Genomic DNA, 57,671 nt, shown 5'->3' on the forward strand with positions numbered 1-57,671 from the left:
AGAATATACAGACCCTTTCAAAGGGTAGCAAGTAATACCAATACCCTTTAAGGGGTGGCAAAAGCGGCAAAGGCAATAGAGGCTTGAATTAAATGAAAGCCAGCGCCTTTAGACGCTGGCCGGTAATTAGGCTTATAGCCGTTGTTCAAACCACCCGTTGGACGGGTGGTCATGATTGCGAGCTTTCTCCTTTTTGATTTGAAGAAGACGTCATCCCTCCTGATAAGACGAATTTCATAGCATCCTCCGGTTTTACATCGATAATTTCCACCTGCCCTTTAGGGACCAAAAAAGTGACGCCTGCGACTTGAAAGGTTTGTGGAATATAGACAGCAACATGGTCTTTTAACGGGCTGTAAAAGCCGTCTAATTCTTCAGAAGTAATAAATCCAATACTGCGCATTTCAGTTCCAGGAATCATAACAAGAGCAACCTTGGAAAAGGATTTCTTTTCACCTAAGAATGACTGGATGGTGTCTTTAATAACGGAATAAATGGTTTTGACAACAGGTATTTTTTCAAGCAGGTAGTCAATAAGTTTAATGATTTTCCCCGTAAAATACTTCGTCGACATCCATCCTAAAATAGTGATTAAAATAATGGTCGTAAGTAATCCAATCCCTGGGATATAATCACCTCTTAAGTAAGGTCTTAATGAATTTCCCAGTATACCATCCAAAAATAAAAAAGTTTTATAAATAACATAAACAACTAAAAGGATGGGGACTATTGTTAGAATACCATTAATAAAGCTTTTTAAAATTGTTTTCATTTCATTCACCCAATTTTTATAATGTCCTATAAATAATATAGGCGGATGCACATTCAGGTCAAGCACCTACTACATAAAGTAACAGAGAAAAGACACAATCTTTAGAGGAGTGAATGCTAATGTATGGACTTGGCGGATATGGTTATGGAATGGACGGATGCTGCGGTTATGGGTATCCGGCAGCTGGAGGCTGTGGTTATGGCGGCGGCTTTGGATTCGGATTTGGCGGTTTTGCGTTAATCGTTGTATTATTTATTCTGTTGATTATCATTGGTGCAAGCTGGGCTTATTAAAGATGAAAAATCAGAGGCTGACTCATTTGAGAGTCAGCCGTTTTGCTGTGTAAAACAGGCCGTTTTATGCGGCACCTATCCAATAATAACTTTTTCCTTCGGGTAATGAATTTTTTCTTTACTGCCTTTTCCCCTCAGCATTAGAAGGCAGGTAACAATGCCCACCCTTCCAATAAACATAAGAATGATAATTAAAATCTTTCCAAACCAAGTTAAATGCGGTGTCAAGCCTAATGACAATCCGTTCGTACCGAAGGCTGAAGACACTTCAAAAATAACCTCGATGACAGATCCTTGCTCGGTAATGGAAAGGATTAAAATGGATGCTAAACATAAAAAAGCCCCTGTACTCAAAACTATAAATGATTTAATTACATCGTCCTGCTTCAATTCTCTTTTAAATATTTTAATGGAACTCTTTCCTTGTGCATAAAAAACAATCGCTAAAATGACAATCGCAAATGTTGTGGTCCGTATTCCACCACTGGCACTGCTTGGAGATCCGCCAATAAACATTAAAAGAGACATAAAAAGCTGATTACTAGGAGTGAATTCATTGAGATCTGTTGTTGCAAGTCCAGCGCTTTTGGATGTAATTGAATGAAACAATGAATAATAAATGGAATCATACCAGCTTTTATGAGCAAAAAAGTGATGAATATCCAATAGATAAATAAAGACAGCCCCTAACAAAGTAATGATAATAAAGGTAAAGGTGGTCAGCTTTGTAAACAAGGTAAAATGAAATTTTTTCTTATCTTTATATGTAAAAATAAATTCATACACTTCGACAATAACTGGAAATCCTATTGCTCCAAAGATAATTAATAACATAATCACAAATTGAACGAAGTAGTCATTCTGAAAAGGAATCAGCGAATTTCCGGTTATATCAAATCCGGCGTTTGTTGCAGCACTTATAGCGGCAAAAAATCCGTGTTTAAACGCAGTAATACCGCGATCGTAATCATCCAGAAAACATAGGCCTAAAGTAATTCCCCCGACAATTTCAATCGTAATAAAAATAACAAAAATCCGTTTTGCCAGCATGACTAATCCGGCAAGATTGGATTGATTCTGATCAATCATGATGAGCTGTCTTTCTTTTAATCCAACCTTTTTTCCAATCATTACCCAAAGAAAAGTGCTTAAAGACATGACCCCAAGGCCGCCTAACTGTAAAAGTAAGCAGAGCAGAAAAATCCCAAAATTATTGAAAGTATCTTTAATCGAGATTACAGTCAACCCGGTGACACTGACGGCACTTGCAGCTGTAAATAAGGCATTAATAAAACTAAGCTCGGTATTTGGCTTTAGAAGGAAAGGAATTTTTAGTAATAAGGTGGAAATTACCAATGCTGAAAGATAAAAAATCACAATTAGTTGAAATGTTGATAATTCCTTTGACTTATTTTGAATTTTTTTAATTGTACCCATATTTATTTCATTCCTCATATATTCTAAGTGTTATTTTATAATAACATAGGAAAAAGTAAAAGATTGACTAATAATACAAAATTTCTTGGTGAGTAACAGGCATCTTGTGCCTGTTTTTTTCTTTGGGCAGATGAAAGAAACAATAAATTGAATCATATAATTTTGATAAGGTTCATTTTTTTTAAATTACACTGGTTTTAGAGCCGTATCTTAAGGTGCAAAATTTATACTTATCCTTGCAAAAGGAAGTGAAATCTTGTGAAACGTTCTTTTTTAATTAAGCCCATTTTGGATGAGGAATATCCGGTCATTGATTACGGAAAAGGCATTTATTTATTTGATATTAATGGCAAAAAATATTTGGATGCAGCTTCAGGCGCGGTAACAGCCAATATTGGCCACGGTGTAAAAGAAATTATTAATGCCATGGATGAGCAGGCAAGAAAGGTCTCGTTTGTTTATCGTTCCCAATTTACTAGTGAAGCAGCTGAAGATTTGGCTTTGAAACTTGCAGAAATGATGCCTGGAGACCTTAATTGGAGTTTTTTTGTTAACAGCGGTTCTGAAGCTACTGAGACAGCGATGAAAATAGCTATTCAATATTGGCAGGAAAGGGGAATTCATACAAAGACAAAAGTGCTGTCCAGATGGGTAAGTTATCATGGAATTACAATGGGAGCACTTTCTATGTCCGGGCATACAAGCAGAAGGGCCCGTTTTGTATCTCTTTTGGAGGAGTTTCCGGTCATCAATCCCCCTTATTGTTACCGTTGTCCCTATAACCTTAAAGCACCCTCGTGTCAATATCCCTGTGCACATGAACTTGAAACTGCCATTCTAAGATATGGGGCAGAGAATATTGCTGCTTTTATCGCTGAACCAGTGATTGGAGCGGCAGGCGGCGCAATTGCACCACCAGAGGATTATTTTAAAATTATTAAACAAATTTGCGAGTCAAATGATATCTTATTCATCGCCGATGAGGTCATGACTGGTTCTGGGCGTACAGGGTTTATGCTTGCTTGCGAACAATGGGGAATTATTCCTGATATAGCCGCATTAGGAAAAGGCTTAGGTGCTGGTTATGCACCTATTGCTGCTGCTGTTGCCTCTGAAAAGGTCATGGAGCCGATTTTGGCAGGTTCAAAACAGGTTATGAGCGGGCATACATTAAGCGCAAATCCGCAGTCATGTGCCATTGCTTTAGCTGTTCTTCAATATATTGAAAGTAACAAAATTATGAGTCAGGTAAGATCTAAAGGAGATTATTTAAAATTAAAGCTAGAAAGCTTACAAGAGCAATATTCATTTATTGGCAATATCCGAGGTAAAGGACTAATGCTTGGAATTGAATTTGTTTCGGACCGTCAAACAAAGACCCCATTTCCACGCAATGCTTTCATCACACAAAAAATAGTGAATCTGGCGAAAGAAAAAGGATTAATCGTCTATCCTGCAGGTTCTGGTATTGATGGGGTGAATGGAGATTCCATTATTATCTCCCCGCCGCTGACTATTACAGCTAAAGAGATAGATGAATTGATAACCCTATTAGATGAAACGTTTAAAACATTTAGAACGAATGAATCTGGTATGGCTGGTGTTACCTAATGAAAAATAGATTTGAAAAGATGACGACGTTAGAAAATGTCCTTAAATTTTTTCATGATGGAATGACTCTTATGTTTGGCGGCTTCGGCGGGGTTGGGTCTCCGCCGACAATCATTAACGGCATCCTTGAAAAAGGAATAAAGAATTTAACATTAATCGGTAATGATACCGGATTTCCACATATTGGAATAGGCCAGCTGGTCAGTCAGGAAAGAGCAGCAAAGGTTATTGCGTCCCATATTGGCTCCAACCCTTTTGCCGGCCAAATGATGCATGAGGGAAGGCTTGAGGTGGAATTTTCACCTCAGGGGATTTTAGCCGAAAGAATTCGAGCAGGTGGGGTTGGTCTTCCGGGGGTCTTATCTGATATTGGGATTGATAATGAAATTGTGAAGAAAGGCAAAAACATTATTCAGCTTAATGGGAAGGAATATCTTGTAGAAACAGCGTTAACAGCAGAAGTATCCATCGTATATGCAAAAAAGGCGGATGAATATGGCAATTTGATTTATGACAAAAGTGCTCGTAATACTAATCCTCTGGTGGCGATGGCAGGAAATATTACCATTGCAGAGGCAGAGGAAATCGTTCCACTCGGCAGTCTGGATCCTGAAGAAATTGTTACCCCCGGCGTCTTTGTCGATTATGTCATTCCATCTAAAGGGGTGAATTGGAAATGGGCATGGGAATAGAGATTCGGAATAAATTGGCCAGGCGTGCCGCTGAAGAAATTAATCACGGTATGGTAGTCAATTTAGGGATTGGAATGCCATCGCTGGTTCCAAACCACTTACCCAAAAATATAACCGTAATGTTCCATGCGGAAAATGGTATTACCGGGATGGGCCCTAGCCCAATTAAAGGAGAAGAAGATGAATATCTCTGTAATGCCGGCGGACTTCCTGTCACTTTAAACACGGGAGGGTCCTATTGTGACAGTGCTGCAGCTTTCGCAATGATCCGTAAAGGCAGGGTGGATATAACAATTCTTGGGTCACTGGAGGTTAGTGAAAAAGGGGACTTGGCAAATTGGATTGTTCCTGGTAAAAAGGTGCCTGGGATGGGTGGTGCCATGGAGCTGGCACAAAAGGCAAAAAAAGTTATTGTTCTGATGAATCATTGTGATAAGCACGGAAATGCAAAGATTGTAAAAGAATGTACATTGCCATTAACGTCAAGCAGATGCGTTAATCTGATTATTACAGAACTTGGGGTTTTTGAGGTAACCAGCCAGGGATTGGTGCTGACTGAACTTTTTCCTCCCTATGATATGAATAAAGTAATGAAATATACAGGCTGCGATTTCCTAGTCAGTGATGAGTTACGAAGAATAACCTATTAACCACTATAAAGGAGTGGGATTATTGAAGGACGAAGAAATCAAAATCAGGTCATGGCTAAAGGCGAATCGTGAAAAGGGAATTAAACTGTTAAAAAAAATGGTTCAAGAAAATAGTACGAGAGGAAACGAAAGCAGCACTCAAGCTGTAATTATTGAAAAGTGCCGTCAGCTTGGGTTAAAGCTCGATATTTGGGAAATGGGCGGAGATGAGTTAAAAAACCATCCAGCATTTTTCTGTGACCGTGAGAACTTTGAAGGAAATCCAAACCTAGTTGCTGTGTTAAAGGGAACAGGGGGCGGCAAATCGATTATTTTGAACGGTCATATTGATGTAGTTCCAGTTGGGGATGAAGCAAGTTGGAAACATGACCCTTTTGGCGGCCATATCGAAGACGGCAAACTATATGGCAGGGGTGCAACCGATATGAAGGGGGGGAATGCCGCCCTAATACTGGCGATGGAATCAATCATTGCAAGTGGAATTGAGCTGAAAGGCGACATAATTTTCCAAAGTGTGATAGAAGAGGAGAGCGGAGGAGCTGGCAGTCTGGCAGCAGTTTTGAGAGGCTACCGGGCAGATGGAGCAATCATTCCAGAACCGACCAATATGAAAATTTTTCCAAAGCAACAAGGATCTATGTGGTTTAGAATAACCATACCAGGAAAGGCAGCACATGGAGGAACTCGTTATGAGGGTGTAAGTGCTATTGAAAAAGCAGTTTTAGCAGTTAAGAAGTTACAACAACTAGAGAAAACAAGAAACAACAAAATTACTGATCCGCTTTACAAAAGCATCCCAATTCCGATACCTATTAATATAGGAAAAATTTCAAGCGGCGAATGGCCATCATCCGTCCCTGATGTGGCTGTAATTGAAGGAAGAATGGGTGTAGCACCTGATGAAAACATGGAAGAAGCACAGCTTGAAATGGAATCCTGCATTCAGGAACTAAATGAACAGGATGCATGGCTGAAGGATAATCCTATTAAAATTGAATGGTTTGGAGCTAGATGGCTGCCAGGAAGTTTGCAAAACGATCATCCATTGATGAATGACCTTGTAAATAGTTTTATAGAAATTAAGGGAAAAGAACCTGTTATCGAAGCGAGTCCATGGGGAACAGACGGTGGAATATTATCAAATGTTGGCCATACACCCACTGTGGTATTTGGTCCGGGAGTAACAGAAGCGGCACATGATGCTGATGAGTATATTGTTCTTGAGGATCTATTTTCCGCAAGCGAAATCATTGCACTGACTATTTTAAGATGGTGCGGGAGTGGTTCAGAGTAATAATTTTGCAGAATCGGAAGGACCTTGGAAAAACAGTAAACGGATAAATTTTACGGATGCGCTTCTTGAAGTATGTCTGGCTTATTTCCTGGCCAGACATTTTTTTAAGAAGGACTTATGATAAAAATGAAAGGGGAGAAATAGATGATCCAACTGCCGGTTGTAACTTGTCTGCAGGAACATAAGTATTTTATGAAGGTTTGCCATGATCTTTTTAATAAAAGAATCCGTGTAGATGACTATCGCGGTAATATTCGTTACGTATTACAAAAGGCTGAGGAATTAGTACACGAACAGCAGATAGAAAAGCTGATTATTAAAGGGCGCTTCGAGGATACGATATCTTTTTATGAGCAGGGATTCCAGCCTGAAGTTATGGTGGACGGGTATTTTCTCGGCAACGATGCTTGGTTTTTCTCGAAATTTTTTACGTCAGAACGCAAAAAAAATGACCATTGGATGACAGAGGACCGGATTATTCAAAGTGTTTATCAATTATCCCCAAATGACCAAAGAAATCATACTCCCAAGGAATATGAATTAAAAAAAGCGGAACCAAATGATGCTGAAAAGTTATCCGCTCTTTACAAGCAGGTTTTTCAAATTTACCCGACACCGTTAAATGATCCAGAATATGTGAGAAAGACGATGGAGGATGGGACGATCTATTATGCCTTCTTTTTTGAAGGGGAAATTGTCAGTGCTGCTTCGGCAGAAATAAATTCGTTTTACAAAAATGCTGAATTAACAGATTGTGCAACACTGTCAACACATCGAAAGTATGGCTTGATGAAATTATTATTGCAGGAGCTGGAACAAGAACTCATCCGAAATGGTATATTTTGTACCTATTCGATTGCAAGATCCCTGTCATTTGGCATGAATGGTGCCCTTTATCAGCTTGGCTACAAGTACCGCGGCAGATTAATGAATAATGTCTATATTTATGACAAACTTGAAAATATGAATATGTGGGTAAAGAATCTGGCAAATTGCTAAAATTCCGGCTCTTACTGCCAATTTTTCGGCGCCTCATCAAAGTAAAGAGGGTGATAGCTTGGGCCAACTTACCGTACTGACTCAAGAGGTATTAGCGGCCATCCTAAAAAGTATTGATGAAGGGATTCACGTGGTAAATACAGAAGGAAGGACGATTTTTTATAATGAGGTGGCGGCCAAGCATGATGGAATGGAAGTTAAAGAGGTATTAGGGAAACATCTAATTGCAGCATTTCCATCACTAACGGAAGAATCCAGTACTTTGTTAAAGGTGGTTAAAACAGGTAAACCAATCTATAACCAAACACAAGTGTATGTAAACGTGCATGGGACGAGAATTGACACCATGAATACAACACTGCCTATTTTTGTTGAGAATGAAATTATTGGCGCTGTTGAAATCGCCAAAGATTATTCTCGCATGAAAATGCTTGCCGAACGTTTATTAGATCTTCAAAAGGGTTTCAAAAAAAGCACCAGAAAAAGAACGGCAAGGCAAATTAATTATACATTAAATGATTTATTAACGGTGAGTCCTCCTTTTTTGAAAATGAAGGAAGAAGCAAGAAAACTGGCAAAATCTGATTCTCCTATACTAGTGTATGGAGAGTCAGGTACAGGAAAGGAATTATTTGTTCAAGGAATTCATCACGAATCACTTAGGGCGGACGGGCCATTTATTGCTCAGAACTGCGCTGCTATTCCTGAAACATTGTTGGAAAGTATATTATTTGGAACATCAAAAGGGAGTTATACTGGTGCAGTGGAACGAAAAGGATTATTTGAACTTGCTGATGGGGGGACCCTTTTTTTGGATGAATTACATGCAATGCCGATTGAGTTACAGGCAAAACTGCTTCGTGTTCTGGAAGACGGCATCATACGAAGGGTAGGTGGATCCGAGAATATTATTGTGAATGTCCGTGTCATTGCAGCGGTAAACATGCATCCAAGAAAAGCACTGGAAGAGCAAAAACTAAGATCTGATTTATATTATCGTCTTAATGTATTTACGTTTTCCCTCATTCCACTAAGGGAGCGGAAAGAAGATATCCGGTATTTGACTAATTATTTTATGGGATTTTTCAATAACCAGCTGCGCAAAAACATTCAAGGAATGGAGGACAAATTAGAATTATTCTTTATGGATTATTATTGGCCCGGAAATGTTCGTGAATTAAAGCATACAATTGAATATATGATGAATATCTGTGAGGAAGAGAAGCTAGGTTTCAATGATCTGCCTGTTATGTTAAAACAGCAGGCATCTCCCATGCGGAAATTGAAACAAAAGCTCGATAGTCTGTCGCTTAGAAAGAATGTTGATGAACTGGAAAAAACGCTTATTGGAAAAGCAATGGAACAAGCAAATGGGAATATTAATCAGGCGGCAAAGCTTTTGGAGGTTCCTAGACAGACATTACAATATAAACTCAAAAAATTTTCTATTTAAGGTGCTGAATTTTCGGCACCTTTTCATTTTTGTATTGAAGAATACCTGTTAAAAAGTTAGTAACTATGTTGATTTAGGGCTGATAGCGGTATGTTTGGAGAGTAAATCAACGTTCAAGTACTGGATTAAACAGTTGGCACAATTCTTGCATTATTTAGTAAGTAAGAAAGATTGGAGGAACTGATAGTATGAAACAATTTTTATATAAGCCAAAAAGGCATTGGAAAGATATAGAACTGTGGAAAGATGTGACGGAAGAACAATGGAATGATTGGCTGTGGCAGTTAACCAATACGATTCGAACTTTAGAAGACTTGAAAAAAGTCATCAATCTTACTCCAGATGAAGAAGAGGGTGTCAGAATTTCAACAAAAACCATCCCTTTGAATATCACCCCATATTATGCTTCTCTAATGAATCCTAATGACCATCGCTGCCCGATTCGCATGCAGTCAGTGCCTATTTCAAAAGAAATTAATAAAACAAAATATGATTTGGAAGATCCGTTATACGAAGATGAAGATTCACCAGTACCAGGATTGACGCACAGATATCCGGACCGGGTGTTATTTCTGGTCACCAATCAGTGTTCAATGTATTGCCGGTACTGTACAAGAAGGCGTTTTTCAGGACAAATCGGTATGGGGGTTCCGAAAAAGCAGCTGGATGAGGCCATTTCGTATATTCGCCAAACACCAATGGTAAGGGATGTATTAATTTCCGGCGGTGATGGACTTCTTATCAACGATAATATTTTAGAATATATATTAAAGAATTTACGTGAAATTGACCATGTTGAAATTATTCGTATAGGCACCAGAGCACCCGTTGTATTCCCGCAAAGAATTACCGAAAATCTTTGTAATATCTTGAAGAAGTATCATCCAATTTGGCTGAATACTCATTTTAATACATCCATTGAGATTACAGAAGATTCGAAGCGAGCCTGTGAGATGCTGGCAAATGCAGGGGTGCCGGTTGGAAACCAGTCTGTCATTCTGGCGGGTATTAACGACAGTGTCCCAATTATGAAAAAACTCATGCACGACTTAGTGAAAATTCGTGTTCGACCATATTATATTTACCAATGTGATTTATCTGAAGGTATCGGCCATTTCCGTGCCCCAGTCTCTAAAGGACTTGAAATTATTGAAGGCCTGCGGGGCCATACGAGCGGATATGCTGTGCCAACCTTCGTAGTAGATAGTCCTGGCGGAGGAGGAAAGATTGCTCTGCAGCCGAATTACCTGATTTCACAAAGCCCCGAAAAAGTAATCCTCCGGAATTTTGAAGGAGTCATCACCTCTTACCCTGAGCCGGAAAACTATGTGCCAGGAAGGGCGGAGGATTATTTTAAAGAAATTTATCCGGACATGGAGGAGAAGAAATCCCTTAATGGGATAGCAGGAATTATGAATGATGAACATTTTAACCTTGTTCCGGATGGCTTATCGAGGCTGAACCGCAGGAGTGCATACCATCAAAATCCTGAGCATCGAACCTTAAAGGACAAACGGAGTAAAAGGGATGAGTTAAAAGAGAAGAAATATCAGGCTTTAATACAAAAGGAAAGTCAACATGATACAGCAGCAAAGAAAACAACGGAATAGAGGTGGGAACTTTGACTTTTACATGCGAATGGTGTGGTAGTTTAAACGTAAAAAACGTTCCTGGCTCGGTATTTTGGGAGCTTCCGGATGGGACCCGGGCAATCGAAATAACTGAAACTCCAACCTTTAACTGTTCAGATTGCTCTATGATTTACCAAAGTGAGGAGGTTGTAAAAGAAATAGAAAACCAATTATTTTTAGTTGATTGCAAACAAATTGGAAAAGTAATTTCTTTCAAGGAATTAATGCAGCTTCCAAGGTTATTGAAAAGAAACTATTTTGATTTTGATTCATAAACAAAAGCAGCCTGAAGAACGGGCTGTTTTTCTTTTCTGGACGAGGACGGCCTAATCAATTATAGTATATAAAAAGATAGCTAATTGAAAAGAAGGCGTTTATTTTATGAGGAAATCTTTCTATCATTTTTTAATGAAATACAGACATCCCCAGCCGAAGGACTCTATTAGTCATTTTGCCAATGATGCTTTTATGGATCACAGCTTTCCGAAATACTCTGATGATTATTACGAAATAACATCCTATCTTGAATTAAATGGTCATTATTTACAGTCAATGTCTATATTTGATGAAGCATGGCAATTATATACTATGTCAGAAAATAATATCTGAATTCAATTGATTCGCCTTAAATTTTGAGGCGAATTTTTCATTTTAGCAAGGAGAAAGCGCGTTTAAGTTCCCCCTCGCATATACTATTGTAATTAAAATAACGGTTATCATTTGAGGGGATGGGAGGAAATGACAGGGCGAAAAAAACCAAAGTACAAAATCGGTGATACAGTCGTCATTACGATTTATGGCACCGTTGGAAAAATAACTGATGTAAAGTGGCTGGAAGGAAATTATGTTTATGAGGTGAACAAGAGTCAGGGATTGTATATGGAATCAGCGCTTGAATTGCTTTCGGAATTTGATGGGACAGTGATGGAGCAGGAACATATTGATATAGAGTATAAGTTTTTTATCGGGGATTTAGTTCAGGTAAGCGGCTATGGGGCTGAATTATTTAAGGTGGTGGGCTTTCGGACTGAAATTTGGCGATACAAAGAGGATGCCTGGGAGGATGTGATTTATGAGCTGTCAAGAATCAGCGATGGAGAATGGCTTGAAGCAGGTGAAGAAGAACTAACTCTTGTTGCAGATGCCGAAAGTGCTGATACGTTTATACAAAAGCTAGGCCTTCTATACTTAGTCAATAAACAGGAAAAAACATTTACAAATTCGAGTTTGCAAAATATGGTGAGAAAAGCTGAACTTGAAGAAATGGCAAAGAAAAAAGAAAAGAAGGAATTAATTGACAACCTTTTAGATATCTTTAATGATTATCGAATTTTATATGAATTATTTCATGACCCAGAATATTACCAGGTAATGCGCGTGATCTTAAGAAAATTAGAAAATTTAGCAGGTAATGATGGAAAAAGCCATGTATAGTTTATCATTTTGCCATTTCAATTAGTAAATATATAAAAAACGGAATTCCACCCCATTTGATGATAAAAAACATCGTATCAGTTATTTTCTCAAACAATTGAAGAGTATTACCATCTTCCATATTAACATCTTCCACCCATTTAGCCAGCTTGGTTTGTAAAGTAGACATTTTATCACCTCAAGAGAAATCTTTACAACCATCCTATGCTTGTCCAAATGAAAAATGACTGAATATATTTAATAAGTTCCATAATGCTAAGCAATTTACAGTTTGGCCAGCCCAGCAAAGTTACTGGCATGAAAAGCCTTGAACACTCATACATTCTCTAAAAAGGGGGAGATGAATTGAAGGAAATTGAGGTATTTATCGATACAGAAGAAATTGCCGAATTCTTTTTCCATGAACTCGTAAAAAGAGGTTATGTACCAAATGAAGATGAATTAGAAGAAATCGCGGACATAACCTTTGAATATTTAATTGAAAAAAGCATTATCGATGAAGAGGTGGAGGATTAAACATTCATAAAGTCATAAAATCCACTTTAAATATAAAATTCTTAAAACGAGCAGATACATGATGCTCGCTTTTTTGTTTGTCTTTTTTCAAAATGATCATTCGACAAAATTTGCGGTTTTTCTTTGAAGGAATTGACTAGGTCCACCTCTAATTAATAGAACAGGCAAAAAATTCTACTTATTGGAGGGATATAATGATAAGGGCTTTATCTAGAAAAAGCAGTATGCAATATGACGTGACCATTTTTCAAACGTCCAAGCAACGTGATAAAAGAGGTCATCAACAAGTCTATCGATTAAATATCCCGGCTGACAGCCGAGAACATTGCCTGCAGGAGACGTTTAGCCGCTTTAATGTAACAGATAGAATCCCTGCCAATTATAATGGGCGTTTTTTATCTACAGGGGATATTGTAATGATAGATGAGGGCCGCGGCGGACAATATTATTTTCAATTAAAACCTGGAGGCTGGGTGCCGATTAATCGAATAGCATTACTGTAAAGAAAAAGAAGCTGCCCCAAAAGGTTGGTGGATCACTCCTTTGGGTAAGCTTCTTATTTTTAATTTTTTTTGCAAAATATCATAAGGGAGAATTTAAGCGAAGACAAGAAGACTTCTTGTTAATGCTAACGTTTTCCCTTTGTATAAAGGCAGAGTCAGGAAAGCAATTCAGTGTCAAGCAGGAGTATGGGGCAGGGGAGCCCACGCAGGAAATTTAACGGCAAGAGGAACCCGGAACTCTTATCACTTGTGCCTTGGGCAAATTCACAGAGACATAAACAAAAAGGGGATGCCCCTAATTATATGTAAACTTTGGGACAACCTCTTTTTTTAAACCTATTACTTTCAAATTTTTAATTACCTTTTCGGCCGCCGGTAGCTTGATGTTCTTTCGCATGTGCCTCGTGTTCTGCTGTAATCGCTTCAGCAGGAATATGATTATTCTTTTTGGGTGAATTAATTCTTGCACGATTTTTCTTTCCCATATTAATTTCCTCCCATTTCATTGCAAGAAGGTTGAACTCTTAGCAATGTTTATAAGTGTAAATCAGTACTAGTATTCCACACTATAAATAAATCATGTCTCTTTTTCAGCTGGTGTTTTTCATTGAAAAAAGTTTATGATATATTGGCTATGGAAACTGTTAAGTGTAAATATATTGATTGGAGGACTTATTATTATGAGTATACATATTGCGGCGAAGGAAAATGAAATAGCTGAAACAGTATTGCTTCCTGGGGATCCGTTAAGGGCAAAATATATAGCGGAGACTTTTTTAGAAGGGGCAGTCTGTTATAACGAAGTTCGAAATATGTTTGGTTTTACTGGTACATACAAAGGAAAAAAAATCTCTGTCCAAGGAACTGGAATGGGTGTCCCGTCCATCTCCATATATATTACAGAGTTAATGCAAAGCTATAACGTGAAAAACTTAATCCGTGTTGGGACATGTGGTGCCATACAAAAAGACGTTAAGGTTCGAGATGTAATTCTTGCAATGACCAGCTCAACTGATTCGAATATGAACCGTCTTACATTTGGACATGTTGATTATGCACCTGCAGCAAATTTTGACCTGTTAAGAAAAGCTTATGATGCAGGAGTAGAGAAGGGATTAAATTTAAAAGTAGGAAGCGTATTTACTGCCGATTCCTTTTACAATGATAATGCTGATCATGAAAAATGGGCAAAATACCAAATTTTAGCTATCGAAATGGAAACCGCGGCACTCTATACGCTGGCAGCCAAATTTGGACGTAATGCTTTATCAGTACTTACTGTCAGTGATCATATATTAACGGGTGAAGAAACGACAGCTGAGGAAAGACAATTAACGTTTAATGATATGATTGAAGTTGCTTTAGAAGCAGCCATTAAGGAATAATCTGCTTTCGGACCTCTTTCTAATGAAAGGGGTCTCGCGCATTTACATACTTTCATTCACTTATTCACTTTTCTTTGTTATTTTTATTAAAAAGATGTTATTCTAAACACTAAGAGGTTTTCTATTATGCGGATTGAAGGAGTTTTTTTCGTGTAAGTTTTATCTTTGGTTAATGAAAGTGGTGAAGGCTTTGGAAGATGAGAAAAAGGAAAAAGAAAAGGTTGAACAAGAGCAGACGATTGAAAATAAATCCAGCTTTATTCACTTAAAAAAGTTCCATTTTATTATGCTGCTATTTTTAATTGTATTTTTATCCGTTGGGATTACAGCAGTGGCTCTTTCATGGGGCGATGATAAAGTGGTTACAGTGGCAGGAAGTGAACGAACTGAATTTAATAAGCTGTATGATACCTTTGATACATTGAAAAATAAGTATTATACAAAAACAAATGACCAAAAGCTTATTAATGGGGCGATTAACGGCATGGTAGAAGCCCTTGATGATCCATATTCCGATTATATGAGTAAAGAAGAGGCAAAGAATTTTCAAAGTACAATTTCTTCTTCTTTTGAGGGAATTGGGGCGGAAATTCAGGAAAAGGATGGACATATTGTCATTGTATCCCCAATAAAAGGTTCCCCTGCAGAGAAGGCTGGATTGAAACCGAATGATATTGTTTTATCTGTAGACGGGAAAACACTGCAAGGAAAGAATTCCACTCAGGCAGTTATGATGATTCGAGGAAAAAAAGGCACAAAGGTAGAACTATCCATTAAACGGCCTGGAAATGAAAATCCATTAACTGTCCCAATAGTACGCGACGAGATTCCAATTGAAACCGTTTATGGTGAAATGGTGGAAAAGGATATTGCCAAAGTCCAAATTACCAGTTTCTCAACGAATACATCAAAAGAACTTGCGGACACCTTAAACAATTTACAGAAAAAGGGCATGAAAGGGATTGTATTAGACTTACGTCAAAATCCCGGCGGATTATTAGATCAAGCAGTCAGAATTTCAAGCATGTTTGTTCCTAATGGAAAAGTAATTGTGAAAGAAGAGGACAGAAGCGGAAAAATAACTGAAATTAAATCCGAAAATGACGGTAATCCTGATTTTCCGATTGTCGTATTGATTGATAAGGGAAGTGCAAGTGCATCTGAAATTCTTGCGTCTGCAGTAAAAGAATCCGCAGGTATACCTCTTGTTGGGGAGAAATCGTTTGGTAAAGGAACCGTGCAGACGACCGCAGATTTTAAGGATGGCTCGAATATTAAATATACGATTGCTAAATGGCTCACACCAAATGGCAACTGGATTCATAAAAAAGGAATCGAACCAGATGTTAAAGTAGAGCTGCCGGAGTATGCAACATTATCTATTATTGACCCAGACAAGGCTTTATCCAAGTCTAATGCTTCTGCAGAAGTTCAAACAGCACAAAAGATGTTAAAGGCAATCGGTTATGATCCTGGCAGAACAGATGGATTTTTTGATGAAAAGACAAAAGAAGCTGTAATGGCATTTCAAAAAGCAAATAAACTTAAAGCAGATGGTGTTTTAAAAGGTGACTCCACTATCAAGCTAATGGAACAGCTTAGAGAAAAGATTCAAAAAAATGATACCCAGCTTAATAAAGCTGTAGAGGTATTGAAAGATAGAATGAAATAAATTCCGTTAAAAACTTAACGAAATGGATTGGATGAAAAAGCGGATAGGCTGATCCGCTTTTTTGTTTTGCCATATAAAAATATGAATGATAAGCTCCCCTTAAGGTAATTCTTTTAATGTGAGTATTTCAAAAGGGGGAAAAACAGTGAAAAGTACAGCAGTTATCCTTCTATTTCTTCTATTCCTCCTATACGGCAATGGAACAGTGGAAGCTGCTAATATAAGTTATAAAATTGAAATGCCTAATTGGAAAGATGTTAATCATATTTTGCCTAAGTATACAAAATTCACCGTCTTAGATATAGAAACAGGAAAAAAATTTAAAGTTCAAAGAAGAGCTGGAAGTAATCATGCAGATGTACAGCCATTAACAGCTAAAGATACCAGTATCATGAAAAAAATTTATGGAGGAAAATGGAGCTGGAAACGAAGGGCAATAATTGTCATTCATAAGGATCAATGGATTGCAGCTTCTATGCATGGAATGCCGCATGGTGCAGGTGCATTACAAAATAATTTTCCCGGCCATTTTTGTATCCATTTCTATGGCAGTACAACACATCGTACAAATTTAATGGATTTATCCCACAAGCTGATGATTTTGAAAGCAGCTGGAAGATTAGATGAATACTTAGCTAAAGCAAACCCTTATGATGTCATTTATGCTTACTTTACTGCTTTTAAACAGCAAGATGAGCGTATTGTCTCGAAGGTTTCCTTACAAAAAGTCAACTGGCGGACAATAATCCCTCAAATGGAGAATGTGAATTTATCCCGGCTGGAATACTTGCCTCCCGAAGATCTGACGGAAGAGGTCAGCCTTGATGTTCCAATTGATGTGGAATGGTATAATCAAACAGGCAGACATTTATTTCACGGGGACATTCATTTAATCCGATTTTCTCCTCAAGAAGCATGGAAAGTGGATTCCCTTCATTTTTTGAAGGAGAATTATTTAATCAAATAAAACACCTTTATTAACGAATTAGGTTAATAAAGGTGTTTTTTTAGTCTTTAGCACTTTTCTTACATCTGCTGCTCTCCAAACTTAATAAAGGTCCGTTCATCCTCAATTAATCCACATGTTCCGCACTGGATCCGATATTCTGGTCCAGTATACGGATGGTGAAATGGTTCCAAATCGTTTTGATTATATTCCCTTATAACATCCCCTGTTTGCGGATCAAGTTTAACTGATTGGGCAACTTGATGAATCATATTAAATCTGATACGGTTTGTTTTACAATTTGGACAACGATAGGGTGTAGACATAAAATTCCCCTTTCAAATTTTAATTTTTACCATTATGTTCTGCAGGAAAGAAGGTAAATATGTAAATTAAAAAGGACAGCGTATTAAATTAAGTAGTTACGAAAATGTAGAGAATATCTAAAACCACAACACAAATAACATAAGAATTCGTTGCATCAATAACAAGTAATTATCAATACAACTAGCACACAAAAAAGCTCTTTAATATGGAGAGGTTGTACAAGTCGTTAAACGCTGAGGCAAGTTTGATAAATAGGCGGAGTAATTTCCCTTGAGTAACAAAAAACACTGAAAATAGCTAAAATAGACGGAGGGTTTCCGCCTATTGACTCGAAAAATGTGAAAATAGGTAATTTTGCTTTGGATAAGCGGAAAACCTCCCCTTATATTCCCTGAAATGAGCTCCATTCAGTATTTAGCGGAAAAATCTCCGCTTATTTTACCTTCGCCGGTTACCCAATTATGGATTAGACTACTTATGTTTCAAAAAAACCAAGTGAACCTCAGTAAAAAACAACCTAGCCATTTGCATAGGAATTAACATAGTAATTAGCACATTGACAACAACTATTGTCAATATGTTTTTTAGGCTGCGATTTTGCTGACTAATTAAAGTGGTTATAGCTCTTGGTCGTTGATATATAAGAGGAAAATAGGAGACAAAATCGTATGCGGCTTTGTCTCCTATTTATCATGCTGTTTGGTATGTTTCTCCACCGAAACGGAACTACTTAGTATTAAATGCTGTCCCTGTGATTTTTTTCAAATGGAGAAGGATGCTTAATTTTTTTTCCTAGTTTTTCTTTAATAATGGCTGAAAAATCACCTTCATAGACAGAACCGATATTGATGGAGCCTGAAACGTCATTTATTTCTATTTCACCAAAATTATGGGAGGAATCAACTTTTCTAATAATCAACTTTTTGACCTTTACCATAAGCCTTCCCCCTCGTATATTAATCATCTTTTTGAGAAAGGTTTATTGGGATTGATTCCATTTCCTCCTGGTTGATGGCCATGGCAATATATAAAACACCATTATTCATTTCTGATTTTACTTGATCAATTTTAATTGGATAGGGGAGTGCTATCTCCTTTTTAAAGGACCTGCTTGGACGCTCTTTTAAAAAGTACTTTCGGTGTTGTTCGAAAGATCTAAATTCTCCTGAAATGGTAATCATTTGTTCTTGGATGGAAAGATGTAATTGGTCTTTCAATACACCAGGAACCTCAATTTCAGCTTTTAGATAGTGGTCAGATTCATATAAATCACACTTTGGAAAAAAATCCATTACCTTAAAAGGGTTAACATTCCCATTAGAGTTATTTTTCTTAGAAGTATCGAAAACATTATTCCAAAACGCCTCTGATTGAAAAGCTTGAGCTGCATCCATCCACTTCTTTAATTTATCAATTTCCATGGTATCACTCCCTGCGAAGAACCATTATTTCATCTTACTAAATTAGTAAGAAAAACATGAAAAAATTATTTTACATAATTTCTGTTACATCAATTTGTGAATACTGCATATCAATATTTTTGGGGATTTTTACTTCAAGAACTCCATCTTTGTAATTGGCGGCGGCCCCTTTCTTTTTTACAATTGCCGGCAGCGTTATGGTATGCTTATCATCCTGTTCTGGAATGTGTTCGAGAATTAATTGGTTTGAAGTATGATATAGGCGAAGTTTTTTTAACCATTCTTCATCTTTAATCGGAATTCTTACAAATACATAATCATGAGTTTCAAATGCAGAGGAATTTAGGCTGCCTGTTGATGAGGGGTGACTAGGAGCGGAAGATTGAAAACCATTAAAGAAGTCGGTTGGGTTCATCATTCCTCTCATATTATCGGGCATAGCTTTCCCAATGATATCCTGGACATACTTATCAATTTCTCCAGGCTTCATTTTCTGCATAGATTCTTTCATGTCTTTATTAAAAGGAAAAATATTCCATGGAAACATTCTTTTTCATCCTTTCATTTGAGGCAGTTATATTTGGTTAAGAATTGGAGTAGATGGGTTGAAAATTTGATCTTGTTCACTTATATCCACATCCGCATAATTATTAATATGGCCGGAAGTGGCTGGAGAAAGGTCACCAAAGGCCATATTCGTGCCGATTAATTTAGTATTGGATGTATGCGAGTTCTGGACAATAGGTCCAAAATCAATATTGCCATTATTATTGATGGCATTTGTTTTGATGTTAAAAATGTTTATTTGAAAAGGCATTTGTTTTTCAGTCCTTTTTAGATTATACGGGATTAGAATAAACGTTTGATGGGTTTGCAATATCTCCCATATCATTGACATCCGGATCAATAAAGACATTTTCCATGGCAGCATTTGGCGGTGCATAATCCCCGTAAGATACATTTTCGCCTTGAGATTTAGTAAGGGCTGAATGAGCATTATGAAGTGCTTCACCGATGTTGACAGACCCATTATTAGAAACACTGTTAATTTTAAAGCTAAATATATTGATAACAGTTTGCAATACTGTCACATCCTTTTTTAAAGATGATCTCCTTTAGAAAGGAGGAACATTTCTTTTTGATAACACATCCTATGCAAGCAAATGCCTATTCGTTATTAATTCTTTATTTCAGTGAATTATTTGGATAGAAGGGGTAAAAAATTTGCATATATGATGGTTTCTTTTTAACATAAAATAAAGAGAAAAATTATGATGAATGGAGAGGTTATGCTTGTGAATAAGAAAACTGCGTTGATTACGGGGGGAGCTTCCGGAATTGGAAAAAAAACCGTAATTCACCTTGCGGAAAAGGGCTTCCAAATCGCTATAAATTACCGAAACAGTAAAGATAAAGCCATTTCATTAGCGACTCATTTGAAGGAATGTTATGGAGTCAACTGTGTCACAGTGCAAGGCGATGTAGCCAGTCAAACAGACTGTACCCGGATTGTAAGCGAGACCCTATCTGCATATGAAACAATTGATGTTTTAATTCACAACGCTGGTCCTTACATACATGAACGAAAAAAAATGACCGATTATTCCTTTGAAGAATGGAACTATTTGTTAAACGGAAATTTAACCTCTGTCTATTATTTATCAAAGCTCATTATTCCAAGGATGCGCAAGCAAAAATGGGGAAGAATCATTACTTTAGGTTATGATCGGGTTGAATCGTCTCCAGGCTGGATGTATCGCTCAGCATTTGCTGCAGCCAAAACCGGCCTTGCTTCACTCACAAGAACGATTGCCATGGAAGAAGCAGAGAATGGAATTACAGCCAATATGGTTTCACCAGGTGACATAACAAATGAATGGAAAGAAAAAGATATTAAAGAATCGTGGAAGGCAAAAGCTGCGGGGCAAATGACTGGAAGGGAAGGTACCGGGGAAGATATTGCCAGAGTGATTGGCTTTCTTATTGATGAAAAGTCAGATTTTATAACTGGGAGCATTATACCAGTAACAGGCGGGATGGATGTCTTAGGTAAAGCATTTAAATAAATGTTCCTTTTGCCATATATGAATAGGGTTCTATGGAAAAAGCAATCGGCAGGCCGATTGCTTTTATGCTTCTAGTAAATGAGAATCTGATTGTAAAGAACCGCTCCTTAGGATATGAAGTGTATATAAATCCTTAGGTATTTCAAATAAATCGTAAACATCCCCATTAGCATTTAATTGCCCATACAACGCTTTACGTGTCTCGTTTGCATTGAGAATGTAAGGAAGTTTTTCTGCGGCTTTTCTTGATCGAATATTTACCTTGCGAATCCGCATAAAAACTGTTTCAATTCCAATCTCGTAAAATAACTCTTGGAAAAAGGCATCCTTAGCCATACTATTATAGCCCTTCCCATGGTATGGATTTCCGAGCCAGGTTCCTAAGAAGCCTGCTTGGTTTTCAATATCAAATAAGCTGATTGTTCCGATAGGAGCTCCCCACTCATCCAAAATCGTTCGGGAAATTAATTCTCCACGCTCTTCAGCTTCTATAATTTGTTTAGTGATAAATAAAAATTCATCGTACGATTCTGTTTTATGACGCACAAAAGGGAAGACATCTGGATGCATCATCAATTCATACAGTACATGACAGTCCTCAAGGTCACGTTTTTTGAGCATGAATACCCCTCCAATTAGGGCAGTCCGCTCCCGTGGAAGATTGCGGCCCACCCTCGAAATTTTTTATAAAAGTAACGTAAAAAATTCCGGGGTGGGAATCGAACCCACTAGAACCAGTAAACTGGTGGCGCACCATTTGCCTTCCCTATTTTATTTTTGTTGTAACGAACAATATAAAACTTAAAAGACCCCCAAATTGTGGTTTGAAAAGTAATATAAATGTATCATACAAGAAAAAAAGCTAAAAGAAAATAGTTTTTTTGGGCAGATTTTATCAAAATTTTTTCCTGTTTTTCTACAAAATTCTATGCATCCTGATATAGTATTCCACCGCCAATCATTGTCCATTTTGGCCTTGCAAGGTAATGAAAGGGGTGATGGCTCCATAAAACTAAATCAGCCTGTTTTCCTGCTTCAATGCTTCCTACAAGATGATCGATTTTTAAATTTCGGGCGGGAAGGATGGTAATGCCTTGAAGTGCCTTTTGTTCAGAAAGTCCTTCCCTTACAGCTAAACTAGCGCAAATATTTAAGTATTGAATTGGGGTATATGGATGGTCTGTTGTGATGGATACTTCAATGCCGTGATCAGAAAGCTCTTGATAGGTTTTCCATGTCTTATTCTTCAATTCAACCTTTGATCTTCTCGTTAATGTAGGCCCTACAGAAACTTTTAAATTCATGCCGGAAAGTTCACTAGCGACAAGATGGCCTTCGGTACAGTGCTCAATTCGTAAATCAAGATTAAATTCCTCTGCTAATCGAACTGCAGAAATAATATCATCCGCACGATGGGCATGGATTCTCACAGGAATTTCTTTTTTTAATGCCATGATGAGCGGGCTGATTCTAAGGTCTTCAGGATTATCCGTATGCATGGCGTTATAAAAAGCTTCCCGAAGCATGCCCATGATTCCCATTCTAGTAATAGAGTCATTTTTCCCTTGGCTGTGAATTCTTTTTGGATTTTCCCCTAATGCTATTTTTAAACCGGCAATTTCCTGAACAATCATTTTTTTGATGTTTTTTCCTGTTGTTTTAATGACAGAAGTGGTTCCGCCAATAATGTTTGCGCTGCCCGGCATGATATGAACAGTGGTTACACCGCTTTTAATGGCATCTGTGAAGGCAGGGTCTAACGGGTAAACTCCATCCATTGCACGGATATGAGGTGTCATAGCCTCGGCCGTCTCGTTAGCATCATTTCCAGCCCAGCCTGTTCCTTCATCATATAGACCCAAATGGGTATGGACGTCAATAAAGCCTGGAAATAGAAAATTTCCTTCACAATCAATTATGTCCATGTTGTCATCGCATGTGATTCCCTTTCCAACCGATTTAATTTTTCCATTTTCAATTAAAACATCAGCAGAATGTAATGGATTTGCGGTAATTGGGTAAACCGTGGCATTTTTCAAAAGTATATTTGTCATAGCAGCCCTTTCTTTAAAGAAAATAATATTTTTTCTATTTTATCAATATTCATTTATAAGGAAAAGATGGGAAATTCCTGTTAAATAGTATGAAACATTTTACGCAGTAATACGTAAATAATAGGGGTAAAGAATAAAATTTCCAATGGGGGAAAAGGCTTATGGTAAAAAATGATGAAAGAATGCTTGCGGCACTGATGTATGTGCTTAGTTTTTTCGTACCAATTCTCGGACCGCTTATTATTTGGTTAATTAAGAGGGATGAGTCATCTTTTATTGATTATCATGGAAAGGAATATTTTAACTTTTTCATTTCTTATACGGTTTACATGTTTATTAGCGGTTTATTGACTATTATTCTGATAGGCTTTGTTGCAATGGCTGTACTGGGAATCATGATGTTCGTCTTTACAATCATTGCGGCAATTAAAGCATATGAAGGCAATGACTACCAATTTCCATTAATATTTAGGTTAATCAAATAAAACAAAAAGAAAACTTGGCTGATTTTTTGCCAGGTTTTTTCTTTATGCAGGCAGCAGTATGAACAATTTGGAAAAGCCTTTTCAGTTTCCAAATCTGTATAGATGAACTATAATGTCAATTAACAAAAATTTACTGGAAGGTTGAGGATGATGGAAAAACAAGTCGGCTTGGTTTTGGAAGGCGGCGGAATGCGCGGTGTTTATACTGGCGGGGTTTTAGAATTTTTTTTAGAAAACGGGTTGTTTTTCCCTTATGTAATAGGTGTTTCAGCAGGAGCATGCAATGCAGCATCTTATTTATCAAAACAAAAAGGAAGAAATAAAGTAGTGACCATTGACTATGCATCCGACCCTAGATATATCTCTTGGAAAAACTATTTTAAAAATCGGCAATTTTTTGGTATGGATTTCATATTTGATGAAATTCCAAATAAACATGTTCCATATCATTATGATGAATTTTATAATAGTCCCTCAGAATTTGTAGTTGGAACGACGGACTGTGTCTCCGGGGAACCTGTTTATTTTAATAAGCAGGACTATGGTCAAGAACTTTTGAAAGTACTGCGTGCATCAAGCTCCCTGCCGTTTATTGCGCCAGAGGTGAAATTTCAAGATAAAATGTTGCTTGATGGTGGAATCAGTGATCCTATTCCAATAAAAAAAGCACAGCGGGATGGATTTGAAAAAAATATTATCATCTTAACACGTAATAAAGGATATAAAAAAAGGCCGTCAAGATTTCATTTCCTGGCCAGCCGAAAATATCCTCAGTATAAAGGATTATTAAATGCACTTCAGAACCGTTATCAAATCTATAATGAAACAATCGATTATCTTGAAGAAGAAGAAAAAAAGGGGAAAGTCCTAATTATTCGCCCTGTTCACCCACTTACTGTAGGAAGAATGGAAAGAAATCCCCAAAAATTAGAATCGCTTTATTACCAAGGATATGAGGACGCAAAACAAGCTATGGATAAAATTCATAATTATATTCATTCTTAAGGAAGAGTTTTATTTTGTTGACTCTTCCTTTTCTATTCTTTTTACTTGAAAATCTTCTATCATTTTTTTCTATGTTTTAAATAAACTAGTATAAGAGATTTAATAAGGAGATTTCCAAATGAAAATAACAGACTATTACCGAGATGCTGCAAATCTAAACTTAAATGGCAGTATGGCAGCTCTAATCCCTATTGTATTAATTGTTGCAGGCAATCTCTTTTTTCTTCAAAATCAAGAAATTATTGTTTTTACCATACCATTTTTTCTTTATAGCTTTCTTTGTTTTCAACTTTACCTTTTACGCAAAAGGCAGTCGATTTCAATCAATAGAAAGATGGTAAGCAGGGAATATGTAAAGAATGGCCATACCTTATTCTCTTCCCGGCATTTTTTAGTACTTTTTCTCAATTGTCAATCACCCAAACTACTTTTTTTTCTTCCGGATGGACAATTGGCAGGGAGTATAACAAAATACAAGGCAAATGGACCTTTTAAACTTAATCGATATAGGATGTTTCATCTGCAAAATGAACAGGATGAAACGATTGGATATTTTAAGGTGCAAGGGAAAAAACAGATAAGAATTCAAGTTTTCGACAAAGCCCAAACATATTTAGGATGTATGGTAAAGACAAAGGATAAGTGGCGGGAAAGTAAGGAAGAATTTCTTGATGAATCAGGTAAATATATTGGGGCAGTGCACGGTTCACGAGTTTTTATGGATGAAAAAATAATTAATCAATCCAATCGGCAGGTAAGCCGCTTGCGACGAGGCTGGATGCCAGTCGAATGGAGTCACTTATTTCCTGAACCCAACACGCCCGTCTTATCATTTGAAGGTAAATTATCTGATCAAGAACGTATGCTTAGGATGTCGTTTTTAATTAATGAATATTTCATCGAAAGGTAAAAGTTCCCCTCAAGCCTTTTGTTTGGTATGATAGGAATATATTTTTGTTCCGGGGGTCTTACTAGTGGAGATAAACTTGATTAAAGGTCATGGATCAGGAAATGACTTTCTTTTAATTGATGAAATCACGAATAACTATACATTTACGGAATCCGAACGAGCCGAACTTGCCAGGCTTTTGTGTAACCGGGAAACAGAGCTTGGTGCGGATGGTATTCTGTTTGTAATGAAAAGCGCACAGACTGACGGCAGAATGAGAGTTTTTAATGCTGACGGATCTGAAGCATCGATGTGCGGGAACGGCCTTCGCCTAGTAGCACGTTATCTTTGTGAATTACTTGGAAAAAATGAAGCAGTTGTGGAAACAATGAAGGCAGATTTAAAGGTAAGCAAACAACCAGAGCTGTTTTCGGATGTTCAAACCTATCAAGTCGAAATTTCACCGGTGCTGTTTGACTTAAAGGCTTTACCGTTAAATTTAAATAAACCGACCTTGTACAATGAAAAAATACATGAATTATCAGAGGAATTAAGATTTACGGCAGTGGCTGTGCCTAATCCACACTTAATAACCATAGTAGATGCAGCAACATTAAAGAGTGATATTCAAAGGCAGCTGAGTGAAAAAGTAAATGGTCCTAATGAGCTGTTTCCGGATGGGGTTAATGTAAGTTTTATTAAGCTGCTCGAAAAAGGTTCGATTTATGTAAGAACATTTGAACGCGGGGTTGGATTCACGAATGCCTGTGGAACAGCGATGTCTGCGTCCTCTTTAGTAACATGTATGCAGGGATTGAATGAATATGAGTCGGTTGTGGATGTCTACAATAATGGCGGAAAAGTCCAGTGTATTGTCCACCAGCTGGGTAAGAAATATCAGATTGATCTAATTGGCAATGCGACATACCTTTATAATGCCTCAGTAACCATTGATTTGTCTGAAAAATCATTTAAAGTAAATCAAAAAAATGAAATGACTGAACAGCATTTTTATGAAAAAATGCAGACTGAAGTGCAGCAGTATTTAAATAATGCAATGAAAGGATAAGGAGGGGCTGCCTCCTTATCTTTTTTTTTCAACACCTTGCTTTAATACATGTAAAACAGGTGCAAATGGCTGTATTTCTTTTGTATAAAAATAATTTCTAAAAGGGTCTCCAAGCTTTTTTAAACGATTTAAAGCATTTTCCATTGTAAACATCTTTGGCTCGAGCTGAACGTTTACTTCCTCCCAGTATAACGGAGTTGCTGCACCACCATGTTCGTTGCCTCTTAATGAATAAGGGGCAATAATTGTTTTGCCTTCCCCATGCTGTACATAGTCCACATAAAGCCTGTTCCCTCGCTTTTTTTTCATTCGTTCAATTGTAAAAGAATCAGGGTCTTTAGTAATCAAATAGTCGGCAATAAAACTGGTAAATAACCTCGTGTCATCAAATGTGAATTCTCCTTCTGGAAGCGGAAGATAAATTTGTAATCCTTTGTTTCCAGAAGTTTTGATAAATCCTATTAAATTAAGCTGATCCAGTACTTCTTTGATTAATAATGCCGCTTTAACTGCTAAATGGAAATCTTCCTTTGATGGGGGATCCAAATCAAAAACAATTTCACTTGGCCCTTTACTGTAAATGGTTTGAAACGGAACATGGAATTCAATTGCCAGTTGATTGCCGAGCCAAATTAGGGTTTTGAGATTGTTGCAAACAATATAATTGATGTCATCTGCTATTTGGGTTTCAACAAAATCCGGAGCATAATCAGGACAGTTTTTTTGATAAAAAGCTTCGCCGAACGTTCCGTGCGGATAACGGATAACTGTCAATAAACGATTTTTTAAAAATGGCAGCATATAGGGGGATACTTCCCGCAAATAAAGGATATAATCTGTCTTTTGAATATGGAATTGTTCCCATAGCGGCTTTTCAGGATGGGTAATCTCTAAATCCTTTGGTAAATTTTTTTGACCAAATTTAAAATGTTCATATGTACAATTTTCTGGCTTTAAATCAAACCGGAATTGATCAAAATGGGGCTCTCTTAATTGATTTTCGTACAGCTCAAGGTATTTTACCTCAAGGCATATGGCAGGTTCAACATAAATAATTTGTTGATCTGAGCTTTTCATGTTTTGTTTAATAATCTGCCCAAGTGCTTGTTTTTCTTCAGGTTTAAATCCAAATAGAACTTGGCCGATTGGATATATTTCATTACCATTGTATACTGATACGAAAAAATAGCCGTTTGTTTTATCATAGGATGTGACAAAACAGTCTACATATTTCCAATTCTTGTATTTTAACCATTGTAAAGAACGTTTACCCTCCTCCCAAGGACTTTGCCCGTTTTTCGCAACAATTCCTTCTCCATCAAATAAAACTACTTTTTCCCATATTTCCATGAAATCCTCATAAGCGGTTACCGGTTGGAGCAGCTGGGGATTTGATGGGTTGGCAAGCAGCTCAAATTCAAGTGAGTGAAATAACTCCATCAGCTTATCTTTTCTTTTTTTAAAGGGTAGTGTATTTAAAGGTTTTCCTGCTAACTCTAATAAATCAAATACCATGAGGCGGCATGGTGCATTTTCTGCTTGTTCGGCTATTTTTGCTGCTGATTTCATACGACCGCGGACTTGTAATGCAGAAAAATTTGCTTTATAAGGGTTCTGCAGCAATACTAATTCACAATCGAGCTGAAGGGGTAAAAAAGGCTGAAATTTAACATCATTTTCTAATGAAAAATTTATAATTTCCGGAAATTGCGGTATTAACGATTTTCCATTTCTGCTTGTTAATTCAATTCCATTTTTATTCCAATCAAGAATTGCACGAAAGCCATCATATTTGACTTCATAAAACCACCCGGGGCGATTAGGACTTTCAAAAGTAAGGGTTGGCAGCATTGGTTTCATTATAAGAATTCCCCTTTTTCATTTAGTATGTGAAAGAACATCTTTTTCATGCTTTGGCAATTGTTTTTATGAATTATGGAGCTGTAAAGGTCAAACAATATGATTAAAAAAGAATGGAGAAATTTTTTATGCATACGATGTGGAAAGGCAGTATTAGTTTTGGACTTGTCAATATCCCCATTAAGCTTCATACAGCGACAGAAGATAAGGACATTAAGCTAAGGACACTGCATAATAAATGCCATGCCCCCATTAAATATGAAAAGATTTGTACAGTTTGTGAAGAGGAAGTTAAACCTGAAGATATTGTGAAGGCTTATGAATATACAAAAGGAAAATTCGTTGTCTTAGAACAGGATGATCTTGAGAAACTTAGAAAAGAAAATGAGGACAAGGCTGTTGAAATCATTGATTTCGTAAAGATTGAAGAAATTGATCCAATCTATTTCGACCGAAGTTATTATATGTCACCAAATGAAGGCGGCAGCAAAGCTTATTCTTTATTACGGAAAGCTTTAGAAGAAACACAAAAAGTGGGATTGGCAAAAATTATTATTCGATCCAAAGAACAATTGGCTGTAATACGTGTTTATGAAAATACACTAGTAATGGAAACCATTCATTTTCCAGATGAGGTTCGCAAAGCGGGGGATGTTCCGAATGTTCCATCAGAGGATAAAGTGACGAAAAAGGAGCTAGATACCGCAATTTTACTAATTGATCAATTAACAACAGAATTTGAACCGGAGAAATACACGGACGAATACCGTACAGCATTACTGGAATTAATTGAAACAAAACGCCAAGGAAAAGAAACTGTCACTGCGGCAGCAAAAGAGCCTCAAGCTTCAAATGTCACTGATTTAATGGCTGCACTTCAAGCTTCGATTGACAGAACAAAACCTAAAACTGCTGCTGCAGTACAAAAGAAAACAGCAGCACCTAGGAAAAAAGCACCTGTTAAGGTAAAAAAAGAAGCTTAAGTTTATTCGACATTTGGGTAAACAACAGGGATTCCGCTTCATACGGAATCCCTGTTGTTAATCATCTATATGCTCCGAACAAAAATGAAGTACTGTTTCCTCTTCATCATCTTCAAGGGCAAAGTCTAAAACTTCATCACTTTCCTTTTCATAAAAATGATAATTGGCTATTTTCCCTTCATCGTTTTCGACAGCAAAAAGAACCCTTAAACCAATCCCTTTTTCAGAATAAAGCTCGTCCTCTTCATCTATATCAAGGTCAAGAAAAAATTCATAGCGGTCTCCCTTTAGTAAGCCAATGGGATCTTCCAATTTTTCTACTGTATAGCTAGTGATATTCAAGTATATCATCCTTTACGTTATTTTCTATTCACGGTTATCCCGCATTAACAGGCCTAACCATCAGTACGGATGGGATAACCCCCGCTGATGGAGTTTCACTTTATTATACACTTTTTTCTAATCATAAATAAAATGGACACCAAAAAATGAGAAAATAAAAAACGCCAGAAATCTCTGCCGTTGTTTTTACCTCTATTTGAATGGCGGAGAAGGTGAGATTCGAACTCACGCGACGGTTACCCGCCCTAACGCATTTCGAGTGCGCCCCCTTATAACCACTTGGGTACTTCTCCAAAAAACTAAAAGCGGGTGAGGGGAATCGAACCCCCGCCGTCAGCTTGGGAAGCTGAAATTCTACCATTAAACCACACCCGCATATCATTGGTTAAGACAATAGTTATTATAACATAATAATTTTAAATATGGTAGTAAAAAACTGAACTTTAATAAAGATAATGAAGAGTTTTTCAGAAAACGTTCAAAAACAATCATAAAAATGATTGATTTTGAAAGAAAATGATTGATTTTTGCAATCGATTTCACTATGATAGGTACAGATACCAAAAATATTGGTGGTGATGATTTGTTAACACCGGAACGTCATCGAGTCATTCTTCAATTGTTAAAAGAAAAAAATATCATTAAAATACAAGAAGTTATGGAGCTGACAAATAGCTCAGAATCAACAATTCGCAGAGATTTGTCGATGCTCGAAAAACAAAAGTATTTAAAAAGAATTCATGGCGGGGCTAAAGTGCTGCAAGGTAAACTCCAAGAACCCAGCATGGAAGAGAAATCCTCCAAAAACCTTCAGGAAAAGCGGCTGATTGCTAAATATGCTGCAAGTTTGGTGGAAAAAGGGGACTGTATCTATCTTGATGCAGGGTCAACCATATTTGAAATGATTGAGTATCTAGAAGTTAAAGATATCGTTGTCGTGACAAATGGGTTGATGCATTTTTCTTCTTTAATAAATAAAGGTATTCCTGTTTATGGAATTGGAGGGTTTGTAAAACCAAAAACCAACGCTTTTGTCGGAAGAGGTGCCTTAGCTAGTCTGGAACTTTACCGTTTTGACAAATGTTTTATGGGTGTCAATGGAATACATCCACAGTTTGGATATACTACCCCAGATCAAGAAGAGGCTTTGGTAAAGCAAAGGGCCATTTCACTTACTAGAGAGGCTTTTGTTATAGCAGACAGTTCGAAATTCTCAGAAATTTCTTTTGCAAAAATCACGGATATACATGAGGCATCTATTATTACAAACGAAATAGATACAGGTATGGAAAAACAATATTTAAATAGAACCACGATAAAGGTTGTGACAACATGATTTATACATTAACATTAAACCCTTCTGTAGATTACATTGTTAAACTTGGCAGCTTTAAATTGGGTGAATTAAACCGTACCAACAATGAGGCGAAATTTCCTGGAGGAAAAGGAATTAATGTTTCCAGGGTTTTAAAACAAATGGGAACGGAAAGTGAAGCTTTAGGGTTTGTTGGTGGTTTTACAGGAACATATATAGAACAATTTCTTCACGAAGAAAACATTGAAACAGATTTTGTTCGTGTAGAGGAAGATACACGAATTAATATTAAACTAAAAACAGCTAAGGAAACTGAAATCAATGCAGGTGGTCCAGCCATTTCAGAAGCCGATTTTCAATTGCTTATAGAGAAAATAAAGAAATTAGGTAAAACCGATTTAATCGTATTAGCAGGCAGCATTCCCACCTCGCTTCCGGTAGGCACCTATGAGGAACTAGTAAAAATATGCCGGGAAAACGGAACACAATTTGTTGTTGATGCTGAAGGAGATCTGCTTAAAAAAGTGATTCCATTTCAGCCGTTTTTAATTAAACCAAATCATCATGAACTTGGGGACCTCTTTCAAGTATCTATCTCCACTCCCGAAGAGGTAATACCTTATGGAAAAGAATTAATTAACATGGGTGCTCAAAACGTCATTGTTTCCCTAGCAGACAAAGGAGCAGTATTTTTAAATAAAGAAATGATTTTATATGCAAAAGTTCCCAAAGGGCAAGTCAAGAATTCTGTGGGAGCAGGAGATTCCATGGTCGCAGGGTTTTTAGCCGCTTATTCTCAAACGAAAGATTGGTTGGAAGCATTTAAATTTAGTGTTGCTTCTGGAAGCGCAACTGCATTTTCTTTGGGACTTTGTACTAAGGAAAAAGCATTAGATGTTATGAAACAAGTTGAAATTACTGAAATTGGTTAGGGGTGTGACAACATGAAAATTACAGAATTACTATCAAAAAATACAATACTGCTTAATATTGAAGGCAGCCAAAAAGAAAATGCCATTGACCAGCTGGTTAATGTTCTAGTTAGTGCTGGAAAAGTAACTGACCGAAATATGTTTAAAAAAGAAATAATGAACCGTGAAGCAAAGAGTACAACAGGTATTGGAGACGGGATTGCTATCCCGCATGCAAAGACAGAGGCTGTGAAAGAAGCTGCCATCGCATTTGGCAAGTCTTTTTCAGGGGTCAATTATGAATCTTTAGACGGGAAGCCTGCCCATTTATTTTTCATGATTGCTGCCCCTGAAGGAGCGAATAATACGCACTTAGAAGCATTGGCTCGTCTTTCCGGGCTGCTGATGAAAGCCGAAGTCCGGTATGAATTATTAAAGGCAGCTACAGCTGAGGAAATAATAAACACCCTTAACAGCTATGACAAAGAGGAGAAAGAAGAAAAGGTTTCTTCTGCAGCTGACAAAATGTCCATCGTGGCCGTAACAGGCTGCCCAACAGGTATTGCACATACTTACATGGCAGCTGACTCTCTAAAAGGAAAAGCAGCCGAAATGGGTGTGCCGATAAAGGTTGAAACAAATGGTTCCGGCGGTGCGAAGAACATCCTGACACCAGAGGATATAGATAAGGCCGCAGCTGTTATTATTGCAGCAGATATCAATGTTGATATGGAACGGTTTAAAGGCAAACATGTTATTCAGACGGCTGTTGCTGATGGAATTCGAAAACCAGAGCAATTAATTGAAAAAGCTTTAAAACAGGATGCTCCTATTTACCAAGGCCAAGGTCAGAATCAGAACAAGTCAGCAGAACAGAAATCAACTAGAAAAGGCTTTTATAAGCATTTAATGAATGGGGTTTCCAATATGCTTCCATTTGTTGTTGGAGGCGGGATTTTGATCGCTATCAGTTTCCTGTTTGGGTATAATTCAGCTAATCCGGATGACCCTTCTTATAATCCGATTGCTGCAGTAATTAAAGCCATCGGAGGGGATAATGCATTTGCTTTAATTGTCCCTGTTCTTGCAGGTTTTATTGCATTAAGTATTGCAGACCGTCCTGGTTTTGCACCTGGTATGGTAGGCGGAATGATGGCTGCACATGGCGGTGCAGGCTTCCTTGGCGGTCTGATTGCCGGTTTCTTAGCAGGATATATTGTTCTTTTGCTTAAAAAGATTTTCGAAGGTCTGCCAAAATCCTTAGAAGGGATTAAAAGTATCTTACTTTATCCTTTATTCGGAATAGCCATTACCGGGTTCTTAATGCATTATGTTATTAATAATCCAGTAGCATGGCTGAATAAAGAAATTACACATTGGCTGACAGGTCTTGGAACAGGAAATGCGGTTCTTTTAGGAATTATTCTTGGTTTAATGATGGCCATTGATATGGGCGGCCCTATCAATAAAGCAGCATATGTTTTTGGGACAGGATTATTAGCAAGCGGTGTATATGAACCAATGGCTGCGATTATGGCGGCAGGAATGGTTCCGCCATTAGCAATTGCACTTGCAACAACTATTTTTAGAAATAAATTTAATGACCAGGATAAAGATGCAGGAAAAGCATGTTATGTGATGGGTCTGTCGTTTATTACGGAAGGAGCAATACCTTTTGCGGCTGCGGATCCGATTCGGGTTATACCTTCCATGATGATTGGTTCAGCTATAGCTGGTGCCCTGTCAATGGCATTTCATATTGGACTAAGAGCACCGCATGGCGGAATTTTCGTAGCATTTTTAGTCGAAAATGGAGCTTTAAAATATTTATTGGCCATACTAATTGGTTCTATCGTTTCAGCAATATTAATGGGTTTCTTGAAAAAGCCTGTAAAAGCATAAAAGAGAAAAAGAGCAGCGTTATTTCAGCTCTCAGATTGCCGAGAAAGGGTATGTTTTCTCGGCAATTTTTTCATTTTATCAAACATAATAACGCTATTTATTAAAGAATTATTCTGCTAACGGGCCCATTGAACAGCCTATTTTTTAATAATAGGCTATGTTAAACTTGGCTGTTGATTTTCGCTCCACAAGGAAGTCTTCATCAGCATGAGCATCGCACGACAAAAAGCGATAGATTTTAGAAGGAGGCACAAGCGGTTCGCGGGCGGCCTCCTCGGCGCCAGCGCCTGCGGGGGCTCCCCTGGCACGTACTCCTTGAGGACATTGAATTACATCCTTGAATTCTCACATGCACGAAGGAAATGCGTTAGCATTTCCGAAGAGTCTTCGTGCCTTCCGCTGCAATCAACAGGGTTATAAAAAAATCAACACCACTCTTTAACTGTATAAAATAAAAAGCTGTCGAAAGTTCTTCGACAGCCTGAGGGCTGAGTTTTTCAGCTCTTTTTATGCTTCTTTAGACTGCGGTTTGATGGCTAATAAGGCCACCATAGCTGCTATGATGCTTAGACTGCTCATAATAATAAAAATCCAATGGTTTGAAAATTTCATTAATATCGCGATAATGGGCGGTCCTGCTGCAACTCCAATAAATCTCATAGAGGAATAAATAGATGTAATGGTGCCGCGTTCCTGCTTTTCAACCCCATCAGTGATTAAGGAATCAAGGCATGGAAGACCAATGCCAATCCCCACCCCGCTAATTAAGAACATAGTTATCATATACCATAGTTTGATCGAGAACCATAAAGCTGCGATAGAAAGCGCCGTTGCAATGATTCCTCCAAACGTCAGCCATTTCATTAATACCTTATTTTTTTTAATGACTTTTCCGCTGATAAATGAAGATAGACAGAGGGCACCAAGCGGTAAAGCTAAAAAGAACCCTTTCTTAATATCCTTAATACCATATTCCGTTTCAAAGACTTCTGAAAGATAAAATAATATCCCAAACAGAACCAGCATAAGAATTCCGCCGATAAAAAAAACAGCATAGAGCCAGCGCCCTTTTTCCTTAAAAGTTTTTTTAATTCCATTAAAAAAGTCGGAAAAAGGGATAGGTTTTTGCGTACTTTTTGGCGATTTCACAAAAAATGCCACCAATAATACGGATATAGCACAAAAAACTGGAAAAGACATAAAAGGTAAAAACCAAATAAAACCAGCGAGCAGCGCACCAAAGATTGGACTTAATACTTTTCCAAAAGTATTAGAGGTTTCAATTAACCCCAAGCAGGTACTCACATCATCTTCATTTTTAAACATATCACCAACCAGCGGCAACACAATTGGAAATGCACCAGCAGCACCTACCCCTTGAAGTGCCCGCCCTGCCAAAATAACCCAATAGGCATTTTCAAATTGCCAGGCAGCCCAGCCGGAGAGAAGTCCGCCAATCCCTGCAATGATAAGACTGGGAATAATGACTTTTTTTCTTCCGATATGGTCTGATAAATATCCCGCTACCGGGATTAATAAAATAGCTATAATCGAGTATACAGTGATTACCATACTGGATTGAAATGCAGTTATGGATAGTTCTTTTTCCATTGATGGGAGAACTGGTATTAACATTGAATTGCCCAATGTCATGACTAAAGGAATAGAAGATAACGAGAGAATTGCCCATTTCTGGCTGGAAATCTCACTTGAACCCTTTTGACTGGAAGCGGACTTCTTTTTTTTAACAGTTCGTGGATTATTCCATAATTGTTCAATATGTTCCATTTGTCTTCCTATCCCGCCTTATAATTATTTGTACAGTTTAATATTTGCAAATATCGACAAAAAAACTGTGGTAGAAAAATCCTAATCAGCGATAAAAAAACATAGCCATTTTGAATTTTCTTAAAAAACTATTGACATTTGGCAGAGTATTTATTAACATAATTATCAAATAAATGATTGCATTGGCATTGACGAAGAGTAGTAACCTGTACAGATTCTAGAAGAGAGCTGATGGTTGGTGAAAATCAGTGATGATGTACTGGTGAATGGACTTCTGAGCCCCCAAACCGAACGATTGTTATGATTTAGTAGGCTTTGGCGAAAATCTCGTCGTTACAAGAGACAGGTATTAAAGCTATGCTTGATACTGGTAAAGTGAGCTATAACTAGCTAATGAAGGTGGCACCACGGGTCTCCCGTCCTTTTTGGACGCGGGGACCCTTTTTATTTTTATAAAATAATATTTAAAATCGCTTTAGTAAGAAGAGTACACTTATTTTTTTCTTTACAGAGAGTCGGAAGAGGTGAGAGCCGATATGGAAAAATTTGTGGAATGGACTTACGAGAGGAGTCCTGAAATTGTAGTAGGGATTCACGGAGTTCCGCCGTTAAAAGGATAGGATATCAAGCATAAAACTTGGTATCTGAAGAGGAAGCAGATTTTTTGCTTCAATGGAGGTGGCACCGCGGGTTATCATTCGCCCTCTATATACATAACAGAAGTTTGTATATAGAGGGCGTTTTTTAGTGTAGAAGAGAGGAGACGAGAAATGGAAACCAGAACCTTTTTCAGGGTAAAAGAGATTAGCGGAGATGTTTTAACCCCCATCTCAATATTGCAAAAGATTAGCGGGGAAAAGAAATTCCTATTGGAAAGCTCAAATAAATTTAATCATTCTGGACGATATTCTTTTATTGGGGCTGACCCAGCCTTGGAACTTATATCATTTGGGAATGAAAATATGATCATTCAGCAAAACGGTGAAACAAAAACGATTAAAGGAAACCCATTAGATATTTTACATGACTTACTGCCATTAAGAGGAGCGGATGATCTCCCTTTCCCATTCATCGGAGGAGCAGTTGGATATGTCGGCTATGACATTGTTAGACAGTATGAAGAAATAGGTACTGAGTTTCCGAATGAACTCAAAATGCCTGACGTTCACTTAATGTTTTATGAAGAAGTGATTGTCTATGATCACTTGGCAGAAAAAGTATTCCTTTGCGGCATCTCCATGAATCCTGAGAATAGTGAGAAAATTGAAGGGAAAATACAGCAAATTGAAGAGGAACTGAAAAAAACATATGATTTTGGTGATGAAGAGTCCTTTTCTTTTTCAGGATTTCATTCAGAAACAACGAAGGAAACTTTTATCAAAAATGTAAAGACTGCCAAAGAACATATTCTCGCTGGAGATATTTTTCAAGTCGTCCTATCACGAAGGATGAAATCGAAGTTTCAGGGTTCTCCTTTGGCATTATACCGAAAACATCGTTCCCATAATCCAACACCTTACATGTTTTATATTGATTTTGACACCTATACAGTAATTGGTTCTTCGCCAGAAAGCCTGATAAAAACAAAAGGGAATACAGTGATTGCCAATCCAATTGCAGGTACAAGAAAAAGAGGAAAAACCAGCTCCGAAGATACAAACCTTGAAAAAGAATTGCTTCAAGACGAAAAGGAGCTTGCGGAACATAAAATGCTTGTAGATCTTGGGAGAAATGATCTTGGTAAGGTATGTGAATTCGGTTCTGTCCGCCTTGAAAAATATATGACAGTCGAAAAATTTCGTCATGTTATGCATATTGTCTCAGAAATTAGCGGCAAGCTTCAATCAGATAAAAAAGCACTTGATGCTCTTGCAGCTTGTCTGCCCGCTGGAACAGTTTCCGGGGCACCCAAGGTACGGGCAATGGAAATAATAAATACCTTAGAAAAATCAAAACGCGGTTTATATTCCGGTGCAATCGGATATGTGTCTGCAAATGGGAACATGGATTTTGCCTTGGCCATTCGAACAATGATTTTAACAGAAGGATCCGCTTATATTCAAGCTGGTGCAGGAATTGTATATGATTCCAATCCTGAGTTTGAATATGAGGAAACATCCAACAAATTAAAATCATTCTTAGAGGGGAGAGAGGCAAAATGATTTTGCTTATTGATAACTTTGATTCCTTTACTTTTAACCTCTATCAATATTTAGGTGAAATCGGAGAAGAAACAGCAGTTTACCGCAATAATCAAATAACAATAGATGAGATAAAAAAGTTAAATCCCAAGGCTATTATTTTGTCTCCTGGGCCGGGAAGACCGGAGGATGCGGGAATATGTATAGAAGTAATTCAAAACTTTTATCGAGAAATTCCCATTTTAGGTATATGTCTTGGCCATCAGGCAATCGGGGCGGCCTTTGGTTCTAAAATTAGAAGTGCACGTACAATCAAACATGGAAAAATATCAGCAATCAGTCATAAAAGCCAAGATATTTTTACCTGCCTGGCCTCCCCATTGAATGTCATGCGGTATCATTCTTTATCAATTGAACATGATACTCTGCCAAAGGAACTTCAATGTATTGCTCAATCAATGGATGACAATGAAGTTATGGCAATTAAACACAAACATTATCCTGTTTATGGCCTCCAATTTCACCCAGAATCAATTGGGACGCCGACAGGAATTCAAATGTTAAAAAATTTTTTAGCTGAGATAGAAAGGATGAGCGAAGATGAAGAGTTATTTACTCCAATTAGCTGAGCATAGGTCATTCACTGAAAATCAAATGAAGGACGCAGTTGATTCTATTCTAGGTGAAGAGGTATCAGAATCAGAAATAGCTGCCTTCTTAATGGGATTGAAATCAAAAGGTGAAACTGTTGATGAGATTGTAGGAATTACAAAGGCCCTAACGGGTAATACATTAAGTTTTAAGAAAAAGTTTCCAGGTGTCATTGATAATTGCGGTACAGGCGGTGACGGCTCCTCGAGCTTTAATATCAGTACAACATCTGCTTTTGTCCTTGCTACTGCAGGTATTCCAGTTGCTAAGCATGGGAATAGAAGTGTTTCAAGCAAAACGGGAAGTGCGGATGTATTAGAATATTTGGGAATCAATCTAAACTTACATCCTGAAGCATTGGAAGAAATTCTTGAGGAAATTGGGATTGCATTTTTATTTGCTCCAAATGTTCATCCAAAATTAAAAAAGGTAACAACCGTCAGAAGAGCTTTGAAAATCCCAACCATATTTAACTTTATTGGTCCATTAACAAACCCAATTGAACTTGATTATCAGCTTTTAGGTGTTTATCGGAGAGATTTGATCACGGTCTTTGCTGAGGTACTTAAGCAGCTTGGAAGAAAGCGGGCAGTCGTTTTAAATGGGGCAGGATTTATGGATGAAGCATCTCTGCAAGGGGAAAATCATCTAGCTATCTTAGATGATGGTGTTATTACCACCAAAATAATAATGCCTGAGGATGTTAACTTACCACAGTATGATAATAGTGCAATCAAGGGCGGGGATGCACAAGTTAACGCAGAAATTTTATTAAAAGTGTTAAAAGGAGAAAAAGGTGCTTATCGTGACACGGTTCTCCTTAATGCAGGTCTTGGCATTTTTACTGCATCTAAAGCTGATTCGATTCAGGACGGCATCAAGATAGCTGGGGAAATGATTGACTCAGGAGCAGCATATGAAAAATTGACAGTATTAGTTGAAAAATCCAAAGCAGTTCAAATGGAGGCAATTTAAAATGGGTACAATTTTAGATAAAATTATCGAGCAAAAGAAGAAAGAAGTTGAGCTTCTGCGTAAGAATGAAAACTCAACATCACCCCCCCATTTTAAAAAAAGATCATTTATTGAGAAATTAGAGAAAGCTAAAGAGCTAGCCATTATTTCTGAATTTAAAAGGTCATCACCTTCTAAAGGGGTTATTAATGACCATGCTGACCCTGCTGAACAGGCTGCAATTTATGAAAGAAATGGAGCCAGTGCTATTTCAGTCTTGACAGACCATACCTTTTTTAAAGGATCATTTTCGGATTTAGCTGCAGTCCGTGAAGCTGTGGATTTACCGATTCTTTGTAAGGATTTTATCATTGATACCCTGCAAATAGACCAGGCACGCGGCTATGGGGCTGATATTGTGTTATTAATAGTTGCCGCTTTGCCAGAAGAAAAATTACATCAACTCTATCGATATGCTAAAGATTTAGGGTTAGAGGTCTTGATGGAGGTCCACAATGAAGCCGAGCTTAAAACCGCTTTAACGACAGGGGCTAAATTGATCGGTGTAAATAATAGAGATTTAAAAACTTTTAATGTTTCATTAGAAGTAACTGAAAAATTGGCTGCAATAGTAAAAGAATCAGGTGCATTTTTAATCAGTGAAAGCGGTCTTCATCATGATCAGGATGTTGAACGTGTCCGAAACGCGGGTGCAAACGGAATTTTAGTTGGTGAAGCTCTTATGAAAAGTTCAAATTTAAAACAAACTTTTGAAAACTTTCGTCAGCCGTTAGCTGCAGGTACAAAATAGTGAAAGTTAAAATTTGCGGTATAACAGATGTGGAAACAGGGGTTATGGCGGTTGAATATGGGGCAGATGCAATTGGATTCGTTTTTGCTGAAAGCAAGCGTAAGATATCTGAAAAAGCGGCAAAAGAAATAGTCGTAAATCTGCCAAAACATGTTTATAAAGTTGGAGTATTTGTCAATGAATCACGTGAGGAAATAGAAAGAATTGCTTCCTTTGCGGGGTTAACTCATATTCAATTACACGGTGATGAAACTGCTGAGTTTTGTCAATCCATCCCATATCCGGTTATTAAAGCTTTTAGTTTCCAAAGCAATGAGCAGCTGACAAAAGTATCGGATTTTCCAGCTGAATTTATTTTACTTGATAGTCCAAAAGGAAAATATCGAGGCGGAAATGGTACAGCGTTTGACTGGCATGAAGTGAAAATTGAATTGCTAAAAGAGAAAAAAATAATCCTTGCTGGCGGGTTGGATGCAGCTAATGTAGAAAATGCCATCGAAATCATCAAGCCATATATGGTTGATGTCAGTTCAGGAGTAGAAACAAATGGTGTAAAGGACTTTGAAAAAATGAAAGCATTTATTAACAAGGCAAAAGGGACTCATTAGGGGGAGAAAAGAATGACTGCATATACACTGCCCAATGAAACGGGCCGCTTCGGTAAATTTGGGGGAAGATTTGTACCAGAGACATTAATGAAAGCAATTACGGAATTAGCAGATGCTTATGAAATGGCGAAACAAGATCCTACTTTTCACTCACAAATCCAAGCATTATCCAAGGATTATGTCGGCAGGGAAACCCCGTTGTATTTTGCCGAAAATCTTACGAAATATGCTGGCGGTGCAAAAATTTATTTAAAAAGAGAAGATTTAAACCATACTGGTGCCCATAAAATAAATAATGCTATTGGTCAGGCTCTTCTCGCCGTACGGATGGGCAAGAAGAAAATTGTTGCAGAGACAGGTGCGGGACAACATGGTGTAGCCACTGCGACAGTATGCGCATTGTTAAATTTAGATTGTATTATATTTATGGGAGAAGAAGACATCAAAAGACAGGAGCTGAATGTATTTCGAATGGAGCTGCTGGGTGCTAAGGTAGTAAGTGTTACATCAGGCAGCAGTACCTTAAAAGATGCTGTTAATGAGGCATTGAGATATTGGGTTGCAAATGTCGAGGATACCCATTACTTATTAGGCTCAGTATCTGGTCCACACCCTTTCCCGATGATTGTCAGGGATTTTCAAAGTGTCATTGGCAAAGAAACAAAAGACCAATTTTTAGATCGAAATCACTCTCTTCCTGATGCCGTTGTAGCATGTATTGGCGGCGGCAGCAATGCGATGGGAATGTTTTATCCTTTTATTGACGATGAAGAAGTTGAGCTTCATGGCGTGGAAGCGGCCGGCCGCGGTATTGACACTCCCTTTCACGCAGCTTCCTTGACAAAAGGTAAGCCGGGTGTCCTCCATGGAGCATTAATGTACTTATTGCAGAATGAAGATGGCCAAATACAAGAAGCACATTCTGTGTCTGCAGGTCTTGATTATCCTGGAGTTGGTCCTGAACATAGCTATCTAAAGGAAATCGGTCGTGCCAATTATCATTCAATCACTGACCAAGAGGCGCTTGATGCATTTCAACTATTATCAAAATTGGAAGGCATAATCCCTGCACTTGAGAGTTCACATGCGGTTGCCTATTGCCTTAAACTTGCCGCCCAGCTTGGATCTGAGAAAAATATAGTTGTCTGCTTATCAGGACGCGGAGATAAAGACGTTGATGCTGTAAGGGCAAGGCTAAAAGGAGGAAATCAATAATGAACAGGATCGAGCAAACCTTTCAGGCTTTAAAAAAGGATGATACAAAGGCGTTTGTACCATATATTATGGCGGGAGACGGCGGTTTGGACTGTTTGGAGGAGCGTCTTGTCCTTCTTGAGAAGTTTGGGGCTGCAGCTGTTGAAGTAGGTGTACCTTTTTCAGATCCAGTTGCCGATGGACCAACAATACAGCAGGCAGGAATTAGGGCGTTAAACAATGGAACGACATTAAAGGGGATTGTGGGTAAAATTGCCGAAATTAGGAAGTCTGTCAAGATACCCATTATTCTAATGACATATCTTAATCCAATTTATGCCTATGGCATTACGAAGTTTGTCCAAGATATTCAAAAAGCGGGCGTGGACGGATGTATTATTCCAGACATGCCTGTCGAAGAAGAGGAAATAATCGAGCCTGAGTTGACAGAAGCAGGAGTAGAACTAATCCGTCTTGTTACCTTGACAACACCTTTGGAACGCATTAAGCAGATTGCAGCAAAGGGAGATGGGTTCTTATATACAGTGACAGTAAAAGGAATTACAGGAACGCGAAATGAATTTGATGGTAATTTAAATGCTTATTTAAAAGCAGTAAAGGAGGTTAGTCCAATTCCGGTACTAGCGGGATTTGGAATTTCAACTCAAGAACAAATGCTTGATATAACAAAATATTGTGACGGTGTTGTCGTCGGAAGTAAAATTGTTAATTTACTTGCAGAAAATAAGCTTGAGGAAATGGAAAATTTAATGTCCGTTTTTAAACAAAAAACAAACATGGCATAATAGATAAGGTTTGTTCCTTAAAAGGGAACAGGCCTTTTTAAATACCAGCCAAATCATGGGAGAAGTCCTCGTATTCTTGCTTGGTTCGTTAAACTCTTATATAATTACAGGTAGACTCTTGAGAAAACTTTTCTTTACGAACCTTTTAAAACTTCCATATAGGAAGTTTTGTTTGTTTTCTTATTCTTACCAAATTTTTAGGAGCGTTTTATTTATGAAAGATATAACAGTCGAAGAACTTTTTAAACTCGAGGAACCGATCATCATTGATATACGCTCTCCGATAGAGTTTAAAGACGGTGCTATACCAGGGGCAGTTAACGTTCCTTTATTTTCAAATGAAGTGCGGGCGGAAATAGGCACGATTTATAAGCAGGAAGGACAGGCTGCAGCCAAATGGCGGGCAATGGAACTTGTCTCACCTAAGATACCTGAAATGCTTCATACCATTAAATCATATGGTGAAAACAGAGAAATCGTCATCCACTGCTGGCGCGGCGGAATGAGAAGCAGAGCAGTGGTTACATTTTTAGAATTTGCCGGAATCTATGCTTGGCGCCTTGTTGGCGGATATAAAGCATACCGTCATTATATTCTTGAGCAGATTCCATCGATGATTCCCGAAAAAGCAATTGTCATCCATGGGATGACTGGAGTTGGAAAGACAGAAGTATTAAAAATTTTAAAAAGACGTGGTTATCCTATTTTAGACTTAGAGGAAATGGCTGGTCACAGGGGATCAATTTTTGGAACAATTGGACTTGGTGAAGGCCATAACCAAAAAACGTTTGATTCTCTTTTATTCAAAGGACTCCAGGATATCCAAGGCGCGGAATACTTTTTAGTTGAAGCGGAAAGTAAAAGAATAGGCAAATCAGTTCAGCCTGAAAAACTAATGGACGTAAAGTTTGAAGGCCTAAATTTCCTTATTCATACACCGCTTGAACAACGGGTAAAACATTTGGTGTCTGAATATGTACTTCCATATAAAGATGAGCCATGGTATCATGAAAAGATTTTTCTTAGTATGGAAAGAGTTTTAAAACGTATGAAAGATATTGACTTAAAAAATCAATTAATGGAAAGCATGGAAAAACGGGACTATCAGGCAATGATCCCAATATTACTTGAAGATTATTATGATCCAAGATATGATTATGCAAGACTGGAATACCAAAAAGAATTTATTGATATTTTTGCTGACAACTATTTAGATGCTGCAGATAAAATTGAGATTAAATTAGAAGAACTATGTTTTCAGCCAGTTTTGGCCGGATAAAAAATCGAACACATCTATTTTATATAGGTGTGTTTTTGGCGTTTTGAAATTATTTTTACAAATTAAGACAAACTAAAAAGAAATTATGTTGATTTAGGTCAATTTCTGTAACTATTTATTATGACATGATAATATAAAGATTGTGTAAATGATACATATTGGATGAAGGGGGATTGATGATGAATAGACCAGCCCAAGAAAACCAACTTAACTTAAAAGATTTCCTTGGTCCAAATCTAGGCTATTTAATTGATCAATTTGAAAAATTCAAACAGGATCCGCTATTAGTTAATGATGAAATGAGAGAATTGTTTTCAGGAATGACGGAATCTGATTTTTTGGATTTACAGACAGCGGTTCCAAAAAATGAACCACTGCAGCAGACGGTTGTTAATGAAAAAATGTATTCTGCTATCCTTCTTGCTGATCAAATCCGAACTTATGGACATTTGGCTGCTAATATTCGTCCTTTGGGAGATTACCAGCCTGACCGGACCCATATAGAGCCTGCGGCCTTTGGGCTGACGGATGATGACCTGCGGAAGCTGCCTGCTTCTGTTGTCTCTAAAGATGCTTCATTAGCAAATAAGACAGCTTATGATGCAATTGAATATTTAAAACAAGTTTATACAGGCACGATTACGTATGAATTTGATCATGTCCATGATATGAAAGAGAGAAATTGGCTGATTGAAAGAATTGAAAATAGGAGTCAGCAGCCAAACTTCTCAAGAGAGAAAAAGCTAAAAATATTAAACAGGCTTACAGAAGTTGAGGAGTTTGAAAAGTTTCTTCATAAAACCTATGTAGGTCAAAAACGATTTTCTATTGAGGGACTAGATATTATGGTTCCAATTATTGATGAAATCGTTTCCGAAGCAGTAAATAACGGTGCTGATACAATTAATATTGGGATGGCGCACAGAGGAAGATTGAATGTGCTTGCCCATGTATTAAGTAAGCCTTATGAAATGATTTTTGCAGAATTTCAACATGCACCCAATAAAGATCTTGTGCCTTCAGAGGGTTCAACAGGAATTAACTTTGGATGGACAGGTGATGTCAAATATCACCTTGGTTTGAATCGAGAGCTTATTAAAGGCGACAATAAAAAATCTGTGAAAATCACACTTGCTAACAATCCGAGCCACTTAGAATTTGTTGGCCCAGTGGTAGAAGGATATACCCGTGCAGCTCAGGACCAAAGAAAAAAGGCAGGCTATCCAGATGAAAATCATAATTCTGCCCTTGCTCTCTTAATCCATGGAGATGCAGCTTTTCCTGGTGAAGGAATTGTCGCCGAAACATTAAATTTGAGCCGCTTACATGGATTCCGTACTGGCGGGACTATTCATATCATCGCAAATAACAGAATCGGTTTTACAACAGAATCGTATGATTCACGTTCAACCCGCTATTCCAGTGACCTTGCGAAAGGATTTGAAATTCCAATTATTCATGTGAATGCAGATGATCCAGAAACCTGTATTAATGCCGCATTAATTGCAGCTGAATATAGGACTTTATTCCATAAAGATATTCTAATTGATTTAATTGGATACCGCAGATTCGGTCATAATGAGATGGATGAACCGATGACAACAAATCCAAAGACATATATGCTTGTTCAAAAACATCCGACGGTAAAAGAGATTTATAGAAAGAACTTATTATCTGCAGGTATCACTAATGAACAAGAAGTAAATGGTCTTCAAGCTGCTGTCATTGAAAGATTGCAGGCAGCACATAAGCAGGTCGCGGCAGTGAAAAAAGATAATAAATTAGATCTTCCTGAACCGCCGAACTTTAATTGCAATAAGCTAAGCATTGAAACGAGCGTTCCACTTGAATCATTGAAAAAACTGAATGAAGAATTGCTTCAATGGCCTGAGAATTTTCATGTATTCAGTAAATTAGCTAAGATATTAAAAAGGCGTACTACAGCATTTGATGAAAAAGGGACTATTGATTGGGCATTGGCTGAATCGCTGGCATTTGGTTCTATTTTGTCAGACGGAACACCGATTCGATTCACTGGACAGGATACGGAGCGGGGAACTTTCGCACATCGAAATCTTGTGCTTCATGATGAACAAACAGGGGAAACATTCCTTCCGCTGCACAATATATCATCATCAAATGCATCGTTTGCAATTTATAATAGTCCATTAACTGAAGCAGCTGTTGTTGGTTTTGAATACGGTTATAATGTGTTTTCACCAGAAACATTAGTAATTTGGGAAGCACAATTTGGTGATTTTGCTAATGCTGCACAAGTTATGTTTGATCAGTTTATTTCGGCTGGCAGAGCAAAATGGGGTCAAAAATCCGGGCTTGTTATGCTGCTTCCTCATGGATATGAAGGACAGGGGCCGGAACATTCAAGTGCAAGACCAGAGCGCTTTTTACAAATGGCTGCAGAAAAGAACTGGACGGTTGCAAATGTTACAAGTGCTGCGCAATATTTCCATCTGCTGAGACGTCAAGCAGCATTATTAAACAAAGAGGAAGTAAAACCACTCGTATTGATGTCGCCTAAAAGCTTGTTAAGAAACCCGCTTGTAGCATCAACTGGTATGGAGCTAAGCAATGGAAAATTCGAATCTGTTTTAGAACAATTTAAATCTGAAAGAGATAATTCAAAAGTAGAACGTTTGGTACTTTGTTCCGGTAAAATCGCAATTGATCTTGCCCAGCAAGTTGGAAATGGTGATGGATATGAATGGCTTCAGATCATGAGACTAGAAGAAATCTATCCATTCCCAACTAACCAATTAACAAAGCTTTTTGCAAAATATCCAAATGTGAAGGAAGTTTATTGGCTGCAGGAAGAACCTAAAAATATGGGAGCTTGGACTTTCGTAGAACCGAGGATTAATCGACTTATTACAAACGGCATTAAAGTAGAATATATCGGCAGACGCCGGCGCTCAAGTCCTTCTGAAGGGGAGCCAAATATTCACAAATCAATCCAATCTAAGATTTTAACTATTTCATTAACCAGAAGTGTTTAAGGGGGTAATATAAATGGCTGAGATTAAAGTACCTGAATTAGCAGAGTCAATTACGGAAGGAACCATTGCGAAATGGCTGAAAAATGTTGGTGAACATGTAGAACAAGGGGATTACCTTATTGAGCTTGAGACAGATAAGGTTAATATAGAAGTAATTTCCGATTATTCTGGTACTCTGACAGAACAGAAATTTGAAGAAGGGGATACTGTCACTGTAGGTGAGACGATTGCCATTGTAGACGAAACAGGTGCAGGTGCAGTTCCTTCAGTAGCAAGTAAACCACAAGAAGAGCCGGTTGAAGCGGCGAAACCATCCGCAGCACCAGCAGTAAATGTAAGCAGTCCTGCTAATGTACAAAAAGAGAAAAGCGATAATGAACCTTTGCAGCGTCCAATTGCATCACCAGCGGCGAGAAAACTAGCAAGGGAAAAAGGAATTAATTTGCAGGAAATTCCTACTACTGATCCGTTAGGAAGAGTTCGCAAGCAAGATGTTTCCTCATTTGAGAAGGGGAGCAGTCAAAAGCCAGCCTCTGCGAAAGCGGGTACACCACCAGTTGTCGAAGACAGCTCAAAACCTGTTGTTTATGAAAGAATGTCAAGAAGACGGCAAACAATCGCAAAGCGGCTGGTAGAGGTTACAAATACAGCAGCCATGCTGACTACTTTCAATGAGATTGATATGACCGCGGTAATGGATTTAAGAAAACGCTGGAAAACCCAATTTGCTGAGGAGCATGATGTCCGTCTGGGATTTATGTCATTCTTTACTAAAGCTGTTGTTGCAGCATTAAAGAAATTCCCGCATATAAATGCTGAGATTCAGGGTGACCAATTATTAGTCAAAAAGTATTATGATATTGGTATGGCCGTTTCAACTGAAGAAGGTTTAGTTGTTCCAGTTGTTAGAGATGCAGATCGTAAATCATTTGCCGAAATTGAGGGAGACATTGCACACTTGGCTGAAAAAGCAAGGTCGAATAAGCTTTCATTAAATGACCTTCAGGGTGGTACATTTACCATTACAAATGGCGGTGTCTTTGGCTCATTGCTCTCAACTCCGATTTTAAATGGACCACAAGTAGGAATTTTAGGCATGCATTCTATTCAATTAAGACCAGTAGCGATTGATAAAGATACAATGGAAAATCGACCGATGATGTATGTAGCACTTTCCTATGACCATAGGATTGTCGATGGAATGGAGGCTGTAAGCTTCTTAGTAACCATTAAAAAGTTATTAGAGGATCCTGAGAAGTTATTGCTGGAAGGATAATTAGTAAAACCGCTGAATTTTGTTCAGCGGTTTTTTTTAAAAGTCCATCTTTAACTCTTACTATTGTTTTTTAAGAGGGTTTAATCCCCTTCGTTCTATTTCCTGTTTTAAAATTTTTATCCATTCCTTTTCCTTTCCAGACTTCAATGCATCCCGATAAGAAAAAACCAATTGCTCGTTACTCATAATTTTCAATTTATGAATGCCTCCTTGGAAAATGGATTGAATATTCAGTTTTTATTATTGTAACGGTTTCATTCCTATTTGAAAACCCCTAAAATCATTTTTTTTGCAAATTTGCTGGTTTATTTTTTAAAAATAGTAAACACATATTTTTTCCTAGGAATATTTCAAGGTTGCACATCAGGAGTCCTTTTGATTATACTTAAAAAGGTATAAAGAACTTAAGGACGGTGGCAGTTTTGATTCATTTAACCTGGCGTGATCGTGAAACAATTAAGAAAGTAAAATGTATTCATACGAATGCAAAAAAATATATTGTGGATCAGGTTCTTACTGCAGGAAAAGTTTATGATGTAAAAAATGAAACAGAGGAATTTTATTACATCATTGATAATTCCGGAAAAGTAGGCGGCTTTTATAAAGAATATTTTCAAGAAATATAAAATAAAAATGCCCGGAACTGCCGGGCATTTTTATTTTATATTTCATTATGTTAACGGGCATCCGGAAACACTCTGCGAATGGTATTGGTAAATTCATCAAAGAAGCCGGATACTGGTTTGCCGTTACGAATGTCGCTGGCATAATTGTTAAATCGGTCATAAAAATCAGGATTAACTGATACGTAAACACGGTCGATATCATGGTCCACTGATTTAACAGCACGTGAAATTCTATTTTCAATATCGGTGGTAAGGCCATTCCGAGAATTTCGGTCTAATTTGGCAGCAACAAAGGCGCTATTCTTCGTAACAATGACGTTGGCACTATCAACATCAGCAAGATCTGCAACCTTTTTTGCTGCATTATCAGCAACACGCATTTTAGAACGATTATCATATCTAACATCCGTTAAATCATTGTCAAGCCTATTCGCATTATCATCAAGTCTGGTATCGCTGACATCTACTCCAGTGATGGCAGGTCCTCCATGATTAGGGGTATTATAATTCACCCTTGCCGGCTCGTTAGCATTTCGGTTTGCAACATCATCATTTACATTATTATTTGCACAACCTGTTAAATAAAGACTAAAAATCAGAGGTGAGGCCCAAAATATTCCTTTTTTCATTTTTATTTTCACTCCTTTATTTAAGTTGTACATATTTAGCATACCGCTTGGAATAAAATCTATCCTATAGAATAAATGGTAAATCAAATGGATATGGTAAAATGATATATATTTCGGGACATTGGAGTGTTTAAGATGGTATACCTTTTTGTTGGTGTCGGGGGAATGGTGGGAAGTATCATTCGTTATTTGCTTTCTATGGCGGCTATATCATTATGGAGTTCTGAATTTCCATTTGGAACACTGTTTGTAAACATTACGGGCGCCTTCTTATTAGGCTGGATTACAAATAAATTTGTCTTGCTAAAAAAACTTCCTCCTCAAATATTGACGGCGCTGACAACGGGAATTATCGGTTCCTATACCACATTTTCTACCTTTTGCTTAGAAACTGTTCGACTAATGAATGAAGATCAATATTTATTTTCGTTTTTATACATATTAATCAGCCTTCTTGGGGGACTGGTATTTGTTCGAATCGGATTGAAAATGGGGGAACAGGAATAAATGGGTGGTGAAGAAAAATATGACAGAGATTTTATTGGTTGCAATTGGCGGTTTTTTTGGAGCAATTTTCCGTTTTATCCTGAGCAGGAAATTAAAAGGAACAAGCGGTTTTCCTTTTGGAACATTTTCCGTTAATTTGTTTGGGGCCTTTTTATTAGGATTGCTTGTTGGGCTTGAAATTCATGGATATGTTTATACACTTTTCGGGGTAGGATTTATGGGGGCTTTTACAACCTTTTCCACATTTATGCTTGAATCTGAACAGCTTAGAATGTCAGGTAAGGACATGGTATTTTTCAGCTATGTTGTGGCCAGTTTTACCTTGGGAATATGCCTCTTATTCTGCGGCATTATTATTGGAAATCTTTTAGAGATATGAAAAGGAAGCACCGGTAACGTAACGATGCTTCCTTTTTCTTACTTAGGTTCAGCCTGTGCCGTCGGCTGTTTGCGATATAATTTATGACCGATATAAGTTTGAATCGTCAGGAATGTTCCCCCAACAACCCAGTAAAGCGGAAGTGCAGCAGGTGCACTAAAGGAAAACATAACAATCATTAAAGGAGAAAGAAGTCCCATAAATTTCATTTGATCCTGCTGTTGTTTTGGCATACTAGATTGAGAAATCTTAAATTGAAAATAATAAACAAGTCCTGCAATAATTGTCAAAACAATATCAGGTTTTCCTAAACTAAACCATAAAAATTGATGGGTGGCAATGTCTTTGGAACTGCGAATTGCATAATAAAAAGCGGTAAGTATAGGCATCTGAATCAAAATTGGCAGACAGCCCATATTGAGCGGGTTCACGCCATGCTTTTGGTAAAGGCCCATCATTTCGGCTTGCAGCTCTTGTTTCTTTTTAGGATCCTTTTCCGCCTTCATTTTCTTTTGAATGACATCCATCTCAGGTTTCAGTGCATCCATTTTTTCTTTCATATGCATTTGATTTTTATACTGTTTAAGCATTAAAGGCATTAAGGCAAGTCTAATAACCAGCGTAACGATAATAATGGCTAGACCATAATTTCCATTGAATAAATCGGCTGTTGACTTAATGATAAATGAAAACGGCCCGACAAAATAGTGATGGAAAAATCCTGTGTTGTTTCCGTTTTGCTGTGTAGAACAGGCAGACAATAATAAGGTTGTCGCCATTAATAGCATTATTGTAATAAATGATGATTTCCTTGTTTTCATATTTCCTCCTAAAATGTGTGTTTTAAATTAAAGTGAAAATAGGAGTGAAATAGGTTCTTCAGAATCATCCTGTGGACATTCTTTTTTTCGTATATATTTAATAATTCGTGTTAAAATAATGCTTCCAAGCGGGCGATTTTGTTTTTTTAAAAAAAACATTGGATGAATTATTTTTGTGTTTTTGGCGTAAGATGCAGTGCCGTTAACCGAATACTCCACACCCCAAACCCAGAAGTATTTAAGGATTAATCCTAAATATATACTGACATACAATGCATTTAAAGTATTAATATCAGAGTGATCAATGAGTATCTGAAACAAAAATTTCACCTCTAATCATAAAGCGGAAAATTCTGCGTAAACAGGTACAGTTTGTTCCTGCGATAATTATTTCTTAGTAGATTTCCTTAACGGTCAGTCCCGGCAAGTACAAGTTGTGCCGGCAGAACAAGGTGCTCTTCCTTCTTTAGACGGACTAGCTTGTGACCTCAGTCTGCTAAAAAGCAGTTTATTCGAGGATGAAAACTGGCTGGGCACTTCGGGGTATAGCCTGACGCTTTTCCTTCGTGCGAGACGATACTTAAGAAGCCTTCCTTGTGGAGCTGGACAATTTTTAAAGATTTCTCTTGTTTAAGTCAATGATAAGAGTATATAAGAGATTAAAGAAATAATCAATTTTTAATTTCTTGGAAATATTAATATCAGTTAGTGTATTAGACATTTATCCAAGTATTTTTGGGTAATTATTATTTTACAAAAGAAAAAACAGAAGGAATATTTTCTTCTGTTTAGTTAACAACAATATAAGCAATCATTGGACCATTATGCTCTCTGTTTGAATGGGTCTCGCAAATTAAACGGTATGTTCCTTCTTTGTTAAATTGAAGAGGGATCATTGTTTCTTCTCCTTTTTTAACGACTCCTTTAATATCAGTTCCTTCAATATGAAATGGGTGCTGTTCACCGTTAATTCCGCTTATATATAACTGTACCTTTTCCCCTTTCTCTATAGAAATGGTTCCTGGGTCCCATCTATAAGCCTCAAGCTGTTTTCCATTTTTCATGGTTGTTTTAAATTCTGCAGTTATCATATGAATCTCCCTTATCCCATCTTCTGACTGCTGGTTAAAAACAGTCGCATCTCCCGCCTTCAGCACAAACCATGCTGAAATCGCAGCCAGCATAATTCCAACAGCTAAAAAGAAGATGAAAGTTTCTTTCTTAAAAACTAGAAACTTCATATATTTAGCCCCCTTTTATAATTTGTCCTCTTCTATTCTTATGCAGGGGCAGGCAGGAAACTTGTCTCCTTTTTTCAAATTCTTCGCGCAGGTAAAAAAATAAGGGGTGATTGAACAATGTAAAAGCTGTCAAAAATAATAGACAAAGGAAATATTTCTTTGTTTTTCCTGTTGAAACGTATATAGTGGAGTCAGGAACTAAAAAATAGGTGGTTTTCTTGTTGGGGATAAGTAAAGAAAAAATACTAAAAGGAATAAAATTTATTTTCCCATTATTTTTGCTGATATTTGCAATCATTGAAATAAGAAAATTTACCGTAGACTTAAATGGGGAATTACTCAAAAGTGAATTACATCATCTTCATTTTTGGGTATTATTGGTCATTTTACTCATTACATTTGCTGCGGTTCTGCCAATGATATTCTATGATGTGATTTTAATCAGGATTTTGGGATTTAAAGTCCCTAAAAGGGAATTGGTGGAGCAGTCATTTATAGCTAACTCATTTTCCAATCTAATCGGCTTTGGCGGCTTGATTGGTGCTATGCTTAGAACCTACTTTTTTCATAAGTACGAACATGATAAACGAAGATTGCTGAGAATTATTGCTACAGTTTCACTTTTTTACTTAACGGGAATATCAGTATTATCATGGATTGTAACCATATTCTACCGGAATTTTCCGTTATTTACAGATGTTAAGTGGCTTTATTTTGCTGTAGTGGGTGTAGGGTTGTATTTGCCTGTATTTCTCATCATCAACGAAATTAATGCGAAAAAGAATGATAATCAGTCTCTCGTATCTAAGAGAGAAGGAATCAAGCTGATAGCTGTTTCCATAGTAGAATGGTTTGCTGTTTTTATGGCCATTTACTTGTTAAATAAAATACTAGGAATTCCCATTTCCTTTAAACAGTTATTTCCTGTATATATTGTGTCTGCTTGTGCCGGAATTATTAGTATGATCCCTGGAGGATTGGGTTCCTTTGATCTTGTCTTCATTTGGGGAATGCAGGATTTACATATACCAGAGGAAAAGGTTTTAATTTTACTGCTTTTGTATCGGCTCGGTTATTATTTTATTCCGTTTTTGGCAGGGGTGGTTTTCTTTGTCAAACTTTATTGGGAGAAGTGGAATAAATTGTGGAATGACACTCCAAAGGGCATTGTTCAAAGTTTGAGTCATTCCATTTTAACCCTGCTGGTGTTTATATCAGGATTGATTTTGCTTCTTTCGGCAAGTGTGCCGGGTATTATGTCCAGATTAAGAATTGCTCAGGAATTATTGGCCTTTCCCATCATTAACGTATCCCATCAGCTTTCGGTAGCCGCGGGGTTTTTATTACTGGGGTTATCAAGAGGGATTGAATATAGTGTAAAACGGACTTATGATTTAACAATGTTCGCATTGATTATGGCCGCACTATTTTCAATATTTAAAGGAATCGACTATGAAGAGGCAATATTTTTAATTATTGTTGCTCTTATTCTTAAGATGTCAAAAGGGCAGTTTTACCGTGAGAGTTATGTGCTGACATGGGGGAAAACGATTTTTGATGTGGCCATAATTTTAGTCATAACCTCAATGTATTTAATTATTGGCTATCTAAATCTTCCCAATGCAAAGGTTGCTATGCCGGAAAAATTAATACCATATGTAATTTTAGATTCCAATGATTTATTTACAAGCGCCTTCATCGGTTTGGTTATTGCTTTTATGATTCTCTCTATCGGATATTTAGTAAGTTTGCCAAAGAAGTGGAAATTTGAAAACTCGGTAAATCAGGAAACAGAGATCCTGAATCATATCTGCAAGTATAAAGGAAATGTTTTATCCCATCTAATCTTTTTGCATGACAAATATATTTTCTGGAATAGAAAACGAAATATATTAATGGCTTTTCAACCATATGCAGACAAATTAGTGATTCTTGGTGAACCGATTGGTGAAAAAAGTGAAGTATCAAATGCAATTGAGGAATTTCAGGAGGAAGCTGACTTATATGGTTATTCATTAGTATTTTATCAAGTTGGTGATGAAATGCTGCCAATTCTTCATAATCATGGGTTTGCCTTTTTTAAACTAGGGGAAGAAGCATATATTGACTTAGAAACTTTCTCTCATTCTGAAGAAAATATGCAGGGATTGAAATCGATACAAAATCAGTTTACTCGTGAAAAATATTCTTTTGAATGGCTGGAACCGCCATTTACAGACAAATTGTTTAATGAATTAAAGGAGATTTCCGCTGACTGGCTGGAAGAGAGAAAAGAGAAGGGATTTTCACTTGGATTTTTTGATGAAAACTATTTAAGTAAAGCACCGATTGCTATTATAAGAAATAAAAATCTAGAAATTTTAGGGTTTGTCAGTATCATGTACGTCTATGATCAACAAACTATTTCAATGGATTTAATCCGCTTTAGAAAAAATGCTCCCCGTGATACGATTGATTTTCTACTGCTTTCAGTAATGGATTGGGCAAAGCATAAAGGGTATAAGTGCTTCCATATAGGGATGGCCCCTTTGGAGAATGTCAGCTTAACAAAATTTTCATTTTTAAGTGAAAAAATAGCGGCACAAATATTTTTGCATGGTCACTTAATTTATTATTTCCAAGGATTGAAACATTTTAAAGATAAATATACAACATTTTGGAAAGCGAAATACATGGCATATCGTAAAAAATCCTCTTTGCCATTTATAATGGCTCAGATATCTCTGATGATTTCCAAAGCAAAAGAATAAATTTAAAAAAGCGGCAGGAATGATCCTGGCGCTTTTTTACGTATTGCTTATCTTTTACGTAACTTTTTATGGAAAATCTATTTTATTCTGGTAAAATAGATTAGGATAAAAGTACTAATAAGGGTGTTGTTATTGAGACGATTGATATCTATTTTTTTTCTTATTCTGCTGGTTTTTCCTCTTCAAACTAGAACTTTTGCTAAAGCTGAGCTGGAATTAACATTGAAAAGTGATGCGGCCATTCTTTTAGATTCGGAAACAAATGCGGTTCTTTTCAGTAAAAATCCTGATAAAAAGATGTATCCCGCGAGTGTAACTAAAATCGCAACCGCTATTTATGCCATTGAGAAAGGGAATTTAAACAGTATTGCAACAGTTAGTGCAAATGCAGAAAGACAGGACGGCACAAGAGTTTATTTAGTTGCAGGTGAAAAGGTTTCATTACTTCAGCTGATTCGAGGAATGTTAATTAATTCTGGTAATGATGCTGCCGTGGCAGTTGCAGAGCAGGTAGATGGCAGTGTAGAACAATTTTCAAAGAATATTAATGAATATTTAAAAACGACAGTCGGCGTAAAAAATACTCATTTCGTAAATCCAAGCGGCTTATTTGACAAGAACCATTATACGACAGCAAGAGATATGGCTTTAATTACCGATTATGCAATAAAAAATCCTATCTTTGCTGAAATTTTTGGGACTAAGAAATTTCATTGGAAGAGTAAGTCCTGGGATACTAATATTCTATCCCATCATAAAATGCTGTTGGGAGAGATTCCATATGCCGGCATTACAGGAGGAAAGACGGGGTATACGACAGAGTCAAAGCAAACATTGTCTACAACGGCTGGTAATGGAAAAATAAAGCTGACTGCTGTTGTTTTAAAATCAGACTTGCAGCGGGATAAGTATGATGATACGGGAAAATTATTTGACTTCGGTTTTAAATCTTTTCATAATAGTACAATTAAACAGGGTGAAATATTTAAAAAAGGAACAAAGGAATTTTATCCAGAAAATGATACTCTTGTAACGGAAAGTGTTCAAGGAGCGGTCAGAGATTTAAGTGATAATGGGCTTCTTACGTTTAAAAACAATCAAGGGGAAATTCTTCAAACCGTTCAATTAAAAACATTAGAACCAAAGCCGGCTCCGGCTCCTGCACCTAAAAAAGATGCGGATACAAAAGAAAATGAGCAGCCCGGTTATGAAAGGAATATCATTTTTGGACTTTTTATTTTCGCTTTTGCTTTCATTGTCATTGGTACAGCTAAGAAAATAACTAAAAAATATTAAAAAATAGGCAATGAGAGTCTCAGTCTCTCATTGCCTATTTTTTAGGACCGCTTTGAATAGAATCTTCATTTCTACATACGTCAAAAGCGGGAGAAGCAGATTCAAAGGAAGACGGTGAATCAATCTGATCACGGTCATCTACAAAACTTCTGGTTGCAAGAAAATCACTATGGTCTCCAAAATTTTGACCGTATCCCTGATTTTTTTTATCGGAATTATGCCACTCAGCCAAAAGGTTTTGTCCAATATTGACTGCAGAAGCATTTTCAAAGGAATTAATTTTAATCATAAATATATTAATATTAATATATGGTGCTGGAGCGGGCATGTCATCTCCTCCTTACAGTTGCTTTTAAATATATGCAGGGATTGGCTGTTTATGAGACAAGTGAGTGAAAATTGGCTTAAATTTACTAAAACAACAGTATGATGTAGTAATAAGAAAGAATTTTTATATGTTCTTTAGATAAAAGGGGGTGGAGTAAGATGGATATGGAAAAGTTAAAGCAATGGATGGAACTGGCTAAAAATATGCAAGGAGGTGATTTCTGGGGGAATATATTTGACCAGGAATTTGCAAAGCAATTTATGAATGAACAACAGATGACTCCCCCTTTCAATACCTCTAATCAACAGTCTGCCAGGAAAGAAAACCCGGAAAAGTCGTTTCCGGCAATTGACTTATTAGAAGGAGAAGAAGAAGTCATTATTATCATCGAACTGCCCGGAGTATTAAAAGAAAATGTTGAGCTTGGTTTGAACGCAAATATTCTAACAGTGAAAGGAAAGGCACAACCGCTTCATCCACAATTAAATATTTCCTATTCCGAAAGATTTTATGGGGAATTTCAGCGGCAGATTACATTGCCTGATACCATCGCTCCGAATGAAATAAGTGCAAAGTTTTGGAATGGACTATTAATGGTTCGTTACCCAAGAAACATTGACCGTGGTGAAATCATACCGATTGACTAATGCGTCTT

The 57,671-nt window shown here is 37.3% G+C and carries 62 protein-coding genes, 2 tRNA genes and 2 other annotated features; of the genes, 41 read left to right on the forward strand and 23 right to left on the reverse strand.

The features are described from left to right. Positions 1-169: 169 nt before the first annotated feature. Positions 170-772 (reverse strand): DUF502 domain-containing protein, encoded by a 603-nt coding sequence (locus tag M3183_RS12060; RefSeq protein WP_251469918.1) that lies wholly within the window; start codon positions 770-772, stop codon positions 170-172. A 119-nt stretch (positions 773-891) separates the two neighbouring features. On the opposite strand from M3183_RS12060, the gene M3183_RS27445 reads away from it, so the two are divergent. Beyond that, positions 892-1,065, forward strand: a complete 174-nt coding sequence (locus tag M3183_RS27445; RefSeq protein ID WP_396953719.1) for a YjcZ family sporulation protein — start codon at positions 892-894, stop codon at positions 1,063-1,065. Positions 1,066-1,140: 75 nt separating this feature from the next. On the opposite strand, the gene M3183_RS12070 is transcribed toward M3183_RS27445, so the two are convergent. Then, on the reverse strand, positions 1,141-2,502 hold the full coding sequence (locus M3183_RS12070) for a TrkH family potassium uptake protein (protein WP_251469919.1): 1,362 nt from the start codon (positions 2,500-2,502) through the stop codon (positions 1,141-1,143). Between the two features lie 258 nt (positions 2,503-2,760). Between M3183_RS12070 and M3183_RS12075 the strand changes: the two genes are divergently transcribed. The 10 genes from M3183_RS12075 (at position 2,761) to M3183_RS12120 (ending at position 12,266) form a co-directional block, all read left to right on the forward strand. Then, the gene (locus M3183_RS12075) at positions 2,761-4,113 is read left to right on the forward strand and encodes an aspartate aminotransferase family protein (RefSeq protein WP_251469921.1); all 1,353 of its coding nucleotides are present in this window, start codon (positions 2,761-2,763) and stop codon (positions 4,111-4,113) included. Then, positions 4,113-4,805: a CoA transferase subunit A gene (locus M3183_RS12080; protein ID WP_251469923.1), complete on the forward strand. Its 693-nt coding sequence runs from the start codon at positions 4,113-4,115 to the stop codon at positions 4,803-4,805. The genes M3183_RS12075 and M3183_RS12080 overlap by 1 nt, the downstream gene beginning before the upstream one ends. Then, positions 4,790-5,455, forward strand: coding sequence for a 3-oxoacid CoA-transferase subunit B (locus M3183_RS12085; protein ID WP_251469926.1), 666 nt, complete (start codon positions 4,790-4,792; stop codon positions 5,453-5,455). Before M3183_RS12080 ends, M3183_RS12085 begins: the two co-directional genes overlap by 16 nt. Positions 5,456-5,477: 22 nt before the next feature. Further along, positions 5,478-6,749, forward strand: a complete 1,272-nt coding sequence (locus M3183_RS12090) for a peptidase (protein ID WP_251469928.1) — start codon at positions 5,478-5,480, stop codon at positions 6,747-6,749. Between the two features lie 144 nt (positions 6,750-6,893). Beyond that, entirely contained in the window at positions 6,894-7,748 is an 855-nt protein-coding gene (gene ablB, locus M3183_RS12095) for a putative beta-lysine N-acetyltransferase (RefSeq protein WP_251469930.1), read from the forward strand. A gap of 58 nt (positions 7,749-7,806) precedes the next feature. Further along, positions 7,807-9,201: a sigma-54 interaction domain-containing protein gene (locus M3183_RS12100; protein WP_251469932.1), complete on the forward strand. Its 1,395-nt coding sequence runs from the start codon at positions 7,807-7,809 to the stop codon at positions 9,199-9,201. Between the two features lie 188 nt (positions 9,202-9,389). Further along, the gene (gene kamA / locus M3183_RS12105) at positions 9,390-10,811 is read left to right on the forward strand and encodes a lysine 2,3-aminomutase (RefSeq protein WP_251469933.1); all 1,422 of its coding nucleotides are present in this window, start codon (positions 9,390-9,392) and stop codon (positions 10,809-10,811) included. Between the two features lie 11 nt (positions 10,812-10,822). Continuing rightward, complete coding sequence (locus tag M3183_RS12110; RefSeq protein ID WP_251469935.1) at positions 10,823-11,107, forward strand: YokU family protein; 285 nt, start codon at positions 10,823-10,825, stop codon at positions 11,105-11,107. Positions 11,108-11,213: 106 nt separating this feature from the next. Next, the gene (locus M3183_RS12115; RefSeq protein WP_251469938.1) at positions 11,214-11,441 is read left to right on the forward strand and encodes a YozE family protein; all 228 of its coding nucleotides are present in this window, start codon (positions 11,214-11,216) and stop codon (positions 11,439-11,441) included. Positions 11,442-11,570: 129 nt separating this feature from the next. After that, entirely contained in the window at positions 11,571-12,266 is a 696-nt protein-coding gene (locus M3183_RS12120; RefSeq protein ID WP_251469942.1) for a hypothetical protein, read from the forward strand. 4 nt (positions 12,267-12,270) lie between these two features. On the opposite strand, the gene M3183_RS12125 is transcribed toward M3183_RS12120, so the two are convergent. Further along, positions 12,271-12,435 (reverse strand): hypothetical protein, encoded by a 165-nt coding sequence (locus M3183_RS12125; protein ID WP_251469944.1) that lies wholly within the window; start codon positions 12,433-12,435, stop codon positions 12,271-12,273. A 176-nt stretch (positions 12,436-12,611) separates the two neighbouring features. On the opposite strand from M3183_RS12125, the gene M3183_RS12130 reads away from it, so the two are divergent. Both M3183_RS12130 and M3183_RS12135 read left to right on the forward strand, forming a co-directional pair. After that, positions 12,612-12,782 (forward strand): YozD family protein, encoded by a 171-nt coding sequence (locus M3183_RS12130; RefSeq protein ID WP_251469946.1) that lies wholly within the window; start codon positions 12,612-12,614, stop codon positions 12,780-12,782. A 194-nt stretch (positions 12,783-12,976) separates the two neighbouring features. Beyond that, a complete protein-coding gene (locus M3183_RS12135; RefSeq protein WP_251469949.1) occupies positions 12,977-13,285 on the forward strand; it encodes a YodL domain-containing protein in 309 nt (102 codons plus the stop codon). Between the two features lie 353 nt (positions 13,286-13,638). Here M3183_RS12135 and M3183_RS27100 read toward each other — a convergent pair whose 3' ends face one another. Next, positions 13,639-13,770, reverse strand: coding sequence for a hypothetical protein (locus M3183_RS27100; RefSeq protein WP_285879542.1), 132 nt, complete (start codon positions 13,768-13,770; stop codon positions 13,639-13,641). 195 nt (positions 13,771-13,965) lie between these two features. Between M3183_RS27100 and deoD the strand changes: the two genes are divergently transcribed. The 3 genes from deoD to M3183_RS12150 all read left to right on the forward strand — a co-directional run bounded on the left by deoD (position 13,966) and on the right by M3183_RS12150 (position 17,309). Next, positions 13,966-14,670, forward strand: coding sequence for a purine-nucleoside phosphorylase (gene deoD / locus M3183_RS12140; protein WP_251469952.1), 705 nt, complete (start codon positions 13,966-13,968; stop codon positions 14,668-14,670). A gap of 190 nt (positions 14,671-14,860) precedes the next feature. Next, the gene (locus M3183_RS12145; RefSeq protein ID WP_464513942.1) at positions 14,861-16,342 is read left to right on the forward strand and encodes a lmo1851 family serine protease; all 1,482 of its coding nucleotides are present in this window, start codon (positions 14,861-14,863) and stop codon (positions 16,340-16,342) included. A 145-nt stretch (positions 16,343-16,487) separates the two neighbouring features. Continuing rightward, entirely contained in the window at positions 16,488-17,309 is an 822-nt protein-coding gene (locus M3183_RS12150) for a hypothetical protein (protein ID WP_251469958.1), read from the forward strand. Between the two features lie 59 nt (positions 17,310-17,368). On the opposite strand, the gene M3183_RS12155 is transcribed toward M3183_RS12150, so the two are convergent. The 6 genes from M3183_RS12155 to M3183_RS12180 form a co-directional block, all read right to left on the reverse strand. Beyond that, the gene (locus M3183_RS12155; RefSeq protein WP_251469961.1) at positions 17,369-17,614 is read right to left on the reverse strand and encodes a DNA alkylation repair protein; all 246 of its coding nucleotides are present in this window, start codon (positions 17,612-17,614) and stop codon (positions 17,369-17,371) included. A 737-nt stretch (positions 17,615-18,351) separates the two neighbouring features. Then, entirely contained in the window at positions 18,352-18,552 is a 201-nt protein-coding gene (locus M3183_RS12160) for a hypothetical protein (RefSeq protein WP_251469964.1), read from the reverse strand. Positions 18,553-18,571: 19 nt separating this feature from the next. Continuing rightward, positions 18,572-19,036, reverse strand: coding sequence for an Hsp20/alpha crystallin family protein (locus M3183_RS12165; protein WP_251469967.1), 465 nt, complete (start codon positions 19,034-19,036; stop codon positions 18,572-18,574). 70 nt (positions 19,037-19,106) lie between these two features. Then, on the reverse strand, positions 19,107-19,583 hold the full coding sequence (locus tag M3183_RS12170; protein WP_251469971.1) for an Hsp20/alpha crystallin family protein: 477 nt from the start codon (positions 19,581-19,583) through the stop codon (positions 19,107-19,109). Positions 19,584-19,610: 27 nt separating this feature from the next. Then, entirely contained in the window at positions 19,611-19,853 is a 243-nt protein-coding gene (locus M3183_RS12175) for a spore germination protein (protein WP_251469974.1), read from the reverse strand. Between the two features lie 22 nt (positions 19,854-19,875). Further along, positions 19,876-20,118: a spore germination protein gene (locus M3183_RS12180; protein WP_251469977.1), complete on the reverse strand. Its 243-nt coding sequence runs from the start codon at positions 20,116-20,118 to the stop codon at positions 19,876-19,878. Between the two features lie 213 nt (positions 20,119-20,331). Here M3183_RS12180 and M3183_RS12185 point away from each other — a divergent pair, with 213 nt between their 5' ends. Then, entirely contained in the window at positions 20,332-21,102 is a 771-nt protein-coding gene (locus M3183_RS12185; protein ID WP_251470188.1) for an SDR family oxidoreductase, read from the forward strand. Between the two features lie 63 nt (positions 21,103-21,165). On the opposite strand, the gene M3183_RS12190 is transcribed toward M3183_RS12185, so the two are convergent. Both M3183_RS12190 and M3183_RS12195 read right to left on the reverse strand, forming a co-directional pair. Beyond that, complete coding sequence (locus tag M3183_RS12190) at positions 21,166-21,723, reverse strand: GNAT family N-acetyltransferase (protein ID WP_251469980.1); 558 nt, start codon at positions 21,721-21,723, stop codon at positions 21,166-21,168. 305 nt (positions 21,724-22,028) lie between these two features. Further along, a complete protein-coding gene (locus tag M3183_RS12195; protein ID WP_251469984.1) occupies positions 22,029-23,156 on the reverse strand; it encodes an amidohydrolase in 1,128 nt (375 codons plus the stop codon). A gap of 161 nt (positions 23,157-23,317) precedes the next feature. On the opposite strand from M3183_RS12195, the gene M3183_RS12200 reads away from it, so the two are divergent. From M3183_RS12200 to dapF, 4 genes are all read left to right on the forward strand, one after another. Next, the gene (locus M3183_RS12200) at positions 23,318-23,641 is read left to right on the forward strand and encodes a DUF4870 domain-containing protein (RefSeq protein WP_251469987.1); all 324 of its coding nucleotides are present in this window, start codon (positions 23,318-23,320) and stop codon (positions 23,639-23,641) included. 150 nt (positions 23,642-23,791) lie between these two features. Continuing rightward, the gene (locus M3183_RS12205; RefSeq protein ID WP_251470190.1) at positions 23,792-24,646 is read left to right on the forward strand and encodes a patatin-like phospholipase family protein; all 855 of its coding nucleotides are present in this window, start codon (positions 23,792-23,794) and stop codon (positions 24,644-24,646) included. Between the two features lie 118 nt (positions 24,647-24,764). After that, positions 24,765-25,556 carry a hypothetical protein gene (locus M3183_RS12210; RefSeq protein ID WP_251469989.1) on the forward strand — a complete coding sequence of 264 codons (792 nt, stop codon included), beginning with the start codon at positions 24,765-24,767 and terminating at the stop codon, positions 25,554-25,556. A gap of 64 nt (positions 25,557-25,620) precedes the next feature. After that, positions 25,621-26,604 carry a diaminopimelate epimerase gene (gene dapF / locus M3183_RS12215; protein WP_251469990.1) on the forward strand — a complete coding sequence of 328 codons (984 nt, stop codon included), beginning with the start codon at positions 25,621-25,623 and terminating at the stop codon, positions 26,602-26,604. A gap of 15 nt (positions 26,605-26,619) precedes the next feature. Here the strand turns inward: dapF and M3183_RS12220 are convergent, their stop codons facing one another. After that, positions 26,620-28,464: a DNA ligase D gene (locus M3183_RS12220; RefSeq protein WP_251469992.1), complete on the reverse strand. Its 1,845-nt coding sequence runs from the start codon at positions 28,462-28,464 to the stop codon at positions 26,620-26,622. A 128-nt stretch (positions 28,465-28,592) separates the two neighbouring features. Between M3183_RS12220 and ku the strand changes: the two genes are divergently transcribed. Beyond that, positions 28,593-29,447: a non-homologous end joining protein Ku gene (gene ku / locus M3183_RS12225; protein WP_251469994.1), complete on the forward strand. Its 855-nt coding sequence runs from the start codon at positions 28,593-28,595 to the stop codon at positions 29,445-29,447. Positions 29,448-29,504: 57 nt separating this feature from the next. Here ku and M3183_RS12230 read toward each other — a convergent pair whose 3' ends face one another. The 3 genes from M3183_RS12230 to M3183_RS12240 all read right to left on the reverse strand — a co-directional run bounded on the left by M3183_RS12230 (position 29,505) and on the right by M3183_RS12240 (position 30,164). Continuing rightward, complete coding sequence (locus tag M3183_RS12230) at positions 29,505-29,798, reverse strand: DUF6509 family protein (RefSeq protein WP_311315369.1); 294 nt, start codon at positions 29,796-29,798, stop codon at positions 29,505-29,507. Between the two features lie 192 nt (positions 29,799-29,990). Then, positions 29,991-30,082, reverse strand: a tRNA-Ser gene (locus tag M3183_RS12235). An 11-nt stretch (positions 30,083-30,093) separates the two neighbouring features. Next, a tRNA-Gly gene (locus M3183_RS12240) sits at positions 30,094-30,164 on the reverse strand. Positions 30,165-30,372: 208 nt separating this feature from the next. On the opposite strand from M3183_RS12240, the gene M3183_RS12245 reads away from it, so the two are divergent. From M3183_RS12245 to M3183_RS12255, 3 genes are read left to right on the forward strand one after another with little or no spacing between them, the layout of a single operon-like run. Further along, complete coding sequence (locus M3183_RS12245) at positions 30,373-31,125, forward strand: DeoR/GlpR family DNA-binding transcription regulator (protein WP_251470192.1); 753 nt, start codon at positions 30,373-30,375, stop codon at positions 31,123-31,125. Continuing rightward, on the forward strand, positions 31,122-32,036 hold the full coding sequence (gene pfkB, locus M3183_RS12250; protein ID WP_251469998.1) for a 1-phosphofructokinase: 915 nt from the start codon (positions 31,122-31,124) through the stop codon (positions 32,034-32,036). Before M3183_RS12245 ends, pfkB begins: the two co-directional genes overlap by 4 nt. A gap of 12 nt (positions 32,037-32,048) precedes the next feature. Continuing rightward, complete coding sequence (locus tag M3183_RS12255) at positions 32,049-33,917, forward strand: PTS fructose transporter subunit IIABC (RefSeq protein WP_251470000.1); 1,869 nt, start codon at positions 32,049-32,051, stop codon at positions 33,915-33,917. Between the two features lie 507 nt (positions 33,918-34,424). Here the strand turns inward: M3183_RS12255 and M3183_RS12260 are convergent. After that, positions 34,425-35,705 (reverse strand): MFS transporter, encoded by a 1,281-nt coding sequence (locus tag M3183_RS12260; RefSeq protein ID WP_251470003.1) that lies wholly within the window; start codon positions 35,703-35,705, stop codon positions 34,425-34,427. A gap of 179 nt (positions 35,706-35,884) precedes the next feature. Beyond that, positions 35,885-36,132 (forward strand) — a binding site (T-box leader). 37 nt (positions 36,133-36,169) lie between these two features. Further along, positions 36,170-36,414 (forward strand) — a binding site (T-box leader). A gap of 61 nt (positions 36,415-36,475) precedes the next feature. Between M3183_RS12260 and trpE the strand changes: the two genes are divergently transcribed. The 10 genes from trpE (at position 36,476) to odhB (ending at position 48,439) form a co-directional block, all read left to right on the forward strand. Next, a complete protein-coding gene (gene trpE / locus M3183_RS12265; protein ID WP_251470005.1) occupies positions 36,476-37,867 on the forward strand; it encodes an anthranilate synthase component I in 1,392 nt (463 codons plus the stop codon). Then, on the forward strand, positions 37,864-38,475 hold the full coding sequence (locus tag M3183_RS12270) for an anthranilate synthase component II (protein WP_251470007.1): 612 nt from the start codon (positions 37,864-37,866) through the stop codon (positions 38,473-38,475). The genes trpE and M3183_RS12270 overlap by 4 nt, the downstream gene beginning before the upstream one ends. Further along, positions 38,447-39,472, forward strand: coding sequence for an anthranilate phosphoribosyltransferase (gene trpD / locus M3183_RS12275; RefSeq protein WP_251470009.1), 1,026 nt, complete (start codon positions 38,447-38,449; stop codon positions 39,470-39,472). The genes M3183_RS12270 and trpD overlap by 29 nt, the downstream gene beginning before the upstream one ends. A gap of 1 nt (position 39,473) precedes the next feature. Continuing rightward, positions 39,474-40,262 carry an indole-3-glycerol phosphate synthase TrpC gene (trpC, locus tag M3183_RS12280; RefSeq protein ID WP_251470011.1) on the forward strand — a complete coding sequence of 263 codons (789 nt, stop codon included), beginning with the start codon at positions 39,474-39,476 and terminating at the stop codon, positions 40,260-40,262. After that, complete coding sequence (locus M3183_RS12285; protein ID WP_251470014.1) at positions 40,262-40,870, forward strand: phosphoribosylanthranilate isomerase; 609 nt, start codon at positions 40,262-40,264, stop codon at positions 40,868-40,870. Before trpC ends, M3183_RS12285 begins: the two co-directional genes overlap by 1 nt. Positions 40,871-40,882: 12 nt before the next feature. Further along, positions 40,883-42,085: a tryptophan synthase subunit beta gene (gene trpB / locus M3183_RS12290; protein WP_251470016.1), complete on the forward strand. Its 1,203-nt coding sequence runs from the start codon at positions 40,883-40,885 to the stop codon at positions 42,083-42,085. Then, a complete protein-coding gene (gene trpA / locus M3183_RS12295; RefSeq protein WP_251470018.1) occupies positions 42,085-42,870 on the forward strand; it encodes a tryptophan synthase subunit alpha in 786 nt (261 codons plus the stop codon). Before trpB ends, trpA begins: the two co-directional genes overlap by 1 nt. A 214-nt stretch (positions 42,871-43,084) precedes the next feature. After that, on the forward strand, positions 43,085-44,149 hold the full coding sequence (gene mnmH, locus M3183_RS12300) for a tRNA 2-selenouridine(34) synthase MnmH (RefSeq protein ID WP_251470020.1): 1,065 nt from the start codon (positions 43,085-43,087) through the stop codon (positions 44,147-44,149). 179 nt (positions 44,150-44,328) lie between these two features. Then, positions 44,329-47,163, forward strand: coding sequence for a 2-oxoglutarate dehydrogenase E1 component (locus tag M3183_RS12305; protein WP_251470022.1), 2,835 nt, complete (start codon positions 44,329-44,331; stop codon positions 47,161-47,163). 13 nt (positions 47,164-47,176) lie between these two features. After that, positions 47,177-48,439 (forward strand): 2-oxoglutarate dehydrogenase complex dihydrolipoyllysine-residue succinyltransferase, encoded by a 1,263-nt coding sequence (gene odhB, locus M3183_RS12310; protein ID WP_251470025.1) that lies wholly within the window; start codon positions 47,177-47,179, stop codon positions 48,437-48,439. Positions 48,440-48,499: 60 nt separating this feature from the next. Here the strand turns inward: odhB and sda are convergent, their stop codons facing one another. After that, a complete protein-coding gene (sda, locus tag M3183_RS12315; protein WP_396953720.1) occupies positions 48,500-48,625 on the reverse strand; it encodes a sporulation histidine kinase inhibitor Sda in 126 nt (41 codons plus the stop codon). A gap of 236 nt (positions 48,626-48,861) precedes the next feature. Between sda and M3183_RS12320 the strand changes: the two genes are divergently transcribed. Continuing rightward, positions 48,862-49,065: a DUF6501 family protein gene (locus M3183_RS12320; RefSeq protein WP_251470030.1), complete on the forward strand. Its 204-nt coding sequence runs from the start codon at positions 48,862-48,864 to the stop codon at positions 49,063-49,065. Between the two features lie 50 nt (positions 49,066-49,115). On the opposite strand, the gene M3183_RS12325 is transcribed toward M3183_RS12320, so the two are convergent. Further along, positions 49,116-49,694, reverse strand: coding sequence for a YhcN/YlaJ family sporulation lipoprotein (locus M3183_RS12325; protein WP_251470032.1), 579 nt, complete (start codon positions 49,692-49,694; stop codon positions 49,116-49,118). A 135-nt stretch (positions 49,695-49,829) separates the two neighbouring features. Between M3183_RS12325 and crcB the strand changes: the two genes are divergently transcribed. Together crcB and M3183_RS12335 are read left to right on the forward strand one after the other, a co-directional pair. Next, on the forward strand, positions 49,830-50,201 hold the full coding sequence (gene crcB / locus M3183_RS12330; protein WP_251470034.1) for a fluoride efflux transporter CrcB: 372 nt from the start codon (positions 49,830-49,832) through the stop codon (positions 50,199-50,201). A gap of 19 nt (positions 50,202-50,220) precedes the next feature. Beyond that, positions 50,221-50,580: a fluoride efflux transporter FluC gene (locus M3183_RS12335; RefSeq protein ID WP_251470036.1), complete on the forward strand. Its 360-nt coding sequence runs from the start codon at positions 50,221-50,223 to the stop codon at positions 50,578-50,580. A 38-nt stretch (positions 50,581-50,618) separates the two neighbouring features. On the opposite strand, the gene yidC is transcribed toward M3183_RS12335, so the two are convergent. From yidC to M3183_RS12350, 3 genes are all read right to left on the reverse strand, one after another. Beyond that, positions 50,619-51,401 carry a membrane protein insertase YidC gene (gene yidC / locus M3183_RS12340; protein ID WP_251470038.1) on the reverse strand — a complete coding sequence of 261 codons (783 nt, stop codon included), beginning with the start codon at positions 51,399-51,401 and terminating at the stop codon, positions 50,619-50,621. A gap of 27 nt (positions 51,402-51,428) precedes the next feature. Then, the gene (locus tag M3183_RS12345) at positions 51,429-51,722 is read right to left on the reverse strand and encodes a hypothetical protein (RefSeq protein ID WP_251470040.1); all 294 of its coding nucleotides are present in this window, start codon (positions 51,720-51,722) and stop codon (positions 51,429-51,431) included. A gap of 467 nt (positions 51,723-52,189) precedes the next feature. Further along, entirely contained in the window at positions 52,190-52,642 is a 453-nt protein-coding gene (locus M3183_RS12350) for a cupredoxin domain-containing protein (protein ID WP_251470042.1), read from the reverse strand. Positions 52,643-52,863: 221 nt separating this feature from the next. Here M3183_RS12350 and mprF point away from each other — a divergent pair, with 221 nt between their 5' ends. Together mprF and M3183_RS12360 are read left to right on the forward strand one after the other, a co-directional pair. Next, positions 52,864-55,392, forward strand: coding sequence for a bifunctional lysylphosphatidylglycerol flippase/synthetase MprF (gene mprF / locus M3183_RS12355; RefSeq protein WP_251470045.1), 2,529 nt, complete (start codon positions 52,864-52,866; stop codon positions 55,390-55,392). 132 nt (positions 55,393-55,524) lie between these two features. After that, complete coding sequence (locus M3183_RS12360) at positions 55,525-56,688, forward strand: D-alanyl-D-alanine carboxypeptidase family protein (RefSeq protein ID WP_251470047.1); 1,164 nt, start codon at positions 55,525-55,527, stop codon at positions 56,686-56,688. A gap of 34 nt (positions 56,689-56,722) precedes the next feature. On the opposite strand, the gene M3183_RS12365 is transcribed toward M3183_RS12360, so the two are convergent. Further along, a complete protein-coding gene (locus M3183_RS12365; RefSeq protein ID WP_251470049.1) occupies positions 56,723-57,016 on the reverse strand; it encodes a hypothetical protein in 294 nt (97 codons plus the stop codon). Positions 57,017-57,174: 158 nt separating this feature from the next. On the opposite strand from M3183_RS12365, the gene M3183_RS12370 reads away from it, so the two are divergent. Then, positions 57,175-57,663: an Hsp20/alpha crystallin family protein gene (locus M3183_RS12370; RefSeq protein WP_251470051.1), complete on the forward strand. Its 489-nt coding sequence runs from the start codon at positions 57,175-57,177 to the stop codon at positions 57,661-57,663. The last annotated feature ends 8 nt before the right edge of the window (positions 57,664-57,671 follow it).

The sequence above is a fragment of the Neobacillus mesonae genome (assembly GCF_023715155.1).
GTDB classification, from domain to species: domain Bacteria; phylum Bacillota; class Bacilli; order Bacillales; family Cytobacillaceae; genus Neobacillus; species Neobacillus mesonae_A.

Excerpts from the sequence above, each read along its gene's own strand:
- M3183_RS12060 (WP_251469918.1), bottom strand. The coding sequence starts at position 772 with ATGAAAACAATTTTAAAAAGCTTTATTAATGGTATTCTAACAATAGTC.
- M3183_RS27445 (WP_396953719.1), top strand. The coding sequence starts at position 892 with ATGTATGGACTTGGCGGATATGGTTATGGAATGGACGGATGCTGCGGT.
- M3183_RS12070 (WP_251469919.1), bottom strand. The coding sequence starts at position 2,502 with ATGGGTACAATTAAAAAAATTCAAAATAAGTCAAAGGAATTATCAACA.
- M3183_RS12080 (WP_251469923.1), top strand. The coding sequence starts at position 4,113 with ATGAAAAATAGATTTGAAAAGATGACGACGTTAGAAAATGTCCTTAAA.
- M3183_RS12085 (WP_251469926.1), top strand. The coding sequence starts at position 4,790 with ATGGGCATGGGAATAGAGATTCGGAATAAATTGGCCAGGCGTGCCGCT.
- ablB (WP_251469930.1), top strand. The coding sequence starts at position 6,894 with ATGATCCAACTGCCGGTTGTAACTTGTCTGCAGGAACATAAGTATTTT.
- kamA (WP_251469933.1), top strand. The coding sequence starts at position 9,390 with ATGAAACAATTTTTATATAAGCCAAAAAGGCATTGGAAAGATATAGAA.
- M3183_RS12115 (WP_251469938.1), top strand. The coding sequence starts at position 11,214 with ATGAGGAAATCTTTCTATCATTTTTTAATGAAATACAGACATCCCCAG.
- M3183_RS12120 (WP_251469942.1), top strand. The coding sequence starts at position 11,571 with ATGACAGGGCGAAAAAAACCAAAGTACAAAATCGGTGATACAGTCGTC.
- M3183_RS12125 (WP_251469944.1), bottom strand. The coding sequence starts at position 12,435 with ATGTCTACTTTACAAACCAAGCTGGCTAAATGGGTGGAAGATGTTAAT.
- M3183_RS12135 (WP_251469949.1), top strand. The coding sequence starts at position 12,977 with ATGATAAGGGCTTTATCTAGAAAAAGCAGTATGCAATATGACGTGACC.
- M3183_RS27100 (WP_285879542.1), bottom strand. The coding sequence starts at position 13,770 with ATGGGAAAGAAAAATCGTGCAAGAATTAATTCACCCAAAAAGAATAAT.
- deoD (WP_251469952.1), top strand. The coding sequence starts at position 13,966 with ATGAGTATACATATTGCGGCGAAGGAAAATGAAATAGCTGAAACAGTA.
- M3183_RS12155 (WP_251469961.1), bottom strand. The coding sequence starts at position 17,614 with ATGTCTACACCCTATCGTTGTCCAAATTGTAAAACAAACCGTATCAGA.
- M3183_RS12160 (WP_251469964.1), bottom strand. The coding sequence starts at position 18,552 with ATGGTAAAGGTCAAAAAGTTGATTATTAGAAAAGTTGATTCCTCCCAT.
- M3183_RS12165 (WP_251469967.1), bottom strand. The coding sequence starts at position 19,036 with ATGGAAATTGATAAATTAAAGAAGTGGATGGATGCAGCTCAAGCTTTT.
- M3183_RS12170 (WP_251469971.1), bottom strand. The coding sequence starts at position 19,583 with ATGTTTCCATGGAATATTTTTCCTTTTAATAAAGACATGAAAGAATCT.
- M3183_RS12175 (WP_251469974.1), bottom strand. The coding sequence starts at position 19,853 with ATGCCTTTTCAAATAAACATTTTTAACATCAAAACAAATGCCATCAAT.
- M3183_RS12190 (WP_251469980.1), bottom strand. The coding sequence starts at position 21,723 with ATGCTCAAAAAACGTGACCTTGAGGACTGTCATGTACTGTATGAATTG.
- M3183_RS12195 (WP_251469984.1), bottom strand. The coding sequence starts at position 23,156 with ATGACAAATATACTTTTGAAAAATGCCACGGTTTACCCAATTACCGCA.
- M3183_RS12200 (WP_251469987.1), top strand. The coding sequence starts at position 23,318 with ATGGTAAAAAATGATGAAAGAATGCTTGCGGCACTGATGTATGTGCTT.
- M3183_RS12205 (WP_251470190.1), top strand. The coding sequence starts at position 23,792 with ATGGAAAAACAAGTCGGCTTGGTTTTGGAAGGCGGCGGAATGCGCGGT.
- M3183_RS12210 (WP_251469989.1), top strand. The coding sequence starts at position 24,765 with ATGAAAATAACAGACTATTACCGAGATGCTGCAAATCTAAACTTAAAT.
- M3183_RS12220 (WP_251469992.1), bottom strand. The coding sequence starts at position 28,464 with ATGAAACCAATGCTGCCAACCCTTACTTTTGAAAGTCCTAATCGCCCC.
- ku (WP_251469994.1), top strand. The coding sequence starts at position 28,593 with ATGCATACGATGTGGAAAGGCAGTATTAGTTTTGGACTTGTCAATATC.
- M3183_RS12230 (WP_311315369.1), bottom strand. The coding sequence starts at position 29,798 with ATGATATACTTGAATATCACTAGCTATACAGTAGAAAAATTGGAAGAT.
- pfkB (WP_251469998.1), top strand. The coding sequence starts at position 31,122 with ATGATTTATACATTAACATTAAACCCTTCTGTAGATTACATTGTTAAA.
- M3183_RS12255 (WP_251470000.1), top strand. The coding sequence starts at position 32,049 with ATGAAAATTACAGAATTACTATCAAAAAATACAATACTGCTTAATATT.
- M3183_RS12260 (WP_251470003.1), bottom strand. The coding sequence starts at position 35,705 with ATGGAACATATTGAACAATTATGGAATAATCCACGAACTGTTAAAAAA.
- trpE (WP_251470005.1), top strand. The coding sequence starts at position 36,476 with ATGGAAACCAGAACCTTTTTCAGGGTAAAAGAGATTAGCGGAGATGTT.
- M3183_RS12270 (WP_251470007.1), top strand. The coding sequence starts at position 37,864 with ATGATTTTGCTTATTGATAACTTTGATTCCTTTACTTTTAACCTCTAT.
- trpD (WP_251470009.1), top strand. The coding sequence starts at position 38,447 with ATGAAGAGTTATTTACTCCAATTAGCTGAGCATAGGTCATTCACTGAA.
- trpC (WP_251470011.1), top strand. The coding sequence starts at position 39,474 with ATGGGTACAATTTTAGATAAAATTATCGAGCAAAAGAAGAAAGAAGTT.
- trpB (WP_251470016.1), top strand. The coding sequence starts at position 40,883 with ATGACTGCATATACACTGCCCAATGAAACGGGCCGCTTCGGTAAATTT.
- trpA (WP_251470018.1), top strand. The coding sequence starts at position 42,085 with ATGAACAGGATCGAGCAAACCTTTCAGGCTTTAAAAAAGGATGATACA.
- mnmH (WP_251470020.1), top strand. The coding sequence starts at position 43,085 with ATGAAAGATATAACAGTCGAAGAACTTTTTAAACTCGAGGAACCGATC.
- M3183_RS12305 (WP_251470022.1), top strand. The coding sequence starts at position 44,329 with ATGAATAGACCAGCCCAAGAAAACCAACTTAACTTAAAAGATTTCCTT.
- odhB (WP_251470025.1), top strand. The coding sequence starts at position 47,177 with ATGGCTGAGATTAAAGTACCTGAATTAGCAGAGTCAATTACGGAAGGA.
- sda (WP_396953720.1), bottom strand. The coding sequence starts at position 48,625 with ATGAGTAACGAGCAATTGGTTTTTTCTTATCGGGATGCATTGAAGTCT.
- M3183_RS12325 (WP_251470032.1), bottom strand. The coding sequence starts at position 49,694 with ATGAAAAAAGGAATATTTTGGGCCTCACCTCTGATTTTTAGTCTTTAT.
- crcB (WP_251470034.1), top strand. The coding sequence starts at position 49,830 with ATGGTATACCTTTTTGTTGGTGTCGGGGGAATGGTGGGAAGTATCATT.
- M3183_RS12335 (WP_251470036.1), top strand. The coding sequence starts at position 50,221 with ATGACAGAGATTTTATTGGTTGCAATTGGCGGTTTTTTTGGAGCAATT.
- yidC (WP_251470038.1), bottom strand. The coding sequence starts at position 51,401 with ATGAAAACAAGGAAATCATCATTTATTACAATAATGCTATTAATGGCG.
- M3183_RS12350 (WP_251470042.1), bottom strand. The coding sequence starts at position 52,642 with ATGAAGTTTCTAGTTTTTAAGAAAGAAACTTTCATCTTCTTTTTAGCT.
- M3183_RS12365 (WP_251470049.1), bottom strand. The coding sequence starts at position 57,016 with ATGCCCGCTCCAGCACCATATATTAATATTAATATATTTATGATTAAA.
- M3183_RS12370 (WP_251470051.1), top strand. The coding sequence starts at position 57,175 with ATGGATATGGAAAAGTTAAAGCAATGGATGGAACTGGCTAAAAATATG.